At 68.0% G+C, this 57,671-nt stretch carries 47 protein-coding genes and 1 pseudogene (1 of these 48 running past the window's edge); 30 read left to right on the forward strand and 18 right to left on the reverse strand.

What is annotated here, in order from left to right:
• Positions 1-449 precede the first annotated feature (449 nt).
• The 4 genes from GT007_RS10865 to GT007_RS10880 all read left to right on the forward strand — a co-directional run bounded on the left by GT007_RS10865 (position 450) and on the right by GT007_RS10880 (position 4,281).
• Positions 450-1,910 carry a site-specific DNA-methyltransferase gene (locus GT007_RS10865; protein ID WP_236571605.1) on the forward strand — a complete coding sequence of 487 codons (1,461 nt, stop codon included), beginning with the start codon at positions 450-452 and terminating at the stop codon, positions 1,908-1,910.
• A complete protein-coding gene (locus GT007_RS10870) occupies positions 1,903-2,352 on the forward strand; it encodes a DUF5681 domain-containing protein (RefSeq protein WP_160121640.1) in 450 nt (149 codons plus the stop codon). The genes GT007_RS10865 and GT007_RS10870 overlap by 8 nt, the downstream gene beginning before the upstream one ends.
• 9 nt (positions 2,353-2,361) lie before the next feature.
• A complete protein-coding gene (gene terL, locus GT007_RS10875; RefSeq protein ID WP_160121641.1) occupies positions 2,362-3,873 on the forward strand; it encodes a phage terminase large subunit in 1,512 nt (503 codons plus the stop codon).
• 78 nt (positions 3,874-3,951) lie between these two features.
• Complete coding sequence (locus tag GT007_RS10880; protein ID WP_160121642.1) at positions 3,952-4,281, forward strand: hypothetical protein; 330 nt, start codon at positions 3,952-3,954, stop codon at positions 4,279-4,281.
• Here the strand turns inward: GT007_RS10880 and GT007_RS22935 are convergent.
• A complete protein-coding gene (locus GT007_RS22935) occupies positions 4,267-4,833 on the reverse strand; it encodes a thermonuclease family protein (protein ID WP_408015543.1) in 567 nt (188 codons plus the stop codon). The genes GT007_RS10880 and GT007_RS22935 overlap by 15 nt on opposite strands.
• Positions 4,834-4,876: 43 nt before the next feature.
• On the opposite strand from GT007_RS22935, the pseudogene GT007_RS10890 reads away from it, so the two are divergent.
• Positions 4,877-5,421, forward strand: a pseudogene (locus tag GT007_RS10890) (ImuA family protein); the annotation flags it as partial.
• 382 nt (positions 5,422-5,803) lie between these two features.
• Here GT007_RS10890 and GT007_RS10895 read toward each other — a convergent pair.
• From GT007_RS10895 to GT007_RS10920, 6 genes are read right to left on the reverse strand one after another with little or no spacing between them, the layout of a single operon-like run.
• Positions 5,804-8,149, reverse strand: a complete 2,346-nt coding sequence (locus GT007_RS10895; RefSeq protein ID WP_160121644.1) for a heavy metal translocating P-type ATPase — start codon at positions 8,147-8,149, stop codon at positions 5,804-5,806.
• Positions 8,146-9,507 (reverse strand): ATP-binding protein, encoded by a 1,362-nt coding sequence (locus tag GT007_RS10900; RefSeq protein WP_160121645.1) that lies wholly within the window; start codon positions 9,505-9,507, stop codon positions 8,146-8,148. Before GT007_RS10900 ends, GT007_RS10895 begins: the two co-directional genes overlap by 4 nt.
• Complete coding sequence (locus GT007_RS10905; RefSeq protein ID WP_160121646.1) at positions 9,507-10,262, reverse strand: response regulator; 756 nt, start codon at positions 10,260-10,262, stop codon at positions 9,507-9,509. The genes GT007_RS10900 and GT007_RS10905 overlap by 1 nt, the downstream gene beginning before the upstream one ends.
• A gap of 4 nt (positions 10,263-10,266) precedes the next feature.
• Entirely contained in the window at positions 10,267-10,986 is a 720-nt protein-coding gene (locus tag GT007_RS10910) for a copper resistance protein B (protein WP_160121647.1), read from the reverse strand.
• Positions 10,986-12,704 (reverse strand): copper resistance system multicopper oxidase, encoded by a 1,719-nt coding sequence (locus GT007_RS10915; protein WP_160121648.1) that lies wholly within the window; start codon positions 12,702-12,704, stop codon positions 10,986-10,988. The genes GT007_RS10910 and GT007_RS10915 overlap by 1 nt, the downstream gene beginning before the upstream one ends.
• 14 nt (positions 12,705-12,718) lie before the next feature.
• Entirely contained in the window at positions 12,719-13,270 is a 552-nt protein-coding gene (locus GT007_RS10920) for a cupredoxin domain-containing protein (RefSeq protein WP_160121649.1), read from the reverse strand.
• A gap of 220 nt (positions 13,271-13,490) precedes the next feature.
• On the opposite strand from GT007_RS10920, the gene GT007_RS10925 reads away from it, so the two are divergent.
• Entirely contained in the window at positions 13,491-13,772 is a 282-nt protein-coding gene (locus GT007_RS10925; protein ID WP_160121650.1) for a hypothetical protein, read from the forward strand.
• 721 nt (positions 13,773-14,493) lie between these two features.
• On the opposite strand, the gene GT007_RS10930 is transcribed toward GT007_RS10925, so the two are convergent.
• Both GT007_RS10930 and GT007_RS10935 read right to left on the reverse strand, forming a co-directional pair.
• Complete coding sequence (locus GT007_RS10930) at positions 14,494-15,783, reverse strand: hypothetical protein (protein ID WP_160121651.1); 1,290 nt, start codon at positions 15,781-15,783, stop codon at positions 14,494-14,496.
• On the reverse strand, positions 15,780-16,295 hold the full coding sequence (locus GT007_RS10935) for a hypothetical protein (protein WP_160121652.1): 516 nt from the start codon (positions 16,293-16,295) through the stop codon (positions 15,780-15,782). The genes GT007_RS10930 and GT007_RS10935 overlap by 4 nt, the downstream gene beginning before the upstream one ends.
• Between GT007_RS10935 and GT007_RS10940 the strand changes: the two genes are divergently transcribed.
• The 5 genes from GT007_RS10940 to GT007_RS10960 all read left to right on the forward strand — a co-directional run bounded on the left by GT007_RS10940 (position 16,273) and on the right by GT007_RS10960 (position 21,681).
• On the forward strand, positions 16,273-16,884 hold the full coding sequence (locus GT007_RS10940) for a hypothetical protein (RefSeq protein WP_236571606.1): 612 nt from the start codon (positions 16,273-16,275) through the stop codon (positions 16,882-16,884). The genes GT007_RS10935 and GT007_RS10940 overlap by 23 nt on opposite strands.
• A gap of 77 nt (positions 16,885-16,961) precedes the next feature.
• Complete coding sequence (locus tag GT007_RS10945; protein ID WP_236571607.1) at positions 16,962-17,459, forward strand: hypothetical protein; 498 nt, start codon at positions 16,962-16,964, stop codon at positions 17,457-17,459.
• 8 nt (positions 17,460-17,467) lie between these two features.
• Positions 17,468-17,812 (forward strand): DUF6950 family protein, encoded by a 345-nt coding sequence (locus tag GT007_RS10950; RefSeq protein WP_236571608.1) that lies wholly within the window; start codon positions 17,468-17,470, stop codon positions 17,810-17,812.
• A 21-nt stretch (positions 17,813-17,833) separates the two neighbouring features.
• Positions 17,834-19,840, forward strand: a complete 2,007-nt coding sequence (locus GT007_RS10955) for a phage tail protein (protein WP_160121654.1) — start codon at positions 17,834-17,836, stop codon at positions 19,838-19,840.
• A gap of 11 nt (positions 19,841-19,851) precedes the next feature.
• On the forward strand, positions 19,852-21,681 hold the full coding sequence (locus tag GT007_RS10960) for a pectate lyase family protein (protein ID WP_160121655.1): 1,830 nt from the start codon (positions 19,852-19,854) through the stop codon (positions 21,679-21,681).
• Between the two features lie 243 nt (positions 21,682-21,924).
• Here GT007_RS10960 and GT007_RS10965 read toward each other — a convergent pair whose 3' ends face one another.
• The 4 genes from GT007_RS10965 to GT007_RS10980 form a co-directional block, all read right to left on the reverse strand.
• On the reverse strand, positions 21,925-22,908 hold the full coding sequence (locus tag GT007_RS10965) for a hypothetical protein (protein WP_160121656.1): 984 nt from the start codon (positions 22,906-22,908) through the stop codon (positions 21,925-21,927).
• Between the two features lie 29 nt (positions 22,909-22,937).
• Positions 22,938-23,804 carry a hypothetical protein gene (locus GT007_RS10970; protein WP_160121657.1) on the reverse strand — a complete coding sequence of 289 codons (867 nt, stop codon included), beginning with the start codon at positions 23,802-23,804 and terminating at the stop codon, positions 22,938-22,940.
• 360 nt (positions 23,805-24,164) lie between these two features.
• Complete coding sequence (locus GT007_RS10975; RefSeq protein WP_160121658.1) at positions 24,165-25,250, reverse strand: M15 family metallopeptidase; 1,086 nt, start codon at positions 25,248-25,250, stop codon at positions 24,165-24,167.
• 432 nt (positions 25,251-25,682) lie between these two features.
• The gene (locus GT007_RS10980) at positions 25,683-26,081 is read right to left on the reverse strand and encodes a hypothetical protein (RefSeq protein WP_160121659.1); all 399 of its coding nucleotides are present in this window, start codon (positions 26,079-26,081) and stop codon (positions 25,683-25,685) included.
• Positions 26,082-26,759: 678 nt separating this feature from the next.
• Between GT007_RS10980 and GT007_RS10985 the strand changes: the two genes are divergently transcribed.
• Together GT007_RS10985 and GT007_RS10990 are read left to right on the forward strand one after the other, a co-directional pair.
• Complete coding sequence (locus GT007_RS10985) at positions 26,760-27,239, forward strand: TIR domain-containing protein (RefSeq protein ID WP_160121660.1); 480 nt, start codon at positions 26,760-26,762, stop codon at positions 27,237-27,239.
• Positions 27,240-27,258: 19 nt separating this feature from the next.
• On the forward strand, positions 27,259-31,140 hold the full coding sequence (locus GT007_RS10990) for a trypsin-like peptidase domain-containing protein (RefSeq protein ID WP_236571612.1): 3,882 nt from the start codon (positions 27,259-27,261) through the stop codon (positions 31,138-31,140).
• Between the two features lie 437 nt (positions 31,141-31,577).
• Here the strand turns inward: GT007_RS10990 and GT007_RS22195 are convergent, their stop codons facing one another.
• Positions 31,578-32,087 (reverse strand): substrate-binding domain-containing protein, encoded by a 510-nt coding sequence (locus GT007_RS22195; protein WP_201451886.1) that lies wholly within the window; start codon positions 32,085-32,087, stop codon positions 31,578-31,580.
• A gap of 546 nt (positions 32,088-32,633) precedes the next feature.
• Here GT007_RS22195 and GT007_RS11000 point away from each other — a divergent pair.
• The 5 genes from GT007_RS11000 (at position 32,634) to GT007_RS11020 (ending at position 39,092) form a co-directional block, all read left to right on the forward strand.
• Entirely contained in the window at positions 32,634-34,223 is a 1,590-nt protein-coding gene (locus tag GT007_RS11000; protein WP_236571609.1) for an ABC transporter substrate-binding protein, read from the forward strand.
• 15 nt (positions 34,224-34,238) lie between these two features.
• On the forward strand, positions 34,239-35,225 hold the full coding sequence (locus tag GT007_RS11005) for an ABC transporter permease (RefSeq protein WP_160121662.1): 987 nt from the start codon (positions 34,239-34,241) through the stop codon (positions 35,223-35,225).
• 63 nt (positions 35,226-35,288) lie between these two features.
• On the forward strand, positions 35,289-36,134 hold the full coding sequence (locus GT007_RS11010) for an ABC transporter permease (protein WP_160121663.1): 846 nt from the start codon (positions 35,289-35,291) through the stop codon (positions 36,132-36,134).
• Positions 36,131-37,738, forward strand: a complete 1,608-nt coding sequence (locus GT007_RS11015; RefSeq protein ID WP_160121664.1) for an ABC transporter ATP-binding protein — start codon at positions 36,131-36,133, stop codon at positions 37,736-37,738. The genes GT007_RS11010 and GT007_RS11015 overlap by 4 nt, the downstream gene beginning before the upstream one ends.
• 67 nt (positions 37,739-37,805) lie before the next feature.
• A complete protein-coding gene (locus GT007_RS11020) occupies positions 37,806-39,092 on the forward strand; it encodes an NCS2 family permease (RefSeq protein ID WP_160121665.1) in 1,287 nt (428 codons plus the stop codon).
• Between the two features lie 4 nt (positions 39,093-39,096).
• Here the strand turns inward: GT007_RS11020 and GT007_RS11025 are convergent, their stop codons facing one another.
• Both GT007_RS11025 and GT007_RS11030 read right to left on the reverse strand, forming a co-directional pair.
• Positions 39,097-40,002, reverse strand: a complete 906-nt coding sequence (locus GT007_RS11025) for a polysaccharide deacetylase family protein (RefSeq protein WP_201451880.1) — start codon at positions 40,000-40,002, stop codon at positions 39,097-39,099.
• Entirely contained in the window at positions 39,999-40,985 is a 987-nt protein-coding gene (locus GT007_RS11030; RefSeq protein ID WP_160121666.1) for a Bug family tripartite tricarboxylate transporter substrate binding protein, read from the reverse strand. Before GT007_RS11030 ends, GT007_RS11025 begins: the two co-directional genes overlap by 4 nt.
• Positions 40,986-41,206: 221 nt before the next feature.
• Here GT007_RS11030 and GT007_RS11035 point away from each other — a divergent pair, with 221 nt between their 5' ends.
• On the forward strand, positions 41,207-42,214 hold the full coding sequence (locus tag GT007_RS11035; RefSeq protein ID WP_160121667.1) for an FCD domain-containing protein: 1,008 nt from the start codon (positions 41,207-41,209) through the stop codon (positions 42,212-42,214).
• Positions 42,215-42,220: 6 nt separating this feature from the next.
• Here the strand turns inward: GT007_RS11035 and GT007_RS11040 are convergent, their stop codons facing one another.
• Positions 42,221-43,192 (reverse strand): Bug family tripartite tricarboxylate transporter substrate binding protein, encoded by a 972-nt coding sequence (locus tag GT007_RS11040; protein ID WP_160121668.1) that lies wholly within the window; start codon positions 43,190-43,192, stop codon positions 42,221-42,223.
• A gap of 222 nt (positions 43,193-43,414) precedes the next feature.
• Here GT007_RS11040 and GT007_RS11045 point away from each other — a divergent pair, with 222 nt between their 5' ends.
• Entirely contained in the window at positions 43,415-44,431 is a 1,017-nt protein-coding gene (locus GT007_RS11045; RefSeq protein ID WP_160121669.1) for a carbon-nitrogen hydrolase family protein, read from the forward strand.
• 17 nt (positions 44,432-44,448) lie between these two features.
• Complete coding sequence (locus GT007_RS11050; protein WP_160121670.1) at positions 44,449-45,414, forward strand: LysR family transcriptional regulator; 966 nt, start codon at positions 44,449-44,451, stop codon at positions 45,412-45,414.
• A 9-nt stretch (positions 45,415-45,423) separates the two neighbouring features.
• On the opposite strand, the gene GT007_RS11055 is transcribed toward GT007_RS11050, so the two are convergent.
• Positions 45,424-46,488, reverse strand: coding sequence for an alkene reductase (locus tag GT007_RS11055; protein WP_160121671.1), 1,065 nt, complete (start codon positions 46,486-46,488; stop codon positions 45,424-45,426).
• A 228-nt stretch (positions 46,489-46,716) separates the two neighbouring features.
• Between GT007_RS11055 and GT007_RS11060 the strand changes: the two genes are divergently transcribed.
• From GT007_RS11060 to GT007_RS11100, 9 genes are all read left to right on the forward strand, one after another.
• On the forward strand, positions 46,717-48,018 hold the full coding sequence (locus GT007_RS11060) for an LLM class flavin-dependent oxidoreductase (RefSeq protein WP_160121672.1): 1,302 nt from the start codon (positions 46,717-46,719) through the stop codon (positions 48,016-48,018).
• 187 nt (positions 48,019-48,205) lie between these two features.
• Positions 48,206-49,810, forward strand: coding sequence for an ABC transporter substrate-binding protein (locus GT007_RS11065; protein WP_160121673.1), 1,605 nt, complete (start codon positions 48,206-48,208; stop codon positions 49,808-49,810).
• The gene (locus GT007_RS11070) at positions 49,811-50,824 is read left to right on the forward strand and encodes an ABC transporter permease (protein WP_160121674.1); all 1,014 of its coding nucleotides are present in this window, start codon (positions 49,811-49,813) and stop codon (positions 50,822-50,824) included.
• Positions 50,821-51,663: an ABC transporter permease gene (locus tag GT007_RS11075; RefSeq protein ID WP_160121675.1), complete on the forward strand. Its 843-nt coding sequence runs from the start codon at positions 50,821-50,823 to the stop codon at positions 51,661-51,663. The genes GT007_RS11070 and GT007_RS11075 overlap by 4 nt, the downstream gene beginning before the upstream one ends.
• The gene (locus tag GT007_RS11080) at positions 51,660-52,631 is read left to right on the forward strand and encodes an ABC transporter ATP-binding protein (protein WP_160121676.1); all 972 of its coding nucleotides are present in this window, start codon (positions 51,660-51,662) and stop codon (positions 52,629-52,631) included. Before GT007_RS11075 ends, GT007_RS11080 begins: the two co-directional genes overlap by 4 nt.
• A complete protein-coding gene (locus GT007_RS11085; RefSeq protein WP_201451881.1) occupies positions 52,624-53,589 on the forward strand; it encodes an oligopeptide/dipeptide ABC transporter ATP-binding protein in 966 nt (321 codons plus the stop codon). The genes GT007_RS11080 and GT007_RS11085 overlap by 8 nt, the downstream gene beginning before the upstream one ends.
• A 10-nt stretch (positions 53,590-53,599) precedes the next feature.
• Positions 53,600-55,360, forward strand: a complete 1,761-nt coding sequence (locus GT007_RS11090) for a hydantoinase B/oxoprolinase family protein (protein WP_160121677.1) — start codon at positions 53,600-53,602, stop codon at positions 55,358-55,360.
• On the forward strand, positions 55,347-57,377 hold the full coding sequence (locus GT007_RS11095; RefSeq protein ID WP_160121678.1) for a hydantoinase/oxoprolinase family protein: 2,031 nt from the start codon (positions 55,347-55,349) through the stop codon (positions 57,375-57,377). The genes GT007_RS11090 and GT007_RS11095 overlap by 14 nt, the downstream gene beginning before the upstream one ends.
• A gap of 87 nt (positions 57,378-57,464) precedes the next feature.
• Positions 57,465-57,671: the 5' portion of a cytochrome P450 gene (locus GT007_RS11100; RefSeq protein ID WP_160121679.1), read on the forward strand. The gene runs 1,011 nt beyond the window's last position; only the first 207 of its 1,218 coding nucleotides appear in the window; its start codon is at positions 57,465-57,467; its stop codon lies beyond the right edge, outside the window.

The following is a 57,671-nucleotide window of genomic DNA, read 5'->3' on the forward strand; positions in this document are numbered from 1 at the left end:
TCTTCGGAAAGAACGGCCGCAGCCGCTCCATCTGCTCATCCGTTAGCCAAAACAGGTCGCTCATCCCGGTCTCCTCGCGGAGCCTGAATCAGATCGCGACGCTCATATCAATGGGTCCTGACCCTAGACAGCGATTCTGGTGTTTGGCATCTTCCGCTGCGAAGTACCCTACCGACTCCGTCTCAGCTTCGAGGTGTCGGTTGAGCGTAGGTGTGACCGCCTAGGCCAGCAGTGCTTCCCGCGTGTGGGCACGCTCAAGGCATCCTGCCGAGAGCCAGCTTGCCGTGATGGTCTTTTGAAATTGGCGCTCACCCATAGCGCTGATCGAGAGATTGATCATGGCAAAGCCCTCGTCTCGGGGCCGTGCGGCGCACGCTGTACGCTCCGTCTCGCAAGCTAATCGCGATATCCGTGTCGCTGATCAGGTTGTCCTTAGGTCGATAAGCGACTTGCAGCTGCATCCGCATAACACGCGGACGCACAGCAAAAACCAGATCGGGCAGCTCACCGCCTCCATCCGTGAGTTCGGCTTCACGCAGCCGATCCTCATAGACGAGCACAACACCATCCTGGCTGGCCACGGACGCCACGCGGCAGCCAAGCGCCTGGGTATGACCGAGGTGCCCACCATCTGCATCTCCGGCCTATCCATGGCGCAGCAGCGTGCCCTGCTGCTGGCCGACAACAAGATCGCCGCGAATGCCGGGTGGGACCTGGAGCTCCTGACAGAAGAGCTCGAGGCGTTGTCAGTCGAGCTGCCGGAGCTCGAGATCGATGTAGGCATCACTGGTTTTGAGCCAGATGAGATCGAGGCGATGCTGGCGGCGCCGCGCAAGGGCCGCCCGGCACCTGACGATCTGCCACCACCCCCAGAGCCGCTACCAGTCTCCCACCTGGGTGACCTCTGGTTGCTCGGCAAGCACCGACTGCTCCATGGAGACGCCCGTAGCGCGGACGGCATGGCGCGCCTCATGCAGGGCGATGTCGCCGCCATGATCCTGACCGACCCGCCCTACAACGTGGAGGTCAATGGTCATGTCCGCGGTCGAGGCAAGCATCGGTTCGACGAATTTGCCTTCGCCAGCGGCGAGATGAGCGCGAAGGAATTTACCTCCTTCCTCGACACCTGCATCGGCAACATGGTCCACCATCTCCGCGATGGCGGCCTCGGCTACTTCTTCATGGATTGGCGCCATCTGCCGGAGCTGCACGCCGCGGCCATGGCGCATTTCACCGAGCAGAAGAACCTCATCGTCTGGGACAAGCGGACCGCCGGCCAAGGCTCCTTCTACCGCAGCCAGCACGAGCTCTGCGCGGTCTTCAAGTCCGGCGATGCACCGCACGTCAACAACGTCGGCCTCGGCAAGCACCGTCCCACCCGCTCGAACATCTGGTCCTATGCGGGGGTGTCGGGCTTCCGACAGGGGCGAGCTGAAGAGCTGGCCATGCACCCCACCGTCAAGCCGCTGGCGATGATGGCGGACGCCATCATCGATGCCACGCGGAAGGGCGAGACCGTACTGGATCCCTTCTTGGGGTCGGGCACCACCCTCATGGCGGCCGAGCACACCGGCCGGCAGTGCTGCAGCATGGAGTACGACGCCCGATACGTGGATGTCGCCATTCGCCGCTGGCAGACCTTCACCGGCCAGGAAGCCGTGCTGGCGGGCGACGGGCGCACCTGGCGCGAGGTGCGAGAGGCACGCCGGACCGAAGCAGAAGCCTCCGCTGCACAGCCCGCTGAACCCCATTCCCCCATTCGCCCCGTGGTCCCGCGGGTGCGGATCCTGCCGCCGCATCTGCGGACGCCCGCCGGCGGCGGCTCCACCCAACCCCTGGATAGGCTGCAGCACGAAGCTGCGCGCGTCAGTGACCTTCCCCCCGATTCTAAGGACACGAAATATGGCTAAGCATCGTGGGCCACGTCGCCCGACCGATGCCCCGCGCGGCTACTGCAAGGCGCCGCCTGAGCATCAGTTCAAACCAGGCCAAAGTGGCAACCCCAAGGGGCGCCCGCGGGGCCGCCGAAGCAAGTCTGCGGAGGAAATCTTCCTCCAGCTGGCAGACAAGCTGGTGACGGTCAGCGACGCCAGCGGAAAGAAGCGCATCCCCATGATCGAGGCGATCTTCAGCGGCCTTTTTGCCTCTGCCGCCAAAGGGGACCGCCATGCACGCACGCTGGTGCTTCAGCAGCATCATCGCCTCACCTCGGCACAGCAAGCCGTCAGCGACAACGAAGAACGAGACATCACGGCTGAGGACGAGGCGATCCTGCAGAACTTCCTGGATCGGCTCCCCGCCGAAGATCGCCTGCTCCCGTCAGCACCCACCGACACCCCCTCTGAAGGGTAGGAATGAAGCATGGAGCCGACCCTGCCACTTCTGATAGTCCCCCCGCCGCCAAGCCTAATTATCCCTGCGGCGCCGGCCATCATCCGGGCATTCACCCGTGATGCATCTGGCGTCAACGAGGAGCGGCTTCGCGCCTTGCGTGCCATACTGCGCACGAATTTCACCAGCTTCATCGAGCGCTGCTTCTATCAGCTGAACCCCGGCACCCCGTTCGTGCCGGAGTGGTACATTCGAGCCATGGCGTATGAGCTCGAGCGCATCTGGCTCGGTGACAACCATCGCTTGATGATGAACGTGCCGCCAAGGTCACTGAAGTCCATCTCGGCCTCAGTGGCCCTGCCTGCCTTCCTGCTCGGGCATGACCCCAAGCTGCGTATTCTGTGCGTGAGCTACAGCAATGATCTGGCGGCGAATTTCAGCAACCAGTTCCGCACCATCGTGACCTCGGACTGGTACCGGGAACTCTTCCCGAACATGTGCATCGACCCGCGCAAGAACACCGAGATCGAAACCCACACCATGCTGCGCGGCTTTCGCCGTGCCACTTCGCCCGGCGGCACGCTGACTGGTCTCGGCGCTGACATCATCATCATCGATGACCCCATCAAGGCCGAGGATGCGATGTCCGAAGCGAAGCGCGAGGCTGTCAACAACTGGTACGTGAATACCCTGGTGTCTCGCCTTAACGACAAGGCGACGGGCGCCATCGTGGTGGTCATGCAGCGGGTCCACATGAACGATCTGTCGGGCTTCCTGCGTGAGCGGTCGGACGACTGGAAAGTGCTATCTCTGCCGGCCATCGCCCCCGAAGACGCGACCTTCGCGCTGCCTGGGGGCAGGCACTACTTCCGGCGAGCTGGCGAAGCCCTTTCCTTACGTGAGCCGGTGGAGCTTCTGCGGAAATTGGAGCGGGAGCTAGGGTCGGATTCCTTTGCCACCCAATACTTGCAGCAACCGGCACCCCCGGGCGGTTCGATGGTCAAGCGCGAGTGGATAAAGCGCTACGATACCCCGCCCGAACCCGGGACTGGCGTGACCTACATCAGCTGGGATACCGCTTCAAAGGGAGGTGCCGAGAACTCCTACTCGGTGGGCTTGGTCCTCCAGCGGGTAGCCACCGACCGGTTCTATGTTCTGGAGGTGGTTCGCCGCCGCATGGTGTTCCCTGACCTGCAAAAAGCCGCGGAGAAACTGGCGGCTCAATACCGTGGCGCCCTCACATTGGTGGAGGACACCGCCATCGGACCGGCGGTCATCACCGCGCTGATGAGAACTGTTAAAGTCGTGGCGATCAGGCCAGAGGGGGATAAGGAGGCGCGTCTTTCGAGGGTCACGGCATTGATGGAGCGCGGGGAACTTTACCTTCCGGTCCGGGCCCCTTGGCTCGAGGCGTTCGAGGCAGAGCTTTTCTCCTTCCCGGGGAGCCGCTTCAACGACCAGGTCGACGCGCTCAGTCAGGTCCTGAACCACAGCGCCAAAGACGCGTACTGGGGCTGGGTGAACTTGTACAAGGGTTCTTAAGCTATCGATTGCCCTCCGCGCTTTTGCACAAGCGCGGAGGGCAGATGCTGATGTCGGGGCTCGGAGGAAGTGTCAGAAATGGCAGGCGTGCCAGACGGGGAGATCATCACCTTCACGGTGCGGAACGCTCGCCCGGTGGACAGCAAGGTTCTGTTCGCGCTGGTGGACGTGGATCTGGAGATCGCGGGGGTGCTATTGACCATAGCTGGCATCCAGGTGCGACGCCTGCCCAAAGGCGGAAGCTCCGTGCACCTGCCGACCTACAAGGCCGCGGACGGTAGCTGGAAGCCCGCCATCATGCTGCCGGAGGAAGTCCGCGCACCCCTGGCCGAGACCGTACTCGCCTTTCTGGTCGAGGAAGGCCTAGCCGTTCCAAAGACCAGCGCCTGGTCTTTAGCCGGTGGGTGAAGGCGCTGAGTGCGTACCGCACCACCCGGCACGCCGGCCACCCTCGTAAGGCCGTGGAAGCCCTTCCCGGATCATCACCTGCGCGACATCCCGACCACGGCTGTCGCGCACGACGGCAAGCATCCGGCCATACCGATCGCGCCCACTCGGCGAGAGCCGCACACCGCCGGCGACCAGCTGCGCCATTCTGTCGCGCGCCTGCCGAGCCATCGCGCGTTCCCGCGGGCACTGGCCACGCATCTCTGGCGTATCTAGCCCAACGATCCGCACGCGCTCTCGCCCTACCCGCAGCGTGTCTCCATCCACGGCATAGGCGCGCTGCTGCGCCGAGGCTGGTGCCGCGGCGAGCACTAGAATGGTGGCGGCGCCAAGAAGGCTTCGAAACATGTAGCAGGCTCCATCAGCTCGGCGGATCGGGATGCTTGACTCTGCATCTCGGATGGGAACAAACATGGAACCTACTTCCCCGTCCACCCCCGATCTACCACCGTGATGAAGTCCCTCCAGCTGCCCCCCCTCGCTAACCGAACTCCGCGCCCGCATCGACCGCATCCAGGGTACGCGTAAGGCTGGCCGCGCCGTGCTTCCCTTCGGGATGGCCGCGATAGACCGCGCCTTACCCGATGGCGGCTTGGCCCTGGGCGCACTGCATGAGATCGCCGGAATGGCGCGGTTGATGGCGCCGCCGCCGCCCTCTTCACCGCCGGGATCGCCGGCCGCACCAAGGGCAAGGTGCTTTGGTGCATCTCACGCCCCGATCTGATCGCCCCCGCCCTGGCCCAGGCCGGTCTGACCCCCAACCGCGTCATCTACGTCGAGGCCCATGATGAGAAGGGCGTGCTCGCCTGCTTCGAGGAGGGGCTGCGCCACGGCGGCCTAGGCGCGGTGGTGGGCGAGGTCGCCAAGCTCTCCATGACCGCCTCCCGCCGGCTTCAGCTGGCTGCGGAGACCGGTGGCACCATCGGCATCGCCATCCGCCGCTGGCGCCGCCAGACCGAGGCCAGCGACTTCGGCCAGCCCACCGCCTCCGTCACACGGTGGCGGGTTTCTGCCCTCCCATCATCCCCACTGCCCGTGCCCGGCGTCGGCCGCGCCCGCTGGCTGGTTGAGCTGATCCGTTGCCGTGCTGGCGAGAGTGCGCTGCAGGATCATCTCGCCCTTCTGAGGATAGTACTTGATCAGCGGACGCAGGCCGCCACCGCCAGGCAGGTTCAGATCCACCTCCGCGGCACGGGCCATGGCTGTCCACGCCGCGGCCATTGCCGCCGTGCCGCCGATCACATGCCGCCGACCCATCATGACCATTGTTCCCTCTCGCCTCGGTGTCCGGCCTACACGCTACGCTCCGATCCGGCATAGGGTCCAAACGGCAAGCGCGATGAAACCGATCGCGCTGGCCGAATGAACTCACACCGCGCGTCGGACCGGCGCATGCTGAGGTCTTAACAGTCGGAAGGTTGCGTGGGTTGCGGCCGCGTGCCCGGCCCATCTTCGGGACAGCAACGGAGAGAAGCACCTGTTCCTACGACGGATTAACCCAGCGCAGGCGCAAGGCATTGCCCACGACGCTGACCGAGGAGAGCGCCATCGCCGCCGCGGCGAAGACCGGCGAGACCAGAATGCCGAAAGCCGGATAGAGCAGCCCCGCCGCCACCGGCACGCCGGCCGCATTGTACGCGAAGGCAAAGAACAGGTTCTGCCGGATATTGCGCATCACTGCCCGTGACAGCCGCCGTGCCCGCAGAATGCCGGTCAGGTCCCCGCCCAACAGCGTGACGCCGGCGCTCTCGATCGCGACGTCGGTGCCCGTGCCCATGGCGATCCCGACCTCGGCCGCGGCCAGAGCCGGGGCATCGTTCACGCCGTCACCGGCCATGCCCACGCGCTTTCCCTCGGTCCGCAGCCGCTCGACGATGCGCTGCTTATCCTCCGGCAGCACCTCGGCCTTTACGGTCGCGATGCCGAGCCGCTTCGCCACCGCCTCGGCCGTCGTGCGGTTGTCGCCCGTCAGCATCACCACCTGGATGCCCTCGGCCGCGAGGCCCGCCAGGGCGTCCGGCGTCGTGTCCTTCACCGGATCGGCGACGGCCACGATGCCGGCGGGCTTGCCGTCGACCGAGACGAAGAAGGCCGTGGCACCCTCGGCGCGCTGGCGATCCGCCGCTTCTTCCAGGGATGCCGCATCGACAGACATTTCCTGCATCAGCCGTGCATTGCCTACCGCCACGCGCCGGCCTTCCACCGTGCCGGTTACCCCCCGGCCCACCGGAGCGTCGAAATCCTCGGCCGCCGGCACTGCAAGGCCGCGTGCCTCGGCCGCGCGGACCACGGCCTCCGCCAGCGGGTGCTGGCTCGGCCGTTCCAGCCCTGCGGCCAGCCGCAGCAACTCGTCCTCCGCCATATCCGGCACGGGCAGGACAGCCACCACCTCCGGCCGGCCGCGCGTCAGCGTGCCGGTCTTGTCGACCACCAGGGTGTCGATGCTCTCCAGGCGTTCCAGCGCCTCGGCGCTCTTGATCAGCACACCCGCTTGCGCACCGCGACCCACGCCCACCATGATCGACATGGGCGTGGCCAGGCCCAACGCGCATGGGCAGGCGATGATCAGCACCGTCACGGCCGCGACGATGGCATAGGCGGCGCGCGGATCGGGTCCCCAGACCAGCCAGCCCAGGAAGGCCAGCCCCGCGATACCCACAACCGCCGGCACAAACCATGCCGCAACGCTGTCGGCCCGGCGCTGGATCGGTGCCTGGCTGCGTTGCGCCGCCGCCACCATCTGCACGATGCGGGCCAGCACCGTGTCCTGCCCCACGCGCTCGGCGCGCATCACGAAGCCGCCCTGGCCATTCAGCGTGCCACCAATCACGTGCGCGCCGGCTTCCTTGCGCACTGGCGCAGGTTCGCCCGTCACCATGCTCTCATCGACATTGCTGGCACCTTCCAGCACCTGGCCGTCCAGTGGCACCTTGTCGCCGGGGCGCACCCGCAGCCGGTCGCCGACCGCGACGGCCGAGAGCGGCACTTCTTCCTCCGAACCGTCCTCGTGCAGCCGGCGGGCGATATCGGGTGCGAGCTTCAGCAGCGCCCGGATGGCCCCGCCTGTCCGTTCACGCGCGCGCAGTTCCAGGATCTGGCCCAGCAGCACCAGCACCACGATCACGGCAGCGGCCTCGAAATACACGGCCACCGCGCCGTCCATGCCGCGAAAGGCCGGTGGGAACACGCCCGGCGCCAGGGTGGCCACGACGCTGTAGAGCCAGGCGACGCCCGTGCCGAGGGCGATCAGCGTGAACATGTTCAGGCTGCGGTTCATCAACGACAGCCAGCCGCGATGAAAGAAGGGCCAGCCCGCCCACAGCACCACCGGCGTGGCGAGGACCAGCTGTATCCAGTTGGAGGCCGTCTGCTCCACGAGATGGCCAAGACCGAGCAGATGCCCGCCCATTTCAAGCACGAAGACCGGCAGTGCCAGCACCAGCCCGATCCAGAAGCGGCGGGTGAAATCCACCAGTTCCGGGTTGGGGGGCGCCTCGGCCGAGGCAATGACCGGCTCCAGCGCCATGCCGCAGATCGGGCAGCTGCCAGGGCCGGGCTGGCGGATCTGCGGGTGCATCGGGCAGGTGTAGACGGCGCCCGGCGCCACGGCCTCCGCACGGAGGGACGTGACGCCTCGGCCGAGATAGCGGCCGGGCTCCGCCTTGAACTTCGCCTGGCAGCCCGACGAACAGAAGAAATAGCGCTGTCCCGCATGTTCCTGGTGGTGGGTCGCCGTCGCGGGATCGACGGTCATGCCGCAGACCGGATCCTTCACCGCGTCTGCCCCGGCGTGGTGGTGATGCCCGCCATGCCCATGATGTCCGCTCATGCTGTCCGCCTCGCTGCTTCAACAGGTTGTGCCGCCATGGGCATGCCGCGCGGCAGGGCGAGACGGGCGATCAGCCCGCCATCCGGCCGGTTGCTGAGGGAAACGGAGCCACCATGCCGCTCCGCCACCTGCCGCGCGATGGTCAGGCCGAGCCCGGAACCGACCAGCTCCGGTGTGCGGGACGGATCCAGCCGCCGGAACGGTTCGAAGGCGGCCTCCAAATCGGCCTGGGGAATACCGGGGCCGTCGTCTTCAACCGTCACGGTGATGACAGTCCCCTCCTCAGACAGGCTGACGCGGGCGGTGCGGCCATAGCGGATTGCATTGTCCACCAGATTGCCGATGGCCCGTTTCAGCGCGAGCGGACGGCAGAGCAGCCTGAGCTGTGATGGGCCCTCGTAGCTCACCGCTTTGCCGGCGTCGCTCGCGTCGTCGCAGATCGTGGCGACGACGGCCGCGAGATCGGCCATACGAGGTGTTTCCTGCTCCGCATCGCCGCGCAGGTAAGCCAGGGTGGAGGCGATCATCGCTTCCATCTCATCGAGGTCGGTTTCCATCTTGCGCCGGGTCTCGGCATCCTCGACGAAGCCGCTGCGCAGGCGCAGCCGCGCAATGGGCGTGCGCAGGTCGTGACTGACGGCGGCCAGTGCCTGGGTACGGTCCGAGATCAGGCGGTCGATGCGCGCCTGCATGCGATTGAAGGCCCGCGCGGCATGGCGCACCTCTCGCGGACCGTCCTCCGGTACCGCGGCGGTGGCGGCAGGACCACCCACCCGGTCAGCGGCGGCCGCCAGTTCCCGCAGCGGCTTGCCGATCAGCCGCACCACCAGAAGGCCGATCAGCAGGATTCCCAACGCCATCGCGCTGGTGGACAGGATCTCCTCGTGCTCCGTTGCCACTGGCCGGAACAGCGCCGCGGCAAAATTCAACCAGGAGCCATCGGGCAGTTGCAGGGCGCCGGCCAGCTGATGAGGCGGGGCGGCACCACCGGCCGTGCCCAGTCTCAGGCCTGTTGCCGCGAGTTCCGGGGCCAGTTCGAGCAGGCGCGCCCTGATTGCCAAGGCGCGTGCGCCAGATGCTTCAGCGGCGCCCACGGTGGGCGCCGGGGTCCAGTGCATGTCGAGCATGGCGGACGAGAGGGCATGCGCTGTGTGGTCGCGCTCGCCTGCCGGAAGGGCGGCCAAAGCCCGCCTAGTGCTCGCCAGCCGTTCGGCAAGCTGTTCCTCGCGCGTCGTGCCGACCAGCGCGTGGGTGCCGCTGCTGTGCAGCCACAAGCTGCCCAGATGCGAGGCGGTCAGGCCCACGAGCAGAACCAACACGATCCGCCCGCCCAGCGTGTCGGGGAGCAACCGGCGCATCAGCCGCGCGTCACGGCAGGGATGAACATGTAGCCGGCACCGCGGATCGTCTTGATCATGGCCGGGCTGTCCTCGGTCGGTTCGATCTTGCGGCGCAGCCGGCTGACCATAACGTCCACCGAACGGTCGATGCTCTCCGATATCCGGTTCCGGGCCAGATCCAGCAGCTGGTCGCGGCTGAGCACCCGTTGGGGATGTTCGCAGAAGGCAAGTAGCATGTCGTACTCGCCGCCTGACAACTCCACGGCGCTGCCATCGGAGGCGGTGAGTTCCCGGCGCCGGCGGTCCAGCGTCCAGCCCGCGAAGATCACGCGGTCGCCGAAGGGAGCGGCCGCGTCGGCCTCCGTGTGCGGCTGCGAACGGCGCAGCAGCGCACGGACACGTGCCAGCAGTTCCGGCTGGCTGAAGGGCTTGGGGATATAGTCGTCCGCGCCGAGTTCCAGCCCGAGCACGCGGTCGGCCTCCTCGCCACGGGCGGTGACCATGATGATGGGCACCCGCGTGCGTGCGCGCAGAGCCTTTGTCAGGTCCAGCCCGGAATGCCCGGGCAGCATGAGATCCAGCAGGACGAGGTCGATGGATGCTGCGGCCAGGCTCTCCCACATCTCGCGCCCGTCCCGGGCGCCGGTCGCGCGGTAGCCGTTCTGGCGCAGGATCCTGGTCAGCAGGTTGCGCATTTCCCCGTCATCCTCGACGACCAGGATATGCGCCCCGTCCGAGAGGTTGCCAGGTGAAATGCCGCGCGGAGTTTCCATGGCCTCAGAATAGCGACCGGATGCCGAAAACGGCATAGCTGCTGGATACGCGGTCTCCCTCATGCCGCATCTCGGTGGCCGTGCGGCCCAGCAGCCTCTCCCAGCCGACCTCTACATAGGGCGCGATGCGCGGCGTGAACTCGTAGCGCAGTTGCGCCGAGAGCCGGACATCCGTGAAGCCGGCGAAGCGCCGCATTTCCCGATCATCGCCTGATTGGACATTCGTCGCGATACGGGGTCGCAGATACAGACCGGGTCCGTTGTCGCCGAACACCTGGCGGGCAACCAGCAGGTCGGTCGACATTTCCAGCCGGCCGGAAGCGATACCGCGCTCGCTGACATAGGCGGTGGCCTCGACCTCGTAGAAATAAGGGGCGATGCCGCTGAGGCCGATGGCGGCGTGGTTGCGGTTGCCGCGCAGGAAGTCGCGGCGCCAGCCGACATTGAAGTCCCAGAAGGTCGAGAGGCGGCGGTTGTAGAACAGCTGCAGTTCCGCATCCTTGGTGCGGCCGCGGGTCGCCTCGCCCTCGGTGCGCAGGAACACCCGGTGGTCGGCGGTGCCGATGCGGGCATCGAAATCCCAGCTGAAACGGTTGCCTTCGGCCGAGCCGCCCCAGTCGAACTGGTTCAGCCGGAAGCGCGAGTTGATGACGTCATGCCCCTGGGCCAGGGCCGGGGCGGCGCTGCCCAGGAGCGCGAGCGCGGCGGCGGCGAGAACGCGCATCAGCCTGCCCCCCCGACGCGCGTGGGTTCGACGATGAAGCGTGTCATCATTCCGGCCTCCATGTGGAAAAGCAGATGGCAGTGGAAGGGCCATTCGCCCACTTCGTTCGCGGTCAGCAGAGCCGATGCCTCGCTGCCTGGGGGCACAAGAATCACGTGCTTGTAGGGCAGGCGGTTTCCCGCGCCGTTCTCCAACTCCATGAACATGCCGTGCAGGTGCATGGGGTGGGCCATCATGGTCTCGTTCATGAAGCGCAGCCTGATGCGCTCACCCTCTCGCGCGCGGACGGGGTCCTCCATGCCGAATGGGCGGCCGTCTATGGTCCAGATGTAGCGGTTCATCTGCCCGGTCAGCCGCACCAAGATCTCCCGGGAGGGTGCCGGGGCGGAAGGACGCGAGACAGTGCTGCGCAGGTCGGCATAGCGCAGGGCGCGCTTGCCCGGCGGGGTGCCCGCGCTGGTCCAGCCCATGGTCCGGCCATCGGCCATGCCGGGCATGGCGGCCATGGAGTGCCCGGCATGCGGATCGATTGAGACTGCTGCTCCCATCGGCATGGCGTGGCCTGCATGCGGGTCCGCACTGCCGGAGGCGCCCATGGGCATGCTGTGGCCCGCATGCCCACCGCCACCATGGGCCATGCCCATGTCGGACATGGTCAGCACCGTGCGGGGACGAAGGGGCGGAATCGGCCCCGACATCCCCGCACGTGGGGCCAGCGTCGCGCGGGCATAACCGCTGCGGTCGACGGGTTCGGCCATGATCGTATAGGCGCGCGCCTCCGGCGGCGTGACGATCACGTCATAGGTCTCGCCGATACCGATGCGGAATTCATCCACTGGCATGGGCAGCACGGGCATTCCGTCGGCGCCCACCACCAGCATGCGCAGATCGGGGAGCGCTACGTCGAAGATGCTCATGGCGGAACCGTTGATGATGCGCAGCCGTACTCTCTCGCCGGGCGTGAATAGTCCGGTCCAGTTATCCGCCGTGCCCTGGCCGTTCACCAGGAACTGATAGCCCGTGACATCCGCGAGGTCCGTCGGGTCCATCCGCATCTCACCCCAGTCCAGGCGGTCTCGGATCGTGGCACCGAGCCCGTCCCGCCGGCTGTCGCGCAGGAAATCGATGAAGGTGCGCTGCCCGCGATTGTAGTATCCCTCTCGCGCGCGAAGGTTCCGGAAGATGGCTGTGGGGGATTCCCGACTGTGATCGGACAGGAACACCACATAGTCGCGCGCCGCGGTCAGTGCCTCGGGCCTCGCGGGCTCGATCACGATGGCCCCGTACATGCCGGCCTGCTCCTGGCCGGCGGAATGGCTGTGGTACCAATAGGTGCCCGACTGACGCAGCCGGAAGCGGTAGGTGTAGGTGCCGCCCGGCGGAATGGCGACATAGCCGTTGAAGCCGGGGGCGCCATCCATCACGCCGGCCAGCAGCAGGCCATGCCAGTGAATGGAGGTGGGTTCATTAAGGCGGTTTACCACCCGGATGACCACTTCCTGCCCCTCTCGCCAGCGCAACGTGGGCGCGGGGACGGAGCCGCCGATGCTGATCGCATCGCTGGTGACGCCATCCACCGTGATGCGCGTGCGCTCCACGGCCAGGTCGATCTGCTCGTCGGCGGCCGCGAAGCTGCGGCGGCCGGGATAGGCGACGATGGTGCCGGCGGCGGCCATGCCGCCCGCCAGGCGCAAACTGTCTCTGCGCGACAGGGACATGGTGCCGCCCCCGTTTAGCGCGGCGTCACGACGAGGTCGGCGCGCATGCCGCTCTCGAAGTGGCCGGGAATGTTGCAGGCGATTTCGATCGTGCCGGCGCGGTCGAAACGCCAGGAGATCTCGCCGGTGCGGCCGGGCTCGACCAGCACGGTGTTGGGGGCCGTGTGGTCCATGTTGTGGCCGCCAGGCATGGCCATTCGCAAGTTGACCACGCGCTCCGGCGTGATCATGCCGTGCTCCATCATCATCGCCATCTCGGGCCGGTGGGCGGCGTGAGTCTCAGCGGGTGCGAAGCTGAATTCGTGCAGCAGCGTGCCTTTATTCACCGCCACGAAGCGGATGGTTTCTCCGGCACGGACCTGGATGCGCGGAACGCTGTAAGCGTTGTCCGTCATTTCGATGCGGATGACGCGGCCCTGCCCGCGCGGCGCCGGGACGCCGAGCAGTTCGGACTGGTTGCCATGGCCATCGGGTGCGGCGGCGGCGGGTACGGAGGCGAAGGGCGCCAGCAGCGCCAGGGCGGCGGCAACGCCCCATGCCAGCGGGCGTCGGGTGGTAGTCGTCATGGGTATCTCTCTGTCCTGCTGTGCCGGGCCGTGATGTCGCCCTCGAGCAGAGAGATGCCAGCCGTTTTTGGACGAACGACAACCGGTTCATGACAAAGTATTACCGGCGGCGCCCGCATGGGGGCGTGCGCCGGGCCGGGAAGGCCCTCAATCCAGCAGGTCGGGTTCCTCGGCGGTGATGATCTTCTGCAACAGCGGGAAGAAGCTCAGCACGCTGCCGGTGTCCGACATCACCATGGCAGCCTTCTCGAATGCCGAGGATCCGCTGCTGGCCGGGCTCTGGGGGGAGATCGCGCGGCGGGTCGATGCCTATGGCCGCGTCGAGGCAGCCTACGCCGAGACCCTGGTCACCACCGCCTCCCAGTATCTGGTCCGTCGCTATGGCTGCCAGCGGCAGGTGCCGCGCGTCAGGGGCGGGTTGGCCCTATGGCAGCGGCGGCGCGTGGGCGAGCTGTCCGTCACGTCTGATCTACTGGGCCCACGTTGCAGGTGGCTTTTGTAGCTGGCCACGGCAGCGACAAGCGCTGCCAACGCCATCAGGTCAACTCGGATGTAAGCGTGGGTGGCGGTGAGAACGAACTCCATCTGTCCCTCCAAGTGGATGGGCGGAACTTAACAGGCGCGATATCTCGGCTTCAGGCTGACACATGTCAGCCTGCACGACGTTCAGAGGAGGGTCATTCCCTGTTCTCTAAAGGATGTTTCCCTGCAATGGGGGCCATGGCTTCCCTGATATCTCCATAGAGATTTTGTCGATAACTCACTGAAAAGTGGCTCCTATTTTGGAATTTTGGTCTGCTGCGCTAGCGATGTGTGCTGACTTTCCCTGTTATTTTCCCTGCTTGCAGGGAAACCCCTACCAGACGAGTTCGCTCGCGACTGCGAGCACCGCCAGTTCCCTTGGGCGTCCCGCTCTCCGCCTGACCGAGCCCCGCCCTGAGTGGCAGGTCTCCCGGGGTTTTCGCCGCGGACCTGTTGACTGGCAGGACGCGGAGACGGCGGAAAATCGCTCTCCGGAGGCCAATTCTCTCCGGACCTGTTGCCTTGGACGATCAAGTACGCTTCTGAAAAACCTCGCTCACAGGCCGATTTCAGTCCTGGTGGTACTGGACGGGGTTCGCATTCCATTCGCCCGAGATCCGTACTTCGAACACGAACGCCTCGGCGCGGATTGAGCGCTGCAGTTATCCTTTCGCGCGGGACGATGGATTCGGGTTTTGCCTTCAGCCAGGGTCGCTGCCAGGCTTGGCGGACGATTTTGCTTCGCCGGCTGCCTGGAATTCGCTGTATGCCTTGTCCCAGTCCACACCCGAAAAGGCCTCCCGAAGACTCTGGAGGAAGTCCGGCTTGTTCAGGGTCTCGAACGTGACGTCCTTGTAGGTTTGCTTGAGCTCCATCTTCTTGATCAGATCGTCAGCGGTGGGGATGACACTTTCGAGTTGCTGCCGCAGCCACCGGCGGGCGTCCTCCTCAGTGGGGTCGGTCCTCAGCAGTTGTCCGCGGAACTTGTCGGGCGGGTTCGCCAGCACCCTGGGGACGTAGTACGCGATAATCTCCTCGCGCGACGCATCGAGGCTCCCCTTTAGCTTCGCCTTCACCGTGGCTTGAAATTCCTCGAGCTTGGCGCGCAGCTCATCCAATCGCTGCTCGAACAGCGGCTTCTGTGCCTTCAGCAGCACTCGGCCGTGGTCCTTTCCAAGTGAAGGCGTGAAGTTCTTTCGGATGTCCTCCAGAGCATCCTCAATATGCTTCGACGAAAGCTCACTCGACCGCTCGATCAGGTCGAAAGTCGTGTTGAACCGTGACTGTGCTCCCTCTGCGGCACCGAGGTTCTGAATGATCTTCGGGATCGCCAGCTTGCGCCGCTGGATGGCCGCACCGGTGAGATGCGGCTCCACGTACTGCAGGTAGGGCTCGAAGACCCGGACCTGGCGCGCGACGTCGAAGCGGACGGGTGGCGCTTCCTCCAAGCGCTGGGCAACTGCGGCGAACTGCGCCGGTGGGATGTCGTCCGAGCGGACTTCGACCGCTTGCTCCCGGATCCGCTGCTGTTCCTCGGGGGTCTTCGCCATCGCCACGGCGACCGCCTTCGCCGCCGGCGAGAGCCGGGACAGGGCCTCCCGTGCCTGCTCAGGGGACAAGCGCATGGCGTTCGGGGCGTCGGGCTCTCGGCGGTCCGCTTCGAGGTAGCGTGCGATCGGCGTGAAGATGTAGCCATCGTCGTCGACCACCAGAAAGCCTGTTCGGAGCCCCGAGGTCGAACGCACCGCAATGCCGGCATCTCGCAGCGTGGTGACGGCGGCGAGGTCGCCAAAACCCATCCGCATCACGCGTTCATCGAAGTCCAGCAAGACGGTTACGAGCTCGGGCCCATGGCGCCGCGCGAAGCGCACCACGGCATCCGCCGGTGCCTGCTGGATACCTGGTGCGGCGTAGCAGACCGACCGCTCCGCCTTATCCACGAACTCGGCGATCAGCTCGGAGTCGAGAGACAGGAAGAGCTGGGACGTCATCGCGGCTGCCTCTGCCCTCTCCGCCTGCCGCCCTGGCGCGATTGCTCACTCCGGCGCCGAAGCGAGAACAGCACGTAGGCACCAGACTCCGGGGACGTTTCCACCAGCGCCTGGCTGTAGGCGGTCCCCTCCTCTGGCTCTTCGGGAACCAGCCTTCGGACACGCTGCCAGGGTTGATCCTCTGGCGGGATTAGTTTCAGCGGCACCAGCATGTCCCGCGCGTCCTGCGGCAGGGCGAGCGTGCCGTCGGCGTCGAACTCCGGGAGCCAGTTGCGCCTCCCGCGGTCGAAGAGATACTCGAACTTCCCGAACACGCTGTTTCGGACACGCACCCGCACCTGCTCCATGCCCGGGAGAGGATGCGGACGGAATGGCCGCGTCGTGCGCTTGAGTTCCGGTTGGCGCCGATCGTCAATGTACCAGTCGGCGTCCAGCTCTGTGCCGCCGCCATCGGATTCAAGGCCTGCTGTCGTGCACCAGAGCGACTTGGTGGCGGTACCCAGCCGCGCCACCCAGGTGCTCCGCCGCGACGGCGCGCGCTGGATCGCCGAGGCCAGCTTCGATCCGCTGAACCGCACCCAGGCCGGCGTGTTGGAGGGGCTGCTCGCCGCACTCGCGGGCTCGGCCAACACGGTCCGCATCTGGGACTGGCGGCGCGAGTACCGCACCGGCGATCCGCGGAGCCAGGGCGAGGTGCCCTCGGGGCCGTATTCCTTCTCGGACGCCACCATCTTCACCGATGGCACCGGGCTGGTCGTCGGATCGGGCACGCCGTCGCTTGCTGCTGGTGCGGCGCGCGGGGCGCTGTCGCTCTCCACCCAGGGCTGGTGGCCCAACGCGGTGGCGGTCGGGGCTGGCGACCATATCGGCCTCGCCGGCCGGCTCTACATGGCGACCGCGCAGGTGGTCGCCTCCGGCGCCGGCACCGCTACCATCCCGATCGCCCCGCCGCTGCGCGCCGCCGCGCCGCTCGCCGAGCCGCTGGTGCTGACCACGCCCACCGTCGCCATGCGCCTCGCCTCCGACGACGAGGGGATGAACCCGACCCGGCCGGGGCGCTTCACCGCGATCACCATCCGCCTGGAGGAGGCCCTGCTGTGAGCGAGGGCATCACCGCTACGCCGCGGCTCTCACCCCAGGCTGCCGCCGCCGCCACCGCGCCGGTCGCGACCCCGGTGGTGCTGGTCGAACTCGACTTCGCCTCCGGGCCGATCCGCGCCTGGACCGGGCTCGGGCCGCTCAGTTGGGCCGGCGTGACCTATGAGGGCATGGGCACCATCGGCGCCGTCTCCGACATCGAGGAGACCGCCGAACTCAGGGCGGTGCGCATCACGCTCACCCTCTCCCCGGTGCCGCAGGAGGTGGTCGACATCGCCCTCGCCGAGCAGTCCTTCCGCCTCCGGCCGGCACGGCTGTGGGGCGCGCTGCTCGATGCCGAGGGCGCCTTCGTCGCCGACCCGTTCCCGCTCTGGGCCGGGCTGATGGACACCATGCAGGTGGTGGACGGGGCGGAGCCGCGCATCTCGCTCACCTGCGAGAGCCGGCTGGTCGACCTCGAGCGCGCGGAGGTGCGGCGCTACACCGATGCCGACCAGCAGGCCGAGTATCCGGGGGATCGCTTCTTCGAGTTCGTCCCCGCCCTGCAGGAGGCGGAGATCCGGCTGCCCGCCAGCTGATGGCCCGGATGCCGGATTGGCCTGCGCGGCTGGTGGCCCTGCTGGCGTCAGCGGAGGCGCGCCCCTTCGACGCCCATCGCTGGAACTGTGGGCGCTTCGCCCTCGCCGCGGTGCTGGCCACCACCGGCCGCCGACCGAGGTGGCGCAGCCTGCCGACGCTGGAGGCCTCGGCCGACAGTGCGGGCTTCCCCCGCATCCCACCGTCCTTCGCGCGGGCGGGCGATGTCGTCCTGGCAGGCGATCCGCCCCGCCTCGGCGTCGTGGTGGATGGCGGCCGGGCCGCCTTCGTCGGGCCCCGCGGCCTGCTCCGCACCCCGCTCACCACCTGCGTCACCGCCTGGCGCATCGACTGATACCCTGGAGGACCGCGACCCGTGCCTGCCGCTGTCCCCCTGATCGCCGTCGCCGCGGCTGGCATCGCCTCCGCCGCGGTCGGCGGCGGCATCATCGGTGCCGTGGTCGGCGCCGGCGCGGCCTTCATAGTCTCCGCCATTGGCCAGTCGGTCTTTCCCCAGAAGCAGAAAAGGCAGGCCAGCCTCAGCCCGCAGGCGGCGGCGATCGCCGGCTTCGACGCCGGCCAGCCTGGCGCCGGCCGCACCCAGGCCTTCCGCCAGCCCGTCACCGAGCACCAGATCGTCGTCGGGCGGTGCAAGGTGTCGGGGCCGATCGTCTTCCTGCACTCGGCGACCGACGATGAGGGCCGCGCCGACGGCCACTTCTATTCCGTGGTGGTGCTGGCCGCGCACCGCGTCCGCGCCATCGGCGAGGTCTATCTCGGCGACAAGGTCGAGAGCGATGGATCCCTCGCCGGGCTGGTCCGCATCGACCGCCATCTCGGCGACCCCGACCAGGCCGCCGACGCCAACCTGATCGCCGAGACCGCCGGCCAGTGGACCAGCGCGCATCGCGGCCGCGGCCGTGCCTATGTCGCCGTCCGGCTCAAGCTCACCGCCGAGGCCTTCCCCGCCGGCCCGCCCAACATCGCCGCCATCGTCGAGGGCGCCGACACCATCCTCGACCCGCGGACGGGGATGGTGGGCTGGTCGGACAACCCGGCGCTGCTGCTCGCCTGGTACCTCACCGCGCCCTTCGGCTGGCGGGCACCTTGGGCCGATATCGACATCCCGGCGCTGATGGCCGCGGCGAATGTCTGCGACGAGCTGGTCGGCACCCGGGCCGGGGTCTACGAGCGCCGCTACACCGCCAATGGCGTGCTGTCCCTGGCCGAGGGCAAGATCGCCATCACCCGCAAGCTCGCCGCCGCCATGGCCGGCGCGCTGGTGGTCTCGGGCGGGCGGTTCTTCATCCATGCCGGGGCGCCGGCGCTGCCCGCGGCGACGCTGACCTCGGACGATCTCCGCGGCGACGTCACCATCCAGGGCGCGCGGCCGCGGCGGGATCTCTTCAACGGGGTGAGGGCGGTCTATGTCGAGCCGGCCGCCAATTGGCAGCCGACCGACGCCCCGCCGCTGCTGGCCTCCAACTACGTCGCCCAGGATGGCGGCGAGATGATCTACCGCGACCTGGAGTTCCCGCTCACCACCTCGGTCAGCACGGTGCAGCGGCTGATGAAGGTCGAGCTGGAGCGCAACCGCCGCCAGCGCACCGTGGCCTTTCCGGCCAACCTCTCGGCGCTGCGGCTGCGGCCTTGGGAGGTGGCGACGGTCGCCCTCGACCGCCTGACACCCTTCCCGGCGCGGGTCACCGGCTGGTCGCTCGCCGCCGAGGGCGGTGTGGATCTCACCCTGGAGGAGGAGGACGCCGCGGTGTGGGACTGGAACCCGGCGGTGGATGAGCGCGCCACCGGATCGAACCCCGCCGTGGTGCTGCCCAACCCCGGTGTCATCGCCGCACCCGCCAGCATCGCAGTGGAGACACCGCCGACGACCGCATTTGCCGTGCTGTCCCTGTCCTGGGCCGCGGTCGGCTCGTCGCACCTCACAGGCTACCAGGTCGAGTTCCTCCCGGCCTCCGTCGCGGCCTGGCAGGGCTATGGCGGGTCCCTGGGTGCGACCGCCGCCGCCATTCCCACCGCCGAGCCGACCGGCTTCCGGGTGCGCGCCGTGGCGCGAAGCGGCGCGGTGTCGGGCTGGCGGCAGGCGCTCGTCCCGGCGGCGGTGGCGGCACCGACGGCGACGGGGATCAGTGGCGGCATCCGCCTCTCCGGCGGCTTCCCGCCCGATGCCGTGCGGCTGCAGGTGTTCGAGGCGACGAGCAGCAGCCTCGCTGCCGCCGTGAAGATCGCGGCCGAACCGACCAGCCTGTTCTGGGACCGCACCGGCCTCAGTGCCGGGGATACCCGTTGGTACTGGCTGCGCGCCGTCTCCGCCGAGGGCAACGTCTCGGCCCTGGCCGGGCCGGTGACAGCAACTGCGCTGTAGGGAAATCCATCATGCCCGCCCGCATCGACGACCTGCTGGTGCTCGACACCGCGGTCAGCAAGACCGATCTCGCCAAGTACCTGCGCGACAGGGAGACGGTGCTGCCAGCCGACTTCGGCGGTCTCGGTGATGGCGTCGCCGATGATCGCGCGGCCATCCAGGCCGCCTTCGATCGCGCGGCAGCCGACCAGAAATTCGCCGTCATCCCGCCCGGCACCTGGAACGTCTCCGCCGGCGTCACCCTCGGCGGCGGTGCCCGTGGGCTGATCATGCACGGCATCATCCGCTACACCGGCTCTGCTCCGGCCACCGTGCTGACCCTCGGCGATGGCGGCACCACCCGCAACGGGGAGAAGCACTATGCCGGGCTGCAGGTGATCCGACAGACCCAGTCCGACTGGCTCGACGAGGGCGACATCGGCATCCTGGTGCGCAACATCGACGCCTCGGTGGTCGAGCTGCGGCTGGTCTCGGGCTTCACAATCGGCATGCGGACGCTGGGTGACGGCCGCGGCGTCGAGGACAGCACCTTCCATCTCGGCCGCATCCTCAACAACCGCATCGGCCTCGACATCCATTGCGCCAGCGCGACCGCCTGGAACACGTCGGTCCGCTACTATGGCGGTCACTTCGCGATCGCGACCGGGATCAACCCCAGCCTGGATCGCTTCGGGATCCGCCTGTCCAAGGCGGATGGCGCCTATTCCAACCACAACCGCCATGTCTTCGACGCCCCGAATTTCGAGCTGCGCCAGCTCAATCCCAATGTGGCGATCCCGTTCCTCAACGAGACCAGCGGCTCGGCGATCCTCGGCCGGGCGCTGCGCATGGAGGCCTGCTCCCCGATCGTCGCCCGGCACACCGCCGCAGCGCAGGATTGCGAGTACGAGGTCGCCTGGTCCAACACCTACCAGGTCAGCATCGACTACACGGCAACCGCGACCCGTTGCGGCAACACCGTGCTCAACCGCCACCGCGCGCCAGCGTCGCGGCATCTGCGACTGCTGGGGTCGGTGCCCAATGTCCGGGCCGCGGCCTTCCGGCACAGCGCGACGGAGATCGGCGCTGAAGGGCTGGCGGTGGTCGCCACCTCGACCACCAGCGCCACCACCCTCGCCGGGCTGTCTTTCAACGGGCTGGACGACATCACGCCGACCACGCGAGGGCTGCTGCTCGAGGCGCAGCGGGGGCTCGCCTTCGTGGTGGACTGCTCCCAGGCCAAGGAGTTCGCCCTCGTCCATGCCCTCGTCGGAGGTGCCGACGGGGGACGGATCTTCGTGCGCTGCTTCGATGCGGCGATGAATGCGCGGGAGAACGTCGCCGGCGACGCGCTGGCCTCCATCACCACGCTGCTGTGGAACGTCCCGTCCAAGGCCTGGACGGGCGGCGCGGCCATGGCCGATGCCTCGCTGAACAAGCGCATGACGGTGCGGCTTGGGCCCGGCGTGGCCTTTGCGCAGATCGGCGTCGTCGGCTTCGACGGGCAGATCGAGGTCGAGGCGCTGCGGCTCTACGGCCTGCCCGAGGCGGCACCGGCGCTGCTCTGTGGCACGCCCGCCCTTCCAGTAGGGCAGCGGGAGTTCGCGGCGGAGGTCGCCTGGGATCTGCCGTCGCTGGCACCAGGGGCGACCAGCCTGCTCGACGTCACCGTCGGTGGCGCGCGGCAGGGGGACATTGGCCATGCCGCGCTCGCCTCCTCGACGCGGTTCATCGAGCTCGACGCCGCGGTCTGGAGCAACAACACGGTGCGCGTCATGGCCCGCAACATCTCGCCGACGGCGACCTTCGATCTCGGGGCCGCCACGCTGTCGGTGCAGGTGGTGAAAAGAAGAGCGCCATGAAGCAGCGGCACACGCGCGTCCAGCAAGTCGACCAGTTCGGCAACTGTCTACCCGCACTTGATTGATCCGCCGCGACACTCGCCTTGACGGAGGGATTGTGCGTCTGCGGTGCGCAATTCGTCGCGGTCCCCTTCGATCCACAGAAACATAGCCGCTGTCAGGCAGGACGTCGGTCTATTGGGCTATCCGAATTTCTCCAATCGGCCATTTTGGTCGCGACGGTGGTGTTGGGGGAGGACAATCCTACGAAACCATTATGATCCCGCGGTTCATCAACTCCTTGAGTTGAACGGCAGCGCCGGTCTGCTTCGATACAGCCTCTGGATCGAAGCTTCCGTCGCTGGTGAACTTGCCCTTGGCATAAAGGTGCGAATGGCTCCACAGATATGGCGTCGGCACGCCGAGCTTCCGGTACCCCATGCCGTTGAACTTCTCGAACCGGAACAGCATGCGCGGCAGTGACCAGTCGGTCTCCTCGTGCAGGCCATCAAAGCGGATCGCGTCGATCGCAGAATCGTGCCAGGCGAAGGGCGGTGTGCCGAACGGCGGGCGCCCGGCGGGGACGTTGAAGGTGCGCGAGCTCAGTGGATCGCCATTGTGCAGATGGGTGGTGAAGTTGAAGCCGCCCTCCATGCCGTGGGTGATGGCGATGAAGAACCAGGGAACATTTGTCGCCGTCGCGACCTTCTCGTAGCTGGCGCGCCCCTTGACGATCTTCGTCATGTAGAATTCGAGGTTGTCCTTCTTGTCGGGCCTGACTTCGCAGACCGCGAACCACGCGGTGTATTCCGCCTTTAGGGACGCAAAGTCGGTCTTCTTCGAGGGCAGGCCCGGCGCCGTGGTCGGCTGCATGGCCTTCGCCTTCGCCATGGACAGCGCAGCGCCCGCTACCTCCGGCGCCGGCGGCAACGCCTCGCTGCCCTGCATCTGGCTGAGCGTCCGGTTCAGCCCGTCCAGCGCGTTGCTCAGCCCAGCGAGGAAACCGCCATGGAAGGGCCCGCGCTGGGCCGCGGCGATGCAGGCCTCGATCGCGTCGATCAAGGCGTTCACAGTCTGCGCCGCCGCCAGCAGATCGGCGGTCGCGAGGCTTGATATCGCGCCGATCAGAACATGCTTTTCTCGCGCGATGATGGCGATTTCCGCAGGGTCTGTGGACGCGTCCTCACGCCTGGTGACGTGCTGCAGCGCCAGAATCGCGTCCTGGATCGCCGCCTGGTTCAACGACATGTAATTTCCTCCCTGAACGGCTGTCGTGATCAGCTACCGGCGCGGAATGCCGCCTGCGCACGACGTATCGCCTCGGCGGCGATGCGCGCGTCATCCACCGCGGCGCGGGTCGTTATCAGGTTGAAGCCCGTCGGCTCCTTCGCAGCTCTGACTACCGCCTTCCAGGATCCCTCGGCGCGCGGGAGCAGCACCACGTAGTTGGAGAGCAGAAGGCGGTAACCGTTCATTAGCCGTGACCGCCCAGCCTGCAGCGCCGCACGGTCGGCACGCGACGCGAGCGCGATGCGGATCTCACTGTCGGCGACGAAGATCTGGAACACCGCATCGTGCGCCTCGCGCAACTGGACGATCAGACGGTTGAAGTTGTCCTCGTTCTGCAGAATGAGTTCCCGTACGCGCGCCGCGTTGTTGGCACTCACCAGTTCGTTCGCCAATGGTTGCAATTGCTGAGCAACCGGACCGAGCAGCGTCAACACCGCGGCAGCGCCCGAGGTCGGCCCGAATGGTGCTGCGGCGACTTGCGTGAAGCTGGCGAGCGCACCCGCCAGTCCCTGAATCTGCGCCTCGGCCTCGGCGAGGTTGCGGTTCTCGGCCAAGGCGAGAAGAGCCTCCGTCGCGCCGATGAGCGCGGCCAAGCCACGTCGTAGCGAGGCGGTGCCCGGCGGATCGGCAATGCTGTTCTCGTAGGCGATGTGCTCGGGGCAGAGCGCGCCGAGAAAGCCGTTGGTTGGTTCGCCTATCCAGCGCGCGACGCACCCGCTGGCCGTTGGCGCCGGCGGGGGGCCACCGAGGGAAGCGGCGATGGCCGGGCTGGTTGCGCGCTGGACGCCGACGCGCCTTTCGGCGAGCGCGAGGTCGTCGAACAGAGGATCGGCGGCGGCGCGAACGGTGCTCATCTGCGCCTGCATGCGCGTGAGTTCACTACGCGGTGCCGAGGCGCATCCCGCGCCCAGTAGCGCAACGCCAAGTGCCACTCTCTGAATGACGGTGCAGAACCGCACGGCCTAGTCCTCCCTACATCGCATCGCACCTACCGTGGCAGATCGCTCGCCGCGGCCAGCATCGCCCAATGTCTTGTGGACCCGAGGTGGATCACCGGCGCGACCACGACTGCCGGGGATCAGGAAGAACCCGGCAAATGCCGAAGAGACCGGAAAAAACAGGCGGGATCTGGTCCTATGGCGGCAAGGCAGGCGGTGTATTCGAGCCCACTCCCCGTGCTGCATGGACGATCATCCGATGGCCTGTTGCAGAGTCTACAGGGCGGAGATCTCAAAATGCATTCCGTCCTTGGGCTGCGTGAAATGGCCGCCCCAATAGATGTTGTGCTTGTTCGCGATGGCGACCAGTTCCCTGACGCAGCCCTTCGCACCCCAATCGGCCGGAGTATCTCCAATCCAGTTCTGTGTGGCGTTGATATCGAAGGCCGAACCGAATGAGTGATTGCTCAGGTCCGAGACGTCCTTGCTGGATTTCGGCCCGTGACCGCCGGCGCCAGGCGGAGCCTTGCCAAACTTGTATCTCGGCAAGAAGAAGCCGGCATACGAGATGACGAGATGGAGAAGGTCTGCTTCCTCCCATGCCGCGAAGACCTTCCGGAAGACAGACTCAGCCGCTTTATGACAGCGGAATTTGCCATGGTAGCCGACTGCGAACTTCAACTGCGGCATGTCGAAAGTGACGACGTTTTCCGCGACCCAGTCTGCGGCCGAACCGTCGCAACTTCCCTTGATGACTATGGACTCCGCACGTGGGCGCTGGGCCAGCGGCAGCTGGGTGAATTTGAAGCATCCAAAGTCCTTCTCCCGGCTCTTGTCGGAAGGGCTCTGCAAATTCGTTGGCTTCGCGGGACCGCCTTTGGCCACAAGTTTCTGATAGTGGTCGTCCGGCAGCACGGAGTAGCCCATGGCCTGCGCCCGTGTAAGCGTCTTGTCGTCGAGCTTCCCGCTTGGAGGCAGGCCGGCTTTCACCTGGAAGAATTTGCTGGCGACTTCCGTGTTCATGCCGAAGTCACCATCGATGGCGCCTACCTGATCCAGCCCCTGGCGACGCAGGAAATACTGCCAGCGCTGCACCTCCGTGACGACGTTCTTTGCTCCACGGGCCAGAAGAAAGGCCATCTGGATCTCTCCGTCCTGATCGTTGGTATAGAGTATCGAGCGGTTCGGCAGCGAACAATCAAGAAATGCCAGCTGTGGCGGTGAGGTTCCGATCAGGCTGATCCAGGCGGTCAGGTGCCGACGGGATGCTACAGGCCGCGATGTCGTTCGTGCCCCCGATACCGGCTGGGCCGGTAAACGTGCCGGTAGACTGTGCTGGCTTCCCACCAGCAACGCGATCATCTGAGGACAAAGCGCATGATCCGGAAGCTCCGGTTGCCTGCGGGTCAGACGCCTTCGCAAGGCTGGTGTCCGATGGTCCGATCGCCTGCGTCGCCGACCAGCACGACACGACGTCCATCTGCGGTAACGGCCAGCCCCTCCGGACGGAAGGGGGGCTGCAGCGTCGGCGACGATCGCCTTGTCCCACTTCAACCGCTCCAGCACCAGGTGTCGGTTAGGTCCGGCCCGGATATAGAGCGCGAAGTCCGCGCCGTTGCCCGTTGAGCCTACGACGATCGGGTTGCGCTGAGGCACGTACTCGATGCTGCGGATGCCGCGCCCGCCGAGGCCAAGAAGGATCGGCTCGCCAAGCAGCGCATGCGAACCATGCTAACGGCCCGAAAAGGGTCCCCTACGCCACTCGCACCGGTGGGAGCGGCATCAGAAGCTGTTTCAGGCGTCGCGACGATACCTAGCCCCGTCGCGGGAGACGAGCACGACTCGGTGGGCGAACATATGGCAATTGGGATCGGCCCGGACCCGCTCCGCGAGTCCCGCGTCATCCGTCAGGATTGCATCGACCCCGTGCATTCCCACCAGTGTCGGCAGCACGCTCTGTTGCTGCAGGGCCTCGAAGGTGTTCGAGAACTTGAAGTTGGCAACGTGGTCAGACTGGTGCTTGAACGAACAATACCCGAACACCCATTCGGCAGTGTCGTTCATATAGATCAGGGTGATGCAGGTCTCGTCTGGCCGGGCCAATTCCATTATCGCTTCAGATGTCTCCTTCTCGCCGTCCATTCCGCTGATTCCATAGAGCCCGCAATACATCGGAAAGAACCTTTCCGCCATGGCAGCCCTCCGCGCAAGATAAAGTGGAGCATCGCACGCTATGACAGGTCAATCGCTCCATTCTATATACATGCATGCTGTTGACAGCGCGACAAGTTTCCTGCGCAGAATGAGAGGTCATCCGAGTTCTCAATCGCAGCTGCCGGCGAGGCGAGAACGCATTTTTGAGACTCTCAGGGAGTATTCAGATGGGAAGACGCATAGTCGGAGAGGAATTTCACGCGACCGGCGGCCCTAGTGGGCCATCAGTAGATGGATATTTTGATCGGATTATCAAGTATATCCCGTCTGACGTCGTGGGCGCATGGGTTGCGGTTGCTGGAATTATTGGACAACCTACAGTGAATGGCCCGCCGCGCTACACGACGCTTTGGATATCGTTTGCTTTTGGGGTCGTGTTCACTTTCCTGTGGACCGCGAAGCAGACGATGGGAGGCGGGCTCCCCTTTGCGCGCACCCAGGTTCTACTCTCGACCGTCGCCTTCGTGGTCTGGGTCTTCGCGCTCGGTGGGCCGTTCCGGTCATTCGGGTGGTACGATGATTCTTTCGGCTCGCTCGCGTTAATCGGCTTTACGCTTTTGACGGGCCTCGTTGTTCCGAAGGAAGCATCGACGACTCGATAGGACGCGCTTCCCTCCAGAAGGAGTATTGTGCGGCGCGGCTTGTGGAGGGGTGTGGATGCGGTGGGGCGGTCAGGTTTTTCTCAGCTACGACAGCCGTGACGGATCGCGGCTGGCGAATCTTCTCCGCCACGAGCTTGGCCGCGGCAGTCCGCAGATTGACTGCTCGGCCGACCTGACGACGATCGATCCTGACGATGCCTTGGACGAGGCTGCGACCGCCATTGATCGCTGCGCCTGCTTCCTGTTCCTCGCCACGCCAATGAGCCTGCAGGGCGACACGCCAACCAAGCTCGAGTGGAAGCTGGCCTTCGACTACAAGAAGCCCATTGTCGTCATCCAAGCTGGCGAGAGCGCGCCCGTCGGACGCTTAGCGAGACGACCCCGGATCAGGATAGGTCAGGACCAGACCGTTTCGGCCGAAGCGCTGCGCCTTCTCATCGTTGGGACCGCCACGTCAGAAGGAGAGCTACAAACAGTACAGGGCTACCTGGAGGACGCCCGCGAGGCGCGCGCGCGCGCGAGGCACGCATCATGAGCCGCGCTACTTGGACGCCGTGATCGAATTGGAACAGCGGGCGAAGTCTCTTTCCCAATTCGTATCCGAACCCGACCGCGCCCGAAAGAAGCTAGACGAACGTGTCGAATTCGGGTTGGAATTGGAACGAAGGAGGCCCGCCTTCGACGCCGCCGTCCAGAGCCAGGTCGTCGGAAGGTTTCCGGTGCCGCTCCAATCGTTATTCCAGGACCGCGAAGCCGAGACAAAGGCGCTATGCGACTTCTTTCGCGCTCCATCTGGCCGTATCGCGCTGGTTTCGGGGCGGGGCGGCATCGGCAAGTCGGCTATGGTATGCCGCGTGCTGGACGGTATGATTCGTGGCAATCTGCCAGATGACAACGGCTCCTTCTCGGTCAGCGCCGCTATCCTCTTGAGCTTCAAGACCGCCCGTCTGCCGACGGCGGATGGGCTTCGCAACGGATTGCTCGACATTGCGGCTGAAGCGGACCGGGCTCGCATCAGCAATCTCTTGGGCGCACGAGACTGGAGCGAAGCAAGGCTGCACGAAGTCTTCGAGACGTTTTCCGTCCATCGATACCCTAAGGGGATCATTATATTGATGGACAACATGGAAGACGGGATCGAGACATCGACACTGGGTTTCGTCGACCAGGACCTCAGTCGGTTTCTGTCTGTGCTTGCCCACATTGATGTCTCCGCGATTAAAGTCGTCATGACGTCGCGGTTGCGTCCGAGCTCACTGCAGCACCTCAACCCGGCAGTCTTCGCCGATCTCCCGTTCCATGAAGGCCTCCCCACCCCTTTTGCTGAGAATTTTTTGCGAGCGCTTGATCCTACCGGAGCCTTCGGACTGCGCGATGCAATGGACACGCAGCTGACCGCCCTGCGGGAGCATACCCGAGGCTTCCCGCGCGCCATTGAAGCCGTATGGATGCAGATCACAGCCGGGGCCTCTGTCGATGAGATATTGTCCCGCCAGCTCGCTGACGACCGCGTGGTCGAGGCGCTGGTGGGCGAGGCTCTCCGGCGCCTGCCTGACATCGACCAGCTCATTATCTGCACCCTGGCTGTATTCGGGAGGCCGGTCCCCCCGACAGCGATCGACTTCGTCCTTCGAGCGTGGTTCGATCATATCGATTCAGCCGCGGTATTGCCTCGCCTAGTCAACATGAGGTTTGTTCAGCGACAGCGTCAGTCCCATGCGTTGCATCCCGTGGATGCGGCGAACGCATTGCGCGTTCTGCAGTCGCGCGACTGGCCGACCGGCCGCCGGGCAAGCCATGACGCTTTTGGGGCGCCTGTCCCGCAACCGTTGACACTCAGGGCGATGAAGATACTTGCCGCAGACTACTTGCGATCGATTGGGCGTCCTCGCCGCGACTGGAAGACGATCAGCGACATCGACGAGTACGTCGCACAGTTCGGGATCAGGATCGACGTCGGCGACGATTTCTCCGCGGCGCGCATCCTCGACGAGATCAAGGATTTCGCGCAGCGGCAAGGTTCATTCAGGCTCATTCTCGAGCTGGCGGACCAACTGGAGACGATTGCCAAGGGCAGCTTTGCAAAACAAGTTGCACTGAGAGGCGCTGCTGCCTCCCTGTGGCGCGTCGGGAGAGTCAAAGAGGCGGCATCGCGGCAGAAGCAGCTCATCGCGCTACTGGAGAATGAACTCGGCGACGTGTCGTTTGAGTTGGCTAACTTAGCAATCTACGAGTTTGGTGACGGGCGGTACCGCGACGCTCTCCAGATTTTTCAACGGTTGAACGACAGGCATTCCATCGACGCCATCCCCAATAAGAATGCAGAGATTCTCCATCATTGGATGTCGGATTGCCATTCGCAGCTGGGCTACCTCGACAAGGCTTTGGAGCTGCAGAGGCGGGCCTTACAAATCGCGGAGAGTCACCGCGATTCCGACAGTATCGAAGCGCAGACCCATAACCTCGCCTCAATCTATGATCAGCTCCGCAAGACAAGTTTGGCGAAGCAGCTTGGCCTGAATGCGCTGAAGATGGCGGAAGCAACCGGCAACCCGCTTTGGAAGGCAAATCACCTGAGCCTTCTAAACAGGATCTGTTACAGGCTTGGCGACGAAAGTTCGGCTAAGCGCTACAACGATGCTGAGGCGGTTATCCGACACGAGATCGGGGATCTCGACGGTTTAGCTTATGCAACCCTTAGGGAGGGAGAAAGGCAGTTTCTTCGCGGCGACAGCGCAGGAGCGACGGCCAGTGCGATGCGGGCGCTCGCGCAAGAGGCGAGCGACGCGAGGATCATGCGCCGAGCTAAGGCGATCCTTACCCGCGCGGCGCTCGACCAGGAAAAGTGGTTTGAGGCCGAGCAACACCTCGCCGAAATCCTTGAAGTGACGACCGACGCGGCGACTTACGACTACCATGCGATGCTCGGCTGCTGCCGGCTGGGACTGGAGCAGGACGAACAGGCGCGCGCGGCATTTGAGAAGGCGGCCGCGGAGGCACACGAATGGATCGCGCGCTGCGGCGCTAATCAAGACGCTCATTCGAAGCTGGGTTGGGCACTGGCCGGCCTTTACGCCCTCGGCCTTCAGACACAAACCGATGCAATCTCGTCTTTTGGCCGCGCACGTGAGCTGAGCAGCGAGCCCGAAGACGTCGCGTTGAGGCTGCGCGATATCGATTTGCTCGCACGCTGCAAGCCTGCGGCCTTGTTTGGCCCCATACTGGAAGCCGTTGACGGGAAGAGCCGTCGTCCCCCCAACGACGCTGGAGGTGCTGTGATGCCAACTGAGGCTGATGGGCTCGGCGGGCAGTCCGCAAGATCTCACAAAGACCGCGAGGAACTCGTGGCATTGCTCGCCAGGCGCGCCAGGCATGCCCCTCGCGGTGAATTCCTGAACAACTTGCTCCTGGCAGCTCGACTTTCGGACAGATGGCTGTCCGAGCTGCAGGGCTTGATCAGGGGCAATCCCGAAAATGACTCCCGCGCACTCGTGAGAGCGCTACTCGACTTCGGCGACAATCCTGCGGACGGCAACGGCGCCTTAGCGAGTTTACTGTTGCCGCTGCTGCCCGCGCTGGGAGCGACGCACGCGGCAACCGTCGGATCGATTCTCCTATCCTATGATTTGGTAAGATCGCCGGACGCGCGTGAGGAACTTGTCGGACGCTTCCAGTTTCCATGCCGCCTCGACTCGTCGTTCGCGCGAAACACCAATAATGATCCTGGTTTCGCGACGGCGCCGCCGGGCGACGAGATCATCCTCCAAGGATGGCTGGCCCGCGATCCGGAATATCTCGATGTGGGCCTACTTCGAAAAGCCGTTGAGCGGGCGCGGTCGGTCTGCAGAATTGAATTGCCCGCGCTTCGATCGAGTGGAACCGGTGTTCTGGTTGGTGACGATCTCATCCTAACCAACTACCACGTTCTCGCACCCGGTGGGTCGTCCCCGGACGCAAATGCCGCGGGCGCGATAGTGCGCTTCGGAGTCTTTTCCGATGCAGACGCGCAGCCAGGAGAAGGACAGGTCCTGCGTCTGCATGCGAACGCAGTCGTAGCCAGAAGTTCGACTGATAAGCTTGATTTCGTGCTGCTGCGGACTACCAAGCCGGCCGTAGAGCTAGTCGACATCATGCGTCTCGACATAGGCGGCGACGAGCCCCAGTTCCGCGGGGACCTGCATATCCTTCAGCATCCGCAAGGCGGGACTATGAAGCTGGCGCTTAGCGTGAACAGCGTCGTATCGATCAATCAGGCCAATAGCCGCGTCCAATACGCGACGCGGACATCGGGCGGGTCTAGCGGGTCTCCGTGCTTCAATGCCGACTGGCAGCTGGTTGCTCTGCACCACGCTGAGATCGCACGCCCTTTCGGAGCAGTGCGCGAAGGGGTCCTGATGACCGCGATCCGCGACGAGATCAGAACGCAACTCGGCTGACCATGCCAGACGGAACAGCGTCGGTGAGCGCGTTGAGCGATGGGCAACAACGTTGACCCTGCAGAGCCATCGACGGTTCGAATCCGGGTGCACTCCCTCCGCCAGTTCCCATACGAGCAGTGCTCTCTGCCCCACCGACCGCCGCGCTGAGTGGCAGGTTTCCTGGGGTTTTCGGGGCAGACCTGTTGACTGGCCGGACGCGGAGACGGGCGAAAATCGCTCTCCGGAGGCCAATTCTCTCCGGACCTGCTGACTTGGCCGGTTTAGTACGGAACGCAGAAACCCAGGTAAAAGGCCGGTTTCAGCGCGGTCAGGGCTTGCTCTGGTTCGAACCCCACTTGCCCGAAATCCGTACTTCGAGAGCGAACACTTTGGTACGGCAGTGTTTGGCCCCGATGGCGCTGGCTGGCCTGCTGCCGGTTCGATGTACACCGAGTTTAGCCTGAGCTGGCCAAGCGCTCGAACTCCATAGGGCTGAGATACCCGATGGTCGAGTGCCGTCGCCTGGGGTTGTAGAAGCGCTCGACTTGCGCGTGTAGACGGCGGCGCGGATTTTCCTGACCGTGGCCGGCATCGCGGCTTCGGCGGCTGGCTTGCGCTTCATGCCGTGCCCCTCCGGCATCCGCGTGGCCGGTGGCGATGGCTTCCAGCAGGGCCTCGGTGGAGGCGCCGAAATTGATCAGCTCCACATCCAGGTTGTAGCGGGCGAAAATCCCCTCCCGGTCCGCCACCGCGATGGGCGAGGTGCAGAGCGAGGTGGCGTTCCAGGTCAGCTTCAGCTTAACGCGCTCCCGCAGGGGGGCGGCGCGGTTCGCGAGCGGGGTGGTGGCGTGGGCGGCATGGCCCGCATGGGCATGCTGGGCGCGCGCCCCGGCGAAGGGGGCGGCGGCCAGCGCGGCGGAGGCGGCGAGCAGGCCGCGGCGGTGGGGATGCGGGATTGCGGTCATGGGGCTTCTCCTGGCCGGCGCGCGCGCCGGCGGTGCTGAGGGTGTGATGCGGGCATGCGGCCTCGCCGCCGGGCGGGCCTATCTGCGCGTGCCAAGTGAGGGGAGCTTCAACAGCCCCGAGTGATGGCCCCGGCGGCACGCGACGCGGCAAGAATGGTCATGCTGGGTCTCACGCTTCGATAGCACGAATAATTTCACGTAAATTCATGAGAGTCAATTCTATTATACGTTCAATAAAAGTATTTATAATACGTTGATATGGCCCGCTCTATGGGCCGCCCTTCCCCGCCAACATCCTCGCTCCCGGGCCATAGCCAGCGGCAAGGCCCGGAAATCCTTCTATTCACAAACATCAATCGCAGTTTTGCGCACCACCCAACCCACCGGATACAGCAGGGGTACTGCCCGATCGGGATGCGCGGCGGCGGCCCCGATGGCGCGAGGCTAGGCAGGCGGCCCTGCCTGCCCCCACCAGCCCCCGCAAAAAGCTTTTCCCCGGCGCCGTCAGGAGAATAGCCTCCCCGCATAACAAGGGAGACTTCACAGATGGTCGTTTCGCGCCGTGGCCTGCTGGCCGCCGCCGGGTCCGCCCCCGTCCTGATGCGCGCCTCCGAGGCCCTGGCCCAAGGTATCGCCCCACGCCGGGGCGGCACCTTGCAGACCATCCTGACGCCGGAGCCGCCGGTGCTGCAGCTCGGCGTGAACAACCAGGGGCCCACGGGCATCGCGGGCTCCAAGATCTTCCAGGGCCTGCTCGAATACTCGCCCACGCTGGAACCCCTGCCAGCGCTGGCCAAATCCTGGAACATCAGCCCGGACGGCAAGGAATACGTCTTCCATCTGCAGCAGAACGTGAAGTTCCACGACGGCCAGCCGATGACGGCCGACGACGTGGTCTTCTCCATCTCCAAATTCCACATGGAGGTGTCGCCCCGCGCGCGCGCCATCCTGGCGCTGATCGAGACGATCGAGGCGCGCGACCCGCACACCGTGCGCATCGTGCTGAAGCAGGCCTTCCAGCCCTTCCTGCTGATCTTCCACTCGACGGCCACCTGCATCGTGCCCAAGCACCTGTTCGACGGGCAGGACTATCGCACCGCACCCGCCGTGCAGCGGCCGATCGGCACCGGCGCCTTCAAATTCGCGGAATGGCAGCGCGGTAACTTCATCCGCCTGGAACGCTTCGAAGAATACTGGAAGCCCGGCCAGCCTTATCTGGACGCCATCATCTACCGCATCATCCCCGACAGCCAGAGCCGCCGCTTGGCGCTGGAAACCGGGCAGGTGCTGCTGACCCAATCCTCGGACATCGAGCCCTTCGACGTGCCGCAGCTGCGCCAGCGGCCCAATCTGAACGTGGAGACCAAGGGCTGGGAGTATCAGGGCCCGCTGTCCTGGATCGAGCTGAACCACCGGGTGAAGCCGCTGGACGACGCCCGGGTGCGACGTGCCATGTCCATGGCCATCGACCGCAACTTCATCGTGAACCGGCTGTGGTTCGGCGTGGGCAAGCCCGCGACCAACCCGCTCGCCTCCACCACGCGCTTCTTCGACCCGGCGGTGAAGATCGCGGCCTTCAACGTGCAGGCGGCCAACGCCCTGCTGGACCAGGCGGGCTTCCCGCGCAACGCCCAGGGCGTGCGCTTCACGCTGAAGCACATGGCCCTGCCCTATGGCGAGATCTGGACCCGGCTTTCCGAATACCTGCGCCAGGCCATGCGCAACATCGGCATCGCCTTCGAGCTGGAGAGCACCGATGCCGGTTCCTGGGCGCGGCGGGTGGGCAACTGGGAATACGAGACGACGATCAACTTCGTCTATCAGTTCGGCGACCCGACGATGGGGGTGGAGCGCACCTATGTCTCCTCCAACATCCAGCGCGTGACCTTCACCAACACGGGCGGCTATTCCAACCCGCGCGTGGACGCGCTGTTCCAGGAAGGGCGCACCGCCGCCGCCGTGGCCGACCGCCAGCGCGCCTTCACCGAGGTGCAGAAGGTCCTGGTCGAGGAGGTGCCGCAGATCTGGCTGACGGAGCTGTCCTTCCCCACCATCCACGACAAGAAGCTGCACAACGTCATCACGTCGGGCGTCGGCGTGCACGCGCCTTTCGACGACGTGTTCATCGCCGGCTGAGGGGCCGGCCGAGGCATGGAACTCTCGCGGCTGCCGGGCTTCCTGTTCCGGCGCGGGGTGAAGGCGGCGCTCGTGATCCTCGCGATCGTCGTCTGCAACTTCTTCCTGATCCACGCGGCACCCGGGGACCCCGCGAGCGTCATCGCGGGGCAGTCGGGGGCGGCGGATGAACGCTTCCTGGCACAGCTGCGCCAGCAATTCGGGCTGGACCAGCCGCTGTACGTGCAGCTCTGGATCTATCTGAAGGGCGTGCTGACGCTCGACCTGGGCTTCAGCCACCGCCAGCAGCAGCCGGTCTGGACCCTGATCGCGGAGCGCCTGCCGGCGACCCTGCTGCTGACGGGGGCGGCCTTCGCCTTCGCCCTGGCGGCGGGCATCACGCTGGGCACCATGGCGGCACGGCGCGTCGGCACCTGGGCCGATTCCCTGATCACCACCCTGGCGCTGACCTTCTACGCCACGCCGCTGTTCTGGGTGGGGCTGATGCTGGTGCTGCTCTTCTCGGTCTGGCTGGAATGGCTGCCGAGCTTCGGGATGATGAGCGTGGGGGTGGAGATGCATGGCATCGCGGTGGTGCTGGATGTGGCCAGCCACCTGATCCTGCCGGCGCTGACGCTGGGGCTGTTCTACCTGGCGGTCTATGCCCGGTTGACGCGCGCCACGATGCTGGAGGTGGCGGACCAGGATTTCGTGAAGACCGCCCGCGCCAAGGGCGTGCCGGAGGGCCAGGTGGTGCGCCGGCATGTGCTGCGCAACGCGCTGCTGCCGGTCATCACCTTCGCCGGCATCCAGGCAGGACAGCTGATCGGCGGCTCCATCCTGGTCGAGACGGTGTTCGCCTGGCCCGGCATCGGGCGGCTGGCCTTCGACGCGCTGCTGGCGCGTGACTACGCAGTGCTGCTGGGCGTTTTCTTCTGCACCTCCGTCATGGTGGTGCTGCTCAACCTGGCGACGGACCTGCTCTACGCCGTGGTCGATCCGCGGGTGGAGGTCGAGGGATGACCCCCCGCGATCGCGGATCACCGCAGCACAGCGAGGAGCGGAGCGTGAATCGCAGGAGGCATCATGGCTGATTTCTGGCGTCGCTTCCGCCGCAACCGCGGCGCGGTGGTGGGGCTCGTGATCCTGCTGCTGGTCTGCGCCGTGGCGGCCTTCGCCTCGGTGATCTTCCCCGGCAGCCCGTGGGACATGGCCACCGCTCCCTTCACCCCCCCGGGCGAGGACGGGATGCTGCTGGGCTCCGACAGCCTGGGGCGGGATGTGGCGGCCGGCATCGCCCATGGGGCGCGGATCTCGCTGATGGTGGGCGCGGTCTCCACCTTGGCCTCGCTGTGCATCGGGGTCTCGCTCGGCGCGCTCGCGGGTTATCTGGGCGGCTGGGTGGATGACGCGGTGATGCGCTTCACCGAGTTCTTCCAGACCATCCCCTCCTTCGTCTTCGCCATCCTGCTGGTGGCGATCTTCACCCCCACCATCACCTCCGTGGTCTTCGCCATCGCGGTGGTGTCCTGGCCGCCGGTGGCGCGCATGGTGCGGGCGGAATTCCTCTCGCTGCGCTCGCGCGAATTCGTCCAGGCGGCCGAGGTGCTGGGCAAGTCGCGCCTGGCCATCGTGGTGACGGACATATTGCCCAACGCGCTGTCGCCCATCGTGGTGCTGTCCTCGCTGATGGTGGCCTCCGCCATCCTGCTGGAAAGCGCCTTGTCCTTCCTCGGCCTCGGCGACCCGAACCTGATGACCTGGGGCTTCCTGATCGGCTCCGGGCGGTCGGTGATCCGGCTTGCCTGGTGGATGTCGGTCTTCCCGGGCCTTGCGATCTTCCTGACCGTGCTGGCCCTGAACCTGGTGGGAGAGGGGCTGTCGGACGCGCTGAACCCCCGCCTCGCCCGCAAACGCGGAGGCGCGGCATGAGCCTGCTCTCGGTCGAGAACCTGACCGTCGCCCTGCCCCCCGGCGGCGACCGCCCGCATGCGGTGGAGGGCATCTCGCTGGCGGTGAACCCAGGCGAGATCCTGTGCGTGGTGGGGGAATCGGGCTCCGGCAAATCCATCACCGCGAACGCGGCGATGGGGCTGCTGCCCAAGGGGCTGCCGGTCACCACCGGCCGCATCCTGTTCGAGGGGCAGGACCTGCTGGCCCTGTCGCCCGAGGCGATGCGCAACCTGCGCGGCCAGCGCATCGCCATGATCTTCCAGGAGCCGATGACGGCGCTGAACCCCATCATGCGGGTGGGCGAGCAGATCGCCGAAGCCATGCGCGTGCACGGCGCGGGCGGGGATGCCGCCAAACGCGTGCCGGAGCTGCTGGCGGCGGTGAACCTGCCCGACCCCGCGGCGATCGCGCGCTCCTATCCGTTCCGCCTGTCGGGCGGGCAGCGGCAGCGCGTGATGATCGCCATGGCGCTGGCGCTCGAACCCAGCCTGCTGATCGCGGACGAACCGACCACCGCGCTGGACGTGACGACGCAGATGCAGATCCTGCGGCTGATCCGTGAGATCCAGGCCCGGCGCGGCACGGGGGTGATGTTCATCACCCATGATTTCGGCGTGGTGGCCGAGATCGCGGACCGTGTGGCGGTGATGCAGAAGGGCCGCATCGTGGAACAGGGCCCGGCGGCGGAGGTGCTGAACAACCCGCAACACCCCTATACCCGCGGCCTGATCGCCGCGGTGCCGCACGGCGCGGCGATGACCGGCCCGCCCTCCTCCGCGCCGCCGGTGCTGGAGGTGCGGTCGGTCGAGAAGACCTATCGCCGCCATGGCGGCTGGTTCGGCCCGAAGCCCGTGATCAAGGCCGTGCACGATGCCGATTTCATCCTGCGCCGGGGCGAGACGCTGGGGCTGGTGGGGGAGTCGGGTTCCGGCAAATCCACCCTGGCGCGCTGCGTGGTGAAGCTGGTGGAACCCGAGAAGGGCGAGATCATCTTCGAGGGTGAGGATCTGCGCCCGCTGTCGCGCGGGGCATGGAAGCCCTTCCGCAAGAAGATCCAGATGGTGTTCCAGGACCCCTTCGCCTCCCTGAACCCCCGGCGGATGGTGGGCGACATCATCGCCGAGGGGCCGATCACCCATGGCGTGGAGCGCGGCGTGGCGCTGGAGCGCGCGCGGGAGCTGCTGCGGCTGGTGCAGCTCGACCCCGGTGCCATCGGCCGCTACCCGCACGAATTCAGCGGCGGGCAGCGCCAGCGCATCGGCATCGCGCGGGCGCTGGCGATGGAGCCGGAGCTGCTGATCGCGGATGAGCCGGTCTCGGCGCTCGATGTCTCGGTGCAGGCGCAAGTGCTGGCGCTGCTGGCCGATATCCGCGCGCGGCTGGGGCTGACCATGCTGTTCATCACCCATGACCTGCGGGTGGCGGCGCAGATCTGCGACCGGATCGCGGTGATGCAGCGCGGCGCGATCGTCGAGCAGGGCCCGACCGCCGAGGTCTTCGGCACCCCCCGGCACGACTACACCCGGCAATTGCTGGACAGCATCCCGGGCCGGGCCTGGACCCCGCCTGTCATCGCGGCTTGAGCGGCCCGGCGGGCGCGAATCGCCCGCCGCCGCTACCCTGCGCGCGCCCAGCCCGGAGGACCCAGCCATGGACCGCTTCTTCTCCCTCACCGCCCGCGGGACGAACCCGCGCACGGAGATGCTGGCCGGCCTCTCCACCTTCCTCACCATGGCCTATATCGTGGTGGTGAACCCCTCGATCATGGCGGCGGCCGGGATCGACCAGGGCGCGGCCTTCGTGGCCACCTGCCTGGCGGCGGCCATCGGCTCCATCCTGATGGGGATGATCGCCAATTTCCCGATCGCGCTGGCGCCGGGGATGGGGCTGAACGCCTATTTCGCCTTCGCGGTGGTGCAGGGCATGGGCGTGCCCTGGCCGGTCGCGCTGGGCGCGGTCTTCCTCTCGGGGCTGATCTTCTTCGCCGTCTCGCTGCTGCGGGTGCGGGAATGGCTGGTGAACGGCATCCCCGTTTCCCTGAAATTCGGCATCGCGGCGGGCATCGGCTTCTTCCTGGGCCTGATCGGGCTGAAGAACATGGGGCTGGTGGTGGCGCACCCGGCCACGCTGGTGACGCTGGGGCCGATCGGCCAGACATCGACGCTGCTCGCCTGCGCGGGCTTCCTGGTGATCGCGGGGCTCTCGGCGCGCGGGGTGACGGGGGCGATCGTCATCGGCATCATCGCCACGGCGGCCGCCGGCATCCCCTTCGGGCTGACCACCTTCCACGGCATCGCCAGCCTGCCGCCCTCCCTCGCCCCCACCTTCCTGCAACTGGATATCGCGGGCGCGCTCGGCCTCGGCATCGCGGGGATCGTGTTCACCTTCTTCCTGGTGGACCTGCTGGACAACACCGGCACGCTGATCGGCACCGTCCACCGCGCGGGGCTGATGAACAAGGACGGCACGGTGCCGAATCTGGGCCGCGCGCTGCTGGCCGATTCCACCGGGGCCATCAGCGGGGCGCTGCTCGGCACCTCCACCACCGTCAGCTATATCGAGAGCGCGGCGGGCATCCAGGCCGGCGGGCGCACGGGGCTGACCGCCGTCACGGTGGGGGTGCTGTTCCTGCTGGCGCTGTTCCTGGCGCCGCTGGCCACCTCCATCCCCGCCTTCGCCACGGCACCCGCGCTGGTCTTCGTCGCCTGCCTCATGGCGCGCTCCCTGCAGGAGCTGAACTGGGAGGACGCGACGGACTACATCCCCGCCATCGTGACCGCACTCGCCATGCCCTTCACCTTCTCGATCGCCACCGGCATCGGGCTCGGCTTCATCGCCCATGCGGGCGGCAAGGCCATCGCGGGCCGGGCGGCGGAGGTGCATGGCGCGGTCTGGCTGATCGCAGCACTCTCGGTGGTGAAGTTCGCGCTGGTCTGAACGGCTATACCCCCAGGGACAGCCAGTGCCGCGCGATATCGCGCCGCCTAGCCACCCAGATCTCCGGGCGCCGGGCCACATGGGCCAGCACCGCCTCCAGCCCCGGCATGCGGGCCGGGCGCGCGATCAGGCGCAGGTGCAGCCCGATGGACAGCATCCGCCCCGGCCCCGGCTGCGCCAGCATCCAGTCGATGGCGGAGATGCAGTAGCGCGAGAAATCCTCCGCATGCAGGAAGCCGCCGCCGGGGGCGAAGCGCATGTCGTTGGTATCGAAGCAATAAGGCATGACGACATGCGCCCGCCCCGGCAGCCGGCGCGGCAATTCGTCGTCATAGGCGTCGCTGTCGTACAGGAAGCCGCCATCCTCCAGCAGCAGCCGACGGGTGTTGACCGAGGCCGCGGATTTGCTGTGCCAGCCCACCGGCCGCTCACCGGTCGCGTCGCGGATGGCGGCGACCGTGGCCGCGATCACCGCGCGCTCGGTCGCTTCCTCCATGCCCGCCTGCACCTCCCACCGCCAGCCATGGGCGCTGATCTCATGCCCGCGCGCATGGGGCTCGGCCGCCAGCAGGGGCGTGGCCGCGATGGCCCGCCCGCAGCAGGAAAAGGTAGCCTTCAGCCCATGCCGGTCGAAGGCCCGCAGCACCCGCCACAGCCCCACCCGCGCGCCATAGTCGAAATGCGATTCCATCCCCGGGTCGGGCACGCCCTCCAGCCGCTGCGCGGCCTCGGGGATCGCCTCGTTGCGCTCGTCGCCGCTCAGCAGCGACAGTTCGGCCCCTTCCTCCACATTCACCACGAAGGAGAGGGCCAGCTTCGCGCCGCCGGGCCAATGCGGGTCCGGCGGGTTCTCGCCATAGCCGGTCAGGTCGCGGGCGGGGCTGGGCATACCGCCGGGCAGCAGGCTCATCCCGGCTGCACCCCGGCGGTGCGCACCACCCGGCCCCAGCGCTCGCCTTCCGAGGCCACGAAGGCCTGGATCTCATTGGGCGGCGGGGTGCCGAGATCCACGATCGCGGCGGCGGCCAGGCGGGTGCGGGTCGCGGCCTCGGCGTTGTTCTCGGCCACCACCTCCCGCAGCCTGGCCACCACCTGGGGGTCGAGCCCCGCGGGGCCCGCCAGCAGGAACCAGTTGGTGGAGGTGACGGCGGCAAAGCCCGCCTCGGCCACGGTGGGCACGTCCGGCAAGGCCTCCACCCGCTGGGGAGAGGTGATGGCGAGGCCGCGCAGCAGCCCGGCCTTCACCGCCTCGACCTGCGGGGAGGCACTGTCCCACAGGGAGATGGTGTTGCCGCCCAGGATGGATTGCTGGGCCTCGGCCGCGCTGCGGAAGGGGATGTGCAGCAGGCTGGCCCCCGCCTCGATGCCGAACAGCGAGCCCGTCAGATGCCCCGCGCTGCCGATGCCGGAGGAGCCAAAGGTGATGCTGTCCGCCTCCCGCTTCGCGGCGGCCAGGTAGTCGGCCAGGGTGCGGTGGGGGCTGTCGCCCTTGACCGCGCACAGGATGGGCGCGCCGCCCAGCATGGCGATGTAGCTGAAGGACCGGCGCGGGTCATAGGCCAGGCTGCGGAACAGCGCGGGGGCCACCGCCAGCGGTCCGGTGTTGGTCACCAGCAGGGTGTGGCCATCCGGCCGTTCCCCGGCGACGGAGGCGGTGCCCACGCTGCCGCCCGCACCCGGCTTGTTCTCGATGATGAAGGGGCGGCCAAAGGCGCGTTCCAGCTTCTCGGTCAGCGGGCGGACCATGATGTCGGAGGTCCCGCCAGGGCCGTAGGGGTTGATGATCCGCACCGGGCGGTTGGGCCAGGCGCCGGTCTGGGCTGATGCGGGGGCGGCGAGCAGGGCCGGGGCGGCGGCCAGAAGGGACCGTCGGGACAGGCGGGCGATGCGCATGGTCGTGCTTCCTTCGGTGAATCCGAAGGGGGCGAAGCAAACGGCATGCCACGCGGAATCGCGCACAATCCCGCCCGCATGGCCATTTCATTGCACGCAATATCAGCAGGAACGCCTTCGCATACCGCGATATGAAGCCTTATAATAGGCCGATTTCACCGCACCCTGCCGACGCCATCATGTCTAGACATGATAATCGCCTATGTCTAGACATAATACGCATGAAGGACAGGCTGCGCTGGATCACCGCCTTTGAGCAGGGGCAGGACGCCGGGGCCATCTGCGCCCGCTTCGGCATCTCCCGCGCCACGCTGCGGAAATGGTGGGCGCGCTACCAGGCCGGCGGCGTCGCGGCGCTCGCCGACCAGGACCGCGCGCCGAAAACCTCCCCCACACGCAAGGCCGGGCCCGCCGAGGCCGAGGCCATCCGCGCCCTGCGCGCCCGGGGCCTCAGCCTCTCCGGCATACGGGCCGCGCTGCTGGCCGAGCACGGCACGGCGCTGTCCATCCCCACCATCCGGCGCATCCTGGCGCGCGAACTGCCCGCGCCACCGCCGCACCGCGCGGCCCTGCCGCGTTCCGGCCTTGTCACCGCGCCGCTGGACGAAGGGCTGGCGGGCGCCATCGCCGAGGCCATCGGCCGCGGCCGCTACCGCCCCGGCGAAAAACTGACGGAAGAAGGCCTGGCGCGGGATTTCAACGTGGGCCGCACCCGCGTGCGGGAGGCATTGCGCAGCCTCGCCTTCCTCGGCCTCGTGTCGATGGAGCGGCATCGCGGCGCCGCCGTGGCCTTCCCCTCCGAGGGCGATCTCGCCCGCGCCTATGAGGCCCGGCGCGCGGTGGAGGCCGGCATCCTGGGCCAGGTCGCGCGGCGCATCGGCGGCCGCTGCGACTGCGCGGAGCTGGCCACGCTGCGCGCCCATGTGGCCCGGCAGAACGAGGCGCTGGCCGCCGGCAACCGGCTGCGCTTCGTGCAGCTGCTGACGGAGTTCCACCTCGTGCTCGGCGGCATGGCGGACAACCCCTTCCTGCTCGGCTTCCTGGAGCGGCTGGTGGCCGTCACCTCCCTGTCCTTCCTGATCAAGGAGCAGTCGGGCGACCCGCTTTGCGCCGTGGCCGAGCACGCGGCCATCGTCGAGGCCCTGGCCGCCGGCCACCCGCAGGAGGCCGAGCGGCTGATGCGGGCGCATCTGGGCGGCGAGCGGCGCTGCGAGGCCGTCACCGCCTGAGGCGGCCTATTCGATGCGGATGTCCAGCTGGCGCACGATGGCGCTCCAGGCCGGGCGTTCGCGCCGCTCCAGCTCCGTCAGGCCCTCCGGCGTGGTGGGTTCGGCCTTGGCCGCCTGGCCGCGCAGCACTTCCTGGAAGCCGGGGGTCTGCATCGCCTCATGCGCCGCGGCGCGGAACTGCGCCACCACGGGCTGCGGGGTGCGGGCGGGCATGTACAACGCCTGCCACAGCCCGATGGTCAGGTCGATGCCGAACTCCTTCACCGTCGGCACGTTGGGCAGCAGCGCCAGGCGCTCGGCCTCCACCACCGCCAGGATGCGGGTCTGGCCGTCGCGCGCCATGGCCTCCGCGCCGCCGGCCGGCACCGCCATCACATCCACCTGGGAGGCCAATACAGCCTGCATCGCCGGCGCCTGGCTGGTGAAGGGCACGTGCAACAGCTCCATGCCCACATGCCGGGCCACGCGCTCGAAGGCCAGGTGAGAGGTGCTGCCCACGCCCCAGCTGCAGAAGGACAGCCCGTTGGGGTCCGCCTTGGCCGCCGCGATCAGCCCCGGCAGGTCGCGGATATTCGGCCGCGACGGGCCGATGACGATGGCGAAGGGAATGGTCGTGACCAGCGTGACCGGGGAGAAATCCTTCTCCGGGTCATAGGGCAGGTTGCGGTAGATGAACTGGTTGATCGCCTGCGTGTCCACATTGGCCAGGAAGGCGGTGTAGCCGTCGGGCGCGGAGCGCGCGGCCACCGCCGCCCCGATGCCGCCACCGGCGCCGGCGCGGTTCTCCACCACCACCGACTGCTTCAGGATGCCCGACATCGGCACGGACAGCCCGCGCGCCAGGATGTCGTTCACGCCCCCCGCGTTATAGGGGGAGATGATGCGGATCGCCCGCTCCGGCCAGGCCGCGAGCGCCGGCGCCGACAGCATGGTGCCGGCCCCGGCGGCGGTGAGCAGCTGGCGCCTCGAAATGGTCATGCGCGTGCCTTCTTGCTGGGGCGATGATCGCACCCGTGTTGCCGGCCGCGCGCCGGCGTCATCCTCACTGGCCGCCCGGTTCGCCCGGGTCGATGCCGCCTTGCTAACCGCACCCGCGCGGCGCGGGAATCCCGAAATCGCGCAGCGGGTGTTGCGGGAATTCCGGGTGCCGCGCCCCGCCCGACCCCCCGCATGATGCCGGCGAGCCTTCAGGAGCCCCGCATGTCCCTGCCCCGCATCAAGGTCGCGGCCGCCCATCTGGCGCCCGTCTGGATGGACGCCGCCGCCACCGCCGCCAAGGCCTGCGACGCCATCGGCGAAGCGGCACGGGCCGGCGCGCAGCTGGTGATGTTCCCCGAAAGCTATATCCCCGGCTTCCCGGCCTGGACGGCGCTGGCCGCTCCCATCCTGACGCATGAGCATTTCGCCCGCTTCGCCGCGCAGTCCATCCGCGCCGATGGGCCGGAGGTGGCGTCCCTGCGCCAGGCGGCGCGCCGGCACGGCATCCATGTCTCCTTCGGCTTCAGCGAATCGACCGCGGCCTCGCTCGGCTGCCTGTGGAACAGCAACATGCTGGTCGGCCCCGATGGCGCGGTGCTGAACCACCGCCGCAAGCTGGTGCCGACCTACTACGAGAAGCTGGTCTGGGCCCCGGGCGACGCGCAGGCGCTGCGGGTGGTGGACACCCCCATCGGGCGCATCGGCACGCTGATCTGCGGGGAGAACACCAACCCCCTCGCGCGCTATGCCCTGATGGCGGAGGGCGAGCAGCTGCACCTGGCCACCTTCCCCCCCATCTGGCCCACCCGCATGCCCGGGGAGGCCGCGGCCTATGACATCGAGGAAGCCATCCGCATCCGCTGCGGCGCCCATTCCTTCGAGGCGAAATGCTTCACCCTGGTCGCCTCCTCCTTCCTGGACGCCACGGCCGCCCGGGCGCTCGCCGCGATCTCGCCCGAGGCCGCGCGGGTGATCGAGGGCACGCCGCGCGCCGTCAGCATGGCGATCGGGCCCGAGGGCCGGCAGATCGGCCAGAGCCAGCGCGAGGAAGGCCTGCTGCTGGTGGAGATGAACCTGGCCGATTGCGTGGAGCCCAAGCAGTTCCATGACGTGGTGGGGTATTACAACCGCTTCGACATCTTCCAGCTGAGCGTGGACCGCACCCCGCGCGCGCCCATCCGCTTCCGCGACGCGGCCGGCGCGGAGCCCGCCTATCCGGAACTCGACGAACCCGCTTGACCCCGGCGCGCCTTTCGATGACGGATCGGCCGGAAGCACGGGCCGATGCGGCGACGGAGGGAGGACAGGGCGTGGGCAGACAACTCGACTGGAGCACCCTGCCCTTCTTCCTGGAGCTGGCCCGCCAGGGCCGGCTGGCGCCCGCCGCGCGGCGGCTGCGCGTGGACCACACCACGGTCAGCCGCCGGGTGGCGGAGCTGGAAAAATCCCTCGACCTGAAGCTGTTCGACCGCACGGCCGACGGCTTCGCCCTGACCGAGGCCGGGCGCGGCCTGCTGCCGCATGCCGAGGCGATGGAAGCCCAGGCCGCCGCCATGACCGATGGGCGGGGCGGCGCCTCGGCCGGGGTGCAGGGGCGCGTGCGGGTGGCGAGCATGGAGGGCATCTCGGCCCAATATCTGGCCCGCCGCATGCCGCGCCTGGCGGAACGCCATCCGGGGCTGATGATCGAGCTCGTCACCTCCGCCGCCCTGTTCAACCTGACGAAGCGGGAGGCGGATATCAGCCTTTCCTTCGTGCCGGTGCGCGGGCCGAAGCTGGCCATCCGGCGCATCGGCGGCTTCGCGCTGTTCCTGTATGGCGCGCCCGCCTATCTGGCCGCGCACGGCACGCCGGAAACGCCCCGGGACCTGGCCCGCCACCGCTTCGTCGATTACGTCGAGGACCTGCTGCAGATCCCGGAGGTGCATTGGCTGCTGGACGCGGTGCCGGCGCCGCATGTCGTGTTCCGCTCCTCCTCCATGTATGCGCAGGCCACGGCGGCGGCGAACGGGGCGGGGCTGGTGCTGCTGCCCTCCTTCGCCGGAGAGGCCGACCCGCGCCTGGTGCCCGTGCTGAAGCCGCACATCCGCGCCGAGCGGCCGATCTACCTCGCGGTGCATGAGGATCTGGCCTGGGTGCCGCGCGTGCGGGAGACGGTGCGCTTCCTGGAGGAACAGCTGCGGGCCGACCAGGCCTTCCTGATGGAAGGCCTGGAGGGCTGATCCGCCGGCTCAGACCCGCGCCAGCACCGGGTAGTCGTTGTAGCCGGTGGCGCCCGCCGCATAGATCGTTTCGGCCACCAGCGGGTTCAGGGGCGCGTGCTCGCGGAAGCGCTCCACCAGGTCGGGGTTGGCGATGAACAGCCGCCCGAAGGAGACGGCATCGGCCTCGCCATCGGCCACCAGCCGCTCCGCGACCTCCTGGGTCAGGTTCTCGTTGGCGATGTAGGCGCCCTTGAACACGCGGCGCACATCGGTGCCGATCCGCCCCTTGCCCGCCGACACATCCTCACGCGCGAAGATGAAGGCGATGCCGCGGGCGTTCAGCTGTTCCGCCACATAGGTGAACAGGGCGCGCGGGTCGCTGTCCGCCACGTCGTGGGAGCTGGACATCAGGTTCAGGTGCACGCCCACGCGGTCCGCCGGCCAGACGCCCAGCAGCGCGTCCACGGTCTCCAGCAGGAAGCGGGCGCGGTTCTCGATGCTGCCGCCATAGCGGTCGGTGCGCTTGTTCGAGCCCTCATGCAGGAACTGGTCGAACAGGTAGCCATTGGCGGCATGGACCTCCACGCAGTCGAAGCCGGCCTCCTTCGCGTTCTGGGCGCCCTTCACGAAATCCTGGACGATGCCCGGGATCTCCTCCGTCTCCAGCGCGCGGGGCACCTCGTAATCCGTCTTGGGGCGCAGCACGCTGACCTGGCCACGGATGGCGATCGCGCTGGGGGCCACCGGCAGCTTGCCATCCAGGTAGCTGGAATGAGAGACGCGGCCCACATGCCACAGCTGGGCGCAGATCAGCCCGCCCGCCTCATGCACGGCCTTGGTCACGGTCTTCCAGCCCGCCACCTGCTCCGCCGACCACAGGCCCGGCGTGTTCGGATAGCCCACGCCCATGGGCGTGACGGAGGTCGCCTCGGTCAGGATCAGCCCCGCCGTGGCGCGGGCGGCGTAGTGCTCGGCCTGGAGCGCGCCGGGCACGCGGCCCTCATAGGCACGCATGCGCGTCAGCGGCGCCATCACGATGCGGTTGGCGAGGGTGAGCGCGCCGATCTTCACGGGGTCGAACAGGCTGGGCATCGGAAAATCCTTCGGATGGGGCGGTCGTTACGACCATGATGCGGTGCACATGGGGCGGTTATGCCAGTTGAAAAGGACATGCCTCACGCCCTTGGGCTCACACCCTTGGCCCGCTTTGCCCGCATGCTGAGCAGAAACCGCCCGCCGGCGCCAGACACCCCGCCCCGCCCGGCTTGTCCGCACAGGCGCCCCCCGCCACCCTGCCGCGCCGAAACCGAGGGGGGTTCCATGACCGACAGGCAGATGCATCTGGGCGTGTTCGTGCTGGGCACCGGCAACCATATCGCCGGCTGGCGCATGCCCGGCGCCTATGACAGCTTCCAGTCCCTGCCGGTGGTGCAGCACATCGCCCGCATCGCCGAACGCGGCCTGTTCGACCTGCTGTTCCTGGGCGACGGGCTGGCGGCGGGGGTGAACGACCATCCCTCCTTCACCGCGCGCCTCGAACCCATCACCATGCTGGCGGCACTCGCCGCCACCACCACCCATCTGGGCCTCGGCGCCACCTCCTCCACCACCTACAACGAGCCCTTCAACGTGGCGCGGCAATTCGCCTCGCTGGACCATCTCAGCGGCGGGCGGGCGGCCTGGAATGCCGTCACCTCCTCCTCGCCCAAGGCCGCCCCCAATTTCGGCCGCAACCACCCGCCGCATGAGGCGCGCTATCGCGTGGCGGAGGAATTCGTCGATGTGGTGCTCGGCCTGTGGGATTGCTGGGAGGACGGCGCCATCGTCGCCGAGCGCGACACCGGCCGCTACATCGACGGCAGCAAGGTCCATACCCTCGACCATGTGGGCGAGTTCTTCCAGGTGAAGGGGCCGCTCAATGTCAGCCGCTCCCCGCAGGGGCGGCCGATCGTGCTGCAGGCCGGGTCCTCCGAGCCCGGGCAGAACCTGGCCGCGCGCACCGCCGATGTGGTGTTTTCCGTCGTGCAGGATTTTTCCGAGGCCCAGGCGGCCTATGCCTCGCTGAAATCCCGCATGCCGGGCTTCGGCCGCCGGCCGGAGGAGATCGCGGTGCTGCCCGGCGTCATGCCCATCCTGGGCCGCACGCGGCAGGAGGCGCGGGACGTGCTGGAGCAGTTGCAGTCCTTCGTCACCTCCACCAACGCGGCCAGCATGCTGTCCAACCGGCTGGGCATGGATGTCTCGGGCTTTCCGATGGATGAGCTGGTGCCGGACCTGCCCTTGCCCGACACCTCGCACGGCTTCGCCAAGGCCATGCTCTCCAAGGCGCGGCGGGAGAACATGACCTGGCGCGACCTGCACAACCTGACCGGGGCCGCACGCGGGCATTGGGTGATCGCGGGCACGGCCAGCGATATCGCGGACACCCTGCAGGAATGGTTCGAAGGCGGGGCCGCGGACGGGTTCAACATCCTGCCAGCCTGGTTCCCCGGCGCCTTCGACGGCTTCGTGGATGAGGTGGTGCCGGAACTGCAACGGCGCGGGCTGTTCCGGAAGCAATACACGGCGACGACGCTGCGCGGCCATCTAGGGCTGGATGTGCCGAAGAACCGGTTCGGGTAGCCATCCGAGGGGCGGCGCCCCTGCTGGCGGGACAGCCTCGCTGCGCATCCCACGGGCATTCCGCCCCCAGATGCGCCGCCTCTGGGCATCCCCTACCCCGCGCCCGGTTTTCCCATGCCCGTACCTGCTTGCCGCTGTCCGACACTGCCCGTTCACTTCCCCCGACAATTCTCCGGGGAGATGAGTGATGGGTTTCCGCCGCTTGCGGGCCGCCGTGCTGGCCACCGCCCTTGCCGCCCTGCCTGGCGCCATAGCGCCCGCCATCACACCCGCTTGGGCCCAGGCGCCGCAGCGCCCGCTGGTGTGGGGCGACAGCCTGCCCGCCACGCTCGACCCCCACGCCATCTTCGACGTGCCCAGCCAGTTCGTGCTGCTGAACGTGTATGACGGGCTCTACCGCTATCAGAACAACCCGCCGCAGCTGGTGCCCTGGCTGGCCGAAAGCCACACCACCAGCGCGGACGGGCTGAACTGGGAATTCACCCTGCGGCAGGGCATCAAGTTCCAGGATGGCAGCGACATGACTGCGGAGGATGTCGTCTATTCCTTCCGCCGCCTGCTGACGATGAACCGCGCGCCGGCCGCCGCCTTCTCCCCCGTGCTGCGGCCGGAGAACGTGACGGCCACCGGCCCGCGCACGGTGCGCTTCGTGCTGTCGCGCGCCTATGCGCCCTTCCTGTCGGCCATGCCGCTGGTGGCCATCGTGAACCCGCGCGTGCTGGCCCAGCACACGGTGAACGATGACTGGGGCGCCGCCTGGCTGGCCGCGAACACCGCGGGCTCGGGTGCCTATCGCATCGACCCCGCGACCTATCAGGCGCGCGTCTCGATGGATCTGTCGCGCTTCCCCGGGCATTTCCTGGGCTGGTCGCACAACCCCCGCCCGATCGAGCAGGTGCGCTCCCGCCCCGTGATGGAAACCTCCACCCGCGTGCTGGCGCTGCTGCGCGGCGAGATCGACGCCACCGACAGCTACCTGCCGACCGACCAGGTGGAGCGCGTGGAGCGCAACAACCGCACCCGGGTCGCGCGCGATGAGAGCATGCGCGTGTTCACCATCCGCATGAACAACCGCAAGCCGCCCTTCGACAACCGCGACGCGCGGCTGTGCTTCGCCCATGCCTTCAACTACGAGGGCTTCAACAACACCATTCTGCGCGGCCTCGTGGTGCGCAATGGCGGGCCGAACCCCAACAACCTGTGGGGCAACCCGTCGGACCTGCAGCCCTACACCTATGACCTGAACCTGGCGCGCCAGCATTGCGACCGGGCGCGGGCCGCGGGCGCGCCGCTGGACCGCGAGGTCGAGATCCATGTCCAGAACGAGCTGGAGCAGACGGTGCAGGCCGCCCAGATGTTCCAGGCCGACCTGCGCCGGGTGGGCATCAACCTGCGCATCGTGCCCAACACCTGGGCCGGCATCACGGGTGCGACGGGCCGGGCCGAAAGCACGCCGGACATGTGGGTGCATTGGGTTTCCACCTATTTCGTCGATCCCGAGAACTGGATCGGCCAGATGTATGACAGCCAGTTCCACGGCACCTGGAAGGCCAGTTCCTGGTATTCCAACCCGGAGGTGGACACGCTGCTGCGCCAGGCGCGCTCCAGCCTGGACCGGCCGGAGCGCGAGCGCCTGTACCAGCAGGCCACGCGGCTAGTGGTGGCCGACAGCCCGGATATCTGGGTGTACAACACGCTGAACCTGCGCGGCCTGTCGCGCCGAGTGCAGGGCTATCAGTTCTCCCCCGTGGGTTCGGGCGGCGAGATGCGGCTGATGTCGCTGGCGAACTGAATGGCCTTCTATATCGCCCGCCGGCTGCTGCTGGCGCTGCCGGCGCTGCTGGGGCTGGTCTTCCTCACCTTCGTGCTGTCGCGCGTCATCCCCGGTGACCCGGCGGCGACGCTGGCGGGCGACGCCGCCACCCCGGCCCAGCTGGCCGAGATCCGCGCGCAATACGGCCTGGACCGCCCCATCCTGGAACAGGCCGTCATCCATGTGCGGCAGGTGCTGACGGGCGATTTCGGGCGCAGCGTGTTCTCCGGCCGCCCGGTGGCGGAGGAGATCGCCCAGCGCCTGCCGGCCACGCTGGAACTCACCTTCGCGGCGCTGCTGCTGTCCACCCTGCTCGGCGTGCCGCTGGGGCTGGTGGCGGCGCTGAACCATAATGGGCCGGTGGACCATCTGGTGCGGGTGCTCTCGGTCGGCGGGCTCGCCATGGCCTCCTTCTGGCTGGCGATCATGCTGCAGCTGTTCTTTTCCATGGAGCTCGACATCCTGCCGCTGCGCGGGCGGGTGGATGTGGAGATCGGCATGCCGCCGCTGCGCACGGGCCTCGTGCTGCTGGACAGCCTGCTGGCCGGGCGGGGCGACATCTTCGTGGATGGCGCGCTGCATCTGGTGCTGCCGGCGGTGACATTGTGCCTGCCGGGGCTGGCCACCATCGCGCGCTTCACGCGATCTGGCGTGCTGGAGACGTTGCAAAAGGATTTCGTGCTGTACGCGCGGGCCGCCGGATACGGGCGGGTGCGGCTGGCCGCGATCTATGTGCTGCGCAACGCGGTGAACATGGTGGTGACGCAGATCGGCCTGCTGTTCGGCGCGCTGATCTCGGGCGCCGTGGCGGTGGAGGCGATCTTCGACTGGCCGGGCCTCGGCACCTATGCCGTGCAGGCCATCCTGTCGGCCGACTACAAGGCGCTGCTGGCGGTCACGCTGGTGGTGGGCGTGGTCTATGCGGTGGTGAATGTGCTGGTGGACGTCGCCCAGGCCCTGATCGACCCCCGCGTGGCGGAGGACGCCCGGTGACCGCCCTGCGCCATATCTTCCGCGACCCCGTGGCGGCTTTCGGGCTGCTGGTGGTGCTGTTCGCCGTCTTCGTGGCGATCTTCGCGCCCTGGCTCGCGCCCTATCCGGACGACGCCTTCGAAAGCCATCTGTTGCAGCGCCTGCGCCCGCCCTCGATGGAATTCCCCTTCGGCACGGACAATCTGGGGCGCGACATCCTCTCGCGCGTCATTCTGGGCACGCGCAACGCGCTGGTGGTGGCGGTGTCGGTGGTGCTGGCCTCCATGCTGATCGGCGTGCCGCTGGGCCTGGCGGCCGGCTGGAAGGAAGGCTGGATGTCGGAGGTGCTGATGCGCGTCACCGACGTGTTCCTGGCCGTGCCGCAACTAATCCTGGCGCTCGCGCTGGGGCAGTTGATCGCGCCGGGCATCGGGGCCGCGATGGTGGCGCTCGCGCTGACCTACTGGCCGTTCTTCGCGCGCACGGTCTTCGCCGAGACGCGGCGCCTGCGCGGCGCGCTGTTCGTGGATGCGCTGGCGGGCATCGGCGCCAGCCCCGCGCGCATCCTGTTCCTGCATGTGCTGCCCAACGCGGCCCCCGCCATCCTGGTGCGGGCCACGATCGGCATGGGCTTCACCATCCTGACCGCGGCGATCCTGGGCTTCCTGGGCGTGGGGGCGGCCCCGCCCTCGCCCGATTGGGGGCTGGCGGTGTCCGAGGCCCGGCAGCACCTGCCCGAGGCCTGGTGGTTCCCGACCTTCCCGGGCCTGGCCATCCTGCTGCTGGTGCTGGGCTTCAACCTGCTGGGCGACGGGCTGCGCGACGCGGCCGACCCGCGCCTACGGCGTTCGCGCCGATGAGCATCCCCGTGTTGCAGGTCCAGGGGCTGGATGTGGAGCTGCGCTCCGAGCGCGGGGTCGCGCGCATCCTGCAGGATGTCACCTTCACCATCCCGCGCGGCGGCACGGTGGGCATCGTGGGGGAAAGCGGCTGCGGCAAGTCCACCTTGCTGCGCGCCGTGCTCGGCATCCTGCCCAAGGGGGCCGAGACCCCGCGCGGCGCCATCCTGTTCGATGGGCAGGACATCCTGACCGACCACGCGGCCTCCGCGCGCGGGCGCATCGGCTTCGTGCCGCAGGACCCGTATCTGTCGCTGAACCCGGTCTTCCGCGCCGGCGACCAGATCCTGGAGATCATGCGCCGCCACGCCCCCGGCAGCCGCGCCGACCACAAGCGCAAGATCGTCGAACTGTTCCGCGCCGTGCAGCTGCCCGACCCGGAGGGGGCGCTGCGCAAATATCCGCATCAGTTCTCGGGCGGGCAGCGGCAGCGGCTGCTGATCGCGGCGGCCCTCGCCTGCGACCCGGCCTTGGTGGTGGCGGACGAGCCCACCACCGCGCTGGACGTGACCACGCAGCGGGAAATCCTGGCCCTGCTGCGCCGCCTGGTGGCCGAGCGCGGCCTGTCCCTGCTGTTCGTCACCCATGATTTCGGCGTGCTGGCCTCGGTCTGCCAGGAGGTGACGGTGCTCTATGCCGGGCGCGTGGCCGAGAGCGGGCCGGTGCGCGCGGTGCTGGACACGCCGCGCCACCCTTACACGCGCATGCTGCTGGCCTGCCACCCGGACCGCGCGGCGGACCTCGCGGGCATTCCCGGCACCGTGCCGGCCGCCACCGCCCAGCCTTCCGGCTGCCGCTTCCACCCGCGCTGCCCGCTGGCACAGCCTTCCTGCGCCGCCGCCGCCCCGCCCATGCAGGCGCTGGGCGAGGGCCGCGCCGTCGCCTGCCCCTGGTACGAGACGCCCTTGCCGGAGACCGCCCTTGCCTGAAATTCTCGGCGCCAGCGGGCTATCGGTGGAGTTGGGGGCGCGGCGCGGGCTGCTGCGCCACCGCCCCGGCGTGCGCGCGGTGGATGGGGTGGAGCTGTCGGTGCGGGAGGGCGAGACCTTCGGCATCGTGGGCGAGAGCGGCTGCGGCAAGACCACGCTGGCGCGCGCCCTGCTCGGCCTGCAACGCGAGAGCGGCGGCGAGATCAGGCTGGAAGGGCGCAGCGTCTCGGGCCTCGCGCCGCGTGAGGCCCGGCGCGTGCGGGAAGCCGTGCAGTATGTCCACCAGGACCCCGGCGCCGCGCTCGACCCCTGGTGGCGCGTGGGCGCCACCTTGGCGGAGGGCCTGTCCATCCACGGCATCCCGGGCCGCGCGGAGCAGCAGGCGCGCATCGCCGAGACCCTGGCCGCCGTGGGCCTCGACCCCGCCCTGGCCGAGCGCTACCCGCATGAGCTCTCGGGCGGGCAGCAGCGGCGGGTGGGGCTGGCGCGCATCCTGCTGCTGCGGCCCAAGGTGGTGATCCTGGACGAACCCACGGCGGGGCTGGACCTGTCGGTGCAGGCGGCGGTGCTGCGGCTGCTGCGGGATCTGCGGGCGCGCTTCGGCCTGACCTACATCTTCATCAGCCACGACCTGTCGGTGGTGCGGCGCGTGTGCGACCGGGTGGCGGTGATGTATCTGGGCCGGGTGGTGGAACAGGGCCCGGCCGAAACCCTGTTCGCCGCGCCCGGCCACCCCTACACCCGCGCCCTGCTGGCCGCCGCCCCGCGCCTGGATGGCACGCAGACCGGCCCCGCCCTGCCGGGCGACCCGCCCAGCCTGCGCGCCGTGCCCAGCGGCTGCCGCTTCCATCCCCGCTGCGGCCTGGCCACGCCGGATTGCGCCGCGCGCGACCCGGCGCTGGAGGATGCCGCCCCCGGCCACCGGATCGCCTGCCTCCGCTGGCGCGACGCCGCCTGAAAGCCCGCCCATGACCAGTTGCGATCCCGTCACGCTCGAAATCATCCGCGGCGCCGCGCGCGCCGCCCAGGCGGAAATGGAGGCGCTGCTGGAACGCACCGCCATGTCCGCCTTCATCCGCGAAAAGAAGGATTTCTACACCGCCCTGTTCGATGCGAGCGGCGCCATGGCCGTCGGCAGCGACCTGCCGATCTTCGGCGATATCGTGGCCCCGGTGGCCGAGCGCTTCCCGATCGAGACGATGCGGGAGGGCGACCTGTACTGGTACAATGACTGCTACGGCAGCCGGGGCGCTGTCTCCCATTCCAACGACCAGGTGTTCCTGGCCCCGGCCTTCCACGATGGCGTGCGCGTGGGCTTCGTGATGGGCTGGGCGCATTTCTCCGATATCGGCGGGCTGCGGCCGGGCTCGCTCAGCCCCGACGCGACGGACCATTTCCAGGAAGGCATCATCATCCCGCCCTCGCGCCTGATGCGCGGCGGCGAGACCAATGAGGATCTGCTGCGCACCTTCTGGCGCAACAGCCGCTTCCCGACGCAATCCCAGGGCGACACGCGGGCGCTGATGGCCGCCGTGCGCCTCGGCGAGAAGCGCCTGTCCGAGATGGCAGGCCGCTTCGGCCCGGCGGTGCTGGCCGACGCCTTCCACCAGCTGCTCGCCCGCACCGAGCAGACGGTGCGCGAGAAGCTGAAGGAGATCTTCCCCGTCGGCACCACGCGCTTCGCGGATGCCATCGACACGGACGGCCAGGGCAACGGCCCCTTCACCATGCGCCTCGCGCTGACCCGCACGCCGGATGACCGCTTCATCTTCGACGCCACCGAGACCGACGACCAGGCGCCGGGCCCGGTGAACCTGCTGATGCACCCGGATGTGCCGGGCATGGCGCTGGGCCTGTATGTGCTGCAAGGCACCACCGGCCAGGTGCTGAACGCCGGCGGCCCGCGCGCGATCGACGAGGTGCGCCTGCGCGAGGGCTCCCTGCTGATGCCGCGCGCGCCCGCGCCGCTCGGCCTGCGGGGGCTGACCATGATGCGGCTGCTGGCCGCGCTGCACGGGCTGGTGGCGGTGGCGCGGCAGGGCCAGGCGCCGGCCGCCCATTCCGCCTATGTGGTCATCACGCTGCGCGGCTCGGCCGGGGGCAAGCGCTTCCTGATGAGCGACGGCATCGGCGTGGGCTATGGCGCGCGGCCCTTCGCCGATGGCACGGATGCCGTCTATTTCGTGGCGCAGGAAAACTACCCGGCGGAGTTCATGGAGCTCACCTATCCGGTGCGGCTGCGCGGCTTCGGGCTGAACACGGATTCCAGCGGCCCCGGGCGCTATCGCGGCGGCTGCGGCGTGGTGCGGGAGTTCGAGGTGCTGGCCGATGAGGCCATGCTGGCCGTGCGCATCGACAGCGTGAAGAACCCGCCCTGGGGCGTGGCGGGCGGGATGAATGGCGGCTCCGGCCGGGCCGTCGTGAACCCTGGCCTGCCGGGCGAGCGCGTGCTGGAACCGCTTTCGGACGGCACCATTTTGCGCAAGGGCGACATCTTCCGCATCGAGACCGGGGGCGGGGGCGGCTGGGGCCATCCCTTCGACCGCCCGGCCGAAACCGTGCTGCGCGATGTGCAGGGCGGCTTCATCAGCGCCGCCTGCGCCGCGCGCGATTATGGCGTGGTGATCCGGGACGGCGCGCTGGATGCGCCCGCCACCGAGGCCCGCCGCGCCAACCGCCCCGCCACCGCCCTGTTCCATCGCCAGGAGTACCGCGATGCAGTCGCGTAGCCTGCTCGTCGCCGTCGATATCGGCGGCACCTTCACCGACATCACCTTGCAGGATGCGGTGACCGGCCAGGCCTGGACGGCCAAGACCCCCTCCACCCCGCGCGACCCGTCCGAGGCGTTCCTGACCGGTGTCACCATGGCGCTGGCCGCCGCCGGCCGCGCGGCCACGGAAACCGGGCGCGTGCTGCATGGCACGACGGTGGCCACCAACCTGATCCTGGAAGGCCGCACCGCCCCCACCGCGCTGCTGACCAATGCGGGCTTCCGCCATGTGCTGGAGATCGGCCGTGCCGACCTGCCGCGCCGGGACAATCTCTGGGCCTGGGTGAAGCCGCAACGGCCCGTCCCGCCCGCTTTGGTGTTCGAGGCCGCCGGACGCATCGCCGCCGATGGCAGCGAACTGACGCCGCTGGATGAGCAGGCGGTGCGCGACGCGGCACGCGCGGCCATCGCGGGCGGTGCGCAGGCCATCGCCGTGTGCTTCCTGCATGCCTTCACCAACCCCGCCCATGAACGCCGGGCGCTGGAGATCCTGGCGGTGGAAGCGCCGGGCCTGGCGCTGTCGGCCTCGGTCGATGTGTTCCCGGTGGTGCGCGAGTATGAGCGCAGCATGGCCACCGTGCTGAACGCGGCGGTCATGCCCGCCGTCTCCACCTATATCGCCCGGCTGGAGGCCCGGCTGGCCGAGGCTGGCATCGCCGCCCCCCTGCTGCTGATGAAATCCAATGGCGGGGTGGCGGGGGCCGCTTCCATCCGCCGCGCGCCAGCGCAGACCGCCCTTTCGGGCCCCGCCGCCGGGGTGGTGGGGGCGCGCGCCGTCTGCGCCGCCGCCGGGGTGGAGAACCTGATCACCGTCGATATCGGCGGCACCAGCGCCGACATCTGCCTGATCGCGAAGGGCGAGCTGGGCCTGACCCAGACCGGGCGCGTCGGCCCCTGGCCGCTGGCCCTGCCGATGGTGGATATGGTCACGATCGGCGCGGGAGGCGGCTCGCTCGCCCGTGTCGGCGCCGATGGCGCGCTGACCGTGGGCCCGCAGAGCGCGGGCGCCGATCCCGGCCCCGCCTGCTATCGCCGCGGCGGCACCGAACCCACCGTGACGGACGCCCATATGGTGCTGGGCCACCTGCCCCCGGCGCTGCTGGGCGGGCGCATGACGCTGGACCCCGCCCTGGCCGAGGCCGCCGTGGCCCGCGTGGCCGCCCCCCTGGGCCTGACGCCGGAACAGGCCGCGCGCGGCATCCTGGCGATCGCGGACAACAACATGGTGGGCGCCATCCGCGTGGTCTCCGTCGAGCGCGGGCATGACCCGCGCGACTTCACCCTGGTGCCCTTCGGCGGCGCGGGCCCGCTGCATGGCTGCGCGCTGGCCGATCTGCTGGGCATCACCCGCGTGCTGGTGCCGCCCGCGCCCGGCGTGCTCTGCGCCCAGGGGCTGCTGGCGGCCGACCTGAAGGCCGAATTCACCCGCAGCGTGGCCGAGCCCCTGGCGGGCGCCAACCGCGCGCGGTTGGATGCCGTGTTCGCCGCGCTGGAAGCCGAGGCCGCCGCCTGGTTCACGCAGGAGGAAGTCTCCCCGCCCGACCAGCGCCTGCGCCGCGTGGCGCTGATGCGCTATGAGGAACAGGGCCACGAGCTGGCCGTGCCCTGGGATGTCGCCGATCTGGGCAGCGCCTTCGCCGCCGCGCACCGAGGCCTGTATGGCTTCGACCTGCCGGAGGTCGCCATCGAGATCGTCACCCTGCGCGTCGAGGCCACCGGCCTGCTGCCCGCCCCCGCCCCGGCCCTGCCGCAAGGCGGCGAGGCCGCGCAGGCGGAGCTCGGCCGCCAGCGCATCCTGCTGCCCGGCGGCGCGGTGGAGGCCGTGGTGCTGGACCGCGCCAAGCTGGCCGCCGGCGCGCGTTTCGCGGGCCCGGCCATCGTCACGCAGCTGGATGCGACCACGCTGGTGGCCCCGGGTTGGACGGCCCGCATGCATGCCTCCGGCGCGCTGTTGCTGGAACGCGCAAGCGATTGACTCGGCCCCGGCACGGCCGGACCATGGCCGTGCCAGGCCAGGAATGTTCCCCCGCGATGCGCGCGCCCCCGCGCCACAGGAGCCGCCATGACCACCGACACCCTGCCCGCCATGACCGGCCGGCCCGCCCCGGTCCTGACCCTCGACCCCTATGCCGACGAGATCCTGCTCGACCCCTTCCCCGCCTATGCCGAGATCCGCGAGGCCGGGGCCGCGGTGTTCCTGGAGCGCCACGGCGTCTATGCCATCGGCCGCCACCGGGATGTGCAGGCGGCGCTGAAGAACTGGCGCGAT

Source organism: Rhodovarius lipocyclicus, from assembly GCF_009900765.1.
GTDB classification, from domain to species: Bacteria; Pseudomonadota; Alphaproteobacteria; order Acetobacterales; family Acetobacteraceae; genus Rhodovarius; species Rhodovarius lipocyclicus.

Excerpts from the sequence above, each read along its gene's own strand:
- GT007_RS10870 (WP_160121640.1), top strand. The coding sequence starts at position 1,903 with ATGGCTAAGCATCGTGGGCCACGTCGCCCGACCGATGCCCCGCGCGGC.
- terL (WP_160121641.1), top strand. The coding sequence starts at position 2,362 with ATGGAGCCGACCCTGCCACTTCTGATAGTCCCCCCGCCGCCAAGCCTA.
- GT007_RS10880 (WP_160121642.1), top strand. The coding sequence starts at position 3,952 with ATGGCAGGCGTGCCAGACGGGGAGATCATCACCTTCACGGTGCGGAAC.
- GT007_RS22935 (WP_408015543.1), bottom strand. The coding sequence starts at position 4,833 with ATGCGGTCGATGCGGGCGCGGAGTTCGGTTAGCGAGGGGGGGCAGCTG.
- GT007_RS10895 (WP_160121644.1), bottom strand. The coding sequence starts at position 8,149 with ATGAGCGGACATCATGGGCATGGCGGGCATCACCACCACGCCGGGGCA.
- GT007_RS10900 (WP_160121645.1), bottom strand. The coding sequence starts at position 9,507 with ATGCGCCGGTTGCTCCCCGACACGCTGGGCGGGCGGATCGTGTTGGTT.
- GT007_RS10905 (WP_160121646.1), bottom strand. The coding sequence starts at position 10,262 with ATGGAAACTCCGCGCGGCATTTCACCTGGCAACCTCTCGGACGGGGCG.
- GT007_RS10910 (WP_160121647.1), bottom strand. The coding sequence starts at position 10,986 with ATGCGCGTTCTCGCCGCCGCCGCGCTCGCGCTCCTGGGCAGCGCCGCC.
- GT007_RS10915 (WP_160121648.1), bottom strand. The coding sequence starts at position 12,704 with ATGTCCCTGTCGCGCAGAGACAGTTTGCGCCTGGCGGGCGGCATGGCC.
- GT007_RS10920 (WP_160121649.1), bottom strand. The coding sequence starts at position 13,270 with ATGACGACTACCACCCGACGCCCGCTGGCATGGGGCGTTGCCGCCGCC.
- GT007_RS10930 (WP_160121651.1), bottom strand. The coding sequence starts at position 15,783 with ATGACGTCCCAGCTCTTCCTGTCTCTCGACTCCGAGCTGATCGCCGAG.
- GT007_RS10950 (WP_236571608.1), top strand. The coding sequence starts at position 17,468 with ATGCCGGATTGGCCTGCGCGGCTGGTGGCCCTGCTGGCGTCAGCGGAG.
- GT007_RS10960 (WP_160121655.1), top strand. The coding sequence starts at position 19,852 with ATGCCCGCCCGCATCGACGACCTGCTGGTGCTCGACACCGCGGTCAGC.
- GT007_RS10965 (WP_160121656.1), bottom strand. The coding sequence starts at position 22,908 with ATGTCGTTGAACCAGGCGGCGATCCAGGACGCGATTCTGGCGCTGCAG.
- GT007_RS10970 (WP_160121657.1), bottom strand. The coding sequence starts at position 23,804 with ATGAGCACCGTTCGCGCCGCCGCCGATCCTCTGTTCGACGACCTCGCG.
- GT007_RS10975 (WP_160121658.1), bottom strand. The coding sequence starts at position 25,250 with ATGATCGCGTTGCTGGTGGGAAGCCAGCACAGTCTACCGGCACGTTTA.
- GT007_RS10980 (WP_160121659.1), bottom strand. The coding sequence starts at position 26,081 with ATGGCGGAAAGGTTCTTTCCGATGTATTGCGGGCTCTATGGAATCAGC.
- GT007_RS10985 (WP_160121660.1), top strand. The coding sequence starts at position 26,760 with ATGCGGTGGGGCGGTCAGGTTTTTCTCAGCTACGACAGCCGTGACGGA.
- GT007_RS22195 (WP_201451886.1), bottom strand. The coding sequence starts at position 32,087 with ATGACCGCAATCCCGCATCCCCACCGCCGCGGCCTGCTCGCCGCCTCC.
- GT007_RS11000 (WP_236571609.1), top strand. The coding sequence starts at position 32,634 with ATGGTCGTTTCGCGCCGTGGCCTGCTGGCCGCCGCCGGGTCCGCCCCC.
- GT007_RS11005 (WP_160121662.1), top strand. The coding sequence starts at position 34,239 with ATGGAACTCTCGCGGCTGCCGGGCTTCCTGTTCCGGCGCGGGGTGAAG.
- GT007_RS11010 (WP_160121663.1), top strand. The coding sequence starts at position 35,289 with ATGGCTGATTTCTGGCGTCGCTTCCGCCGCAACCGCGGCGCGGTGGTG.
- GT007_RS11015 (WP_160121664.1), top strand. The coding sequence starts at position 36,131 with ATGAGCCTGCTCTCGGTCGAGAACCTGACCGTCGCCCTGCCCCCCGGC.
- GT007_RS11020 (WP_160121665.1), top strand. The coding sequence starts at position 37,806 with ATGGACCGCTTCTTCTCCCTCACCGCCCGCGGGACGAACCCGCGCACG.
- GT007_RS11025 (WP_201451880.1), bottom strand. The coding sequence starts at position 40,002 with ATGAGCCTGCTGCCCGGCGGTATGCCCAGCCCCGCCCGCGACCTGACC.
- GT007_RS11030 (WP_160121666.1), bottom strand. The coding sequence starts at position 40,985 with ATGCGCATCGCCCGCCTGTCCCGACGGTCCCTTCTGGCCGCCGCCCCG.
- GT007_RS11035 (WP_160121667.1), top strand. The coding sequence starts at position 41,207 with ATGAAGGACAGGCTGCGCTGGATCACCGCCTTTGAGCAGGGGCAGGAC.
- GT007_RS11040 (WP_160121668.1), bottom strand. The coding sequence starts at position 43,192 with ATGACCATTTCGAGGCGCCAGCTGCTCACCGCCGCCGGGGCCGGCACC.
- GT007_RS11045 (WP_160121669.1), top strand. The coding sequence starts at position 43,415 with ATGTCCCTGCCCCGCATCAAGGTCGCGGCCGCCCATCTGGCGCCCGTC.
- GT007_RS11050 (WP_160121670.1), top strand. The coding sequence starts at position 44,449 with ATGACGGATCGGCCGGAAGCACGGGCCGATGCGGCGACGGAGGGAGGA.
- GT007_RS11055 (WP_160121671.1), bottom strand. The coding sequence starts at position 46,488 with ATGCCCAGCCTGTTCGACCCCGTGAAGATCGGCGCGCTCACCCTCGCC.
- GT007_RS11060 (WP_160121672.1), top strand. The coding sequence starts at position 46,717 with ATGACCGACAGGCAGATGCATCTGGGCGTGTTCGTGCTGGGCACCGGC.
- GT007_RS11065 (WP_160121673.1), top strand. The coding sequence starts at position 48,206 with ATGGGTTTCCGCCGCTTGCGGGCCGCCGTGCTGGCCACCGCCCTTGCC.
- GT007_RS11070 (WP_160121674.1), top strand. The coding sequence starts at position 49,811 with ATGGCCTTCTATATCGCCCGCCGGCTGCTGCTGGCGCTGCCGGCGCTG.
- GT007_RS11080 (WP_160121676.1), top strand. The coding sequence starts at position 51,660 with ATGAGCATCCCCGTGTTGCAGGTCCAGGGGCTGGATGTGGAGCTGCGC.
- GT007_RS11090 (WP_160121677.1), top strand. The coding sequence starts at position 53,600 with ATGACCAGTTGCGATCCCGTCACGCTCGAAATCATCCGCGGCGCCGCG.
- GT007_RS11095 (WP_160121678.1), top strand. The coding sequence starts at position 55,347 with ATGCAGTCGCGTAGCCTGCTCGTCGCCGTCGATATCGGCGGCACCTTC.